The following is a 56,098-nucleotide window of genomic DNA, read 5'->3' as shown; positions in this document are numbered from 1 at the left end:
GCCGGCGTGCACTCCCCGGCGGCGTCGGCGAACACGACCCATGGCAAGCCGTCGTCCTGGATCACCGCCCGGAAAGTCAGCTCGGTCCGCCAGGACCCGGGGATGTCCGGAAGGTGACCGTCCGGACAGTCCTCCAGCCTGGGGGTGCCCCCAAGCCGTTCATGGAGCCCACCCGTCCACGGCCGTCCCGCAGGTACCTCAGCAGCTGCAGCCGCAGTCGCAGCCGTCGCAGCCGCAGTTGTCACAGCAGTTGCCGCAACAGTCGCAGCAGCTGCAGCAGTCCCCGCATCCGCTGCAGTCGCAGTTGCCGCACTGCCCTTCCTTGCGCTCGCCCGTCCACGGGTCCTGGTACGTGCCGCAGCACATCTGACACGTGCAGGCGAGTCCGAGCCACACCGCGCACCCGGTGAGCAGCCCGCGCCGGTTGCCGCGCGACGGCTCCGGCGGCGGGGCGCCGGGACCGCCCGGCGCTCCGGTACCGGGCGGCGCGTAGGGGCCGGCCGCCTCGGGAGCGGCGGTGTGAGCACAGGCGGCCGTGCCGAAGGCGCGGTCGACGGAGGTGCGCAGCTCGTGCACGAGGAGCCGGTGCACCAGCCGCCCGTCGGTGAACTCCGCCTCCCGCAGCGCCAGCCGGATGCCGTGCACCGCGTCGTCGGCGAGCCGCCGGGCCTCCAGGAGAGAGGTGCCGGTCGCGGTGATCGGGTTCCAGGCACCTGACGCGGCGTCAGTATGCCGGTCCTCCACGGCGTCCAGGAGGTGGGCGAGGCGCCCGAAGAGGCGTCCGGCCTCGGCGAGCGGCCCGGCGTTGCGCGGCCGGCCGGCGAGGACCGCGGTGTGCGCGAAGGCGGCGGCGGTCGCGGTCTCGGTCGGTTCGGTCACCGTGAGGATCGGCGTCCCGGGCCCGGCGAGCGCCTCGATACCGCCCTGCCGGTCCACGGCATCGACCAGGACGGCCGTGTCGAACCCGACGGCGGAACCGGTCCGCGCCCCGGCGCGGTCCCAGCCCTTCGCGACCCGGCGCGCGGCGCGCGCAACCGGCGCCCGGGCCAGCAGCCCGTCACCGTCGGCGACATGGTCGCGCACCTTGGCGGAGGCGAGCACCAGCGACACGGCCGCCGCGAGCCGCGCTCCCTCACCGTGCGCGACGGACGCGGTGCGCATCCCGCGCAGCGGACAGGGACCCGCCGTACGCCGTCCCACACCACTCGACGCGCTGTTCGCGAGACCCGTCTGAGCCTCCGTCAATACAGAGACGAGAAGCCCGTCATAGTTCGTCACGATGCGCGCGAGCTGCCCATGGTCCCCGCGCAACGCGAGACACAGCCCACACAAATGCGCCATCCACTGGGCGGTGAGACTCTCACCGAGCCGATGCCGACAGGGCCTGACCATTCCGAACACGACGTCCCCCGCGCTCCGTACGACGTTTGAGCGCCGCATAGTATCGGCCAACCCGTTCACCCGTACGCACGGTCCATCACCCAAACGCCGTGAAGAATCATATTTCACTCACAGTCAGCAGTCGTTTACGACAAGGCCCTTGGGAAACACGGACTCTCGACGGAATCGCTGTGCACCAGTACCGTCACAAACCCCCCGTGCGGCGTCTATCCACTTGGCGCGCCATCCGCATCATGGACGACCATAGGGATGCGGAAAGCAGAAAGACCGCTGTGAGAGGAGGCGTCCATGGGATCGGTACGCAAGGCAAGTGCCTGGCTTGGCCTCGTCGACGACAACGAAGACGAGCGTTACTACGACGACGACTACTCCGACGGGACCGAGTCCGGGGAGGCCTGGGTCACCGATCCGCGTGTCAAGGTGGCCTCGGACGTCGCCGAGGAGAGAGGCCGCCGCATCGGCACGGTGACCCCGGACAGCTTCCGGGACGCCCGCGCCATCGGCGAGCTGTTCCGCGAGGGCGTGCCGGTCATCATGAACCTCACGGCCATGGACGCCGCCGACGCCAAGCGCGTGGTCGACTTCGCGGCCGGGCTGATCTTCGGCCTGCGGGGTTCGATCGAGCGGGTGTCGACGCGCGTGTTCCTGCTGACCCCCGCCAACACGGAGATCGTCAACGGCGACCCGGCCGGGCACCGCACGGACGGCTTCTTCAACCAGAGCTGAGGCAGGGCCGCTCACCGGCCCTGCCCCCGCGCAGGGTTCACCGGACGGCGTCTAACGGAAGGCGTCGAGTCCGGTGAGCGCCTTGCCCAGCACGAGCTGGTGCATCTCGACGGTGCCCTCGTAGGTGAGCACCGATTCGAGGTTGGTCGCGTGCCGCATCACGGGGTATTCGAGCGAGATCCCGTTGGCGCCGAGAATGGTGCGGGCCGTGCGGCAGATCTCGATGGCTTCCCGTACGTTGTTGAGCTTGCCGAAGCTGACCTGCTCGGGACGCAGGCGGCCGGCGTCCATACGCCGCCCCAGATGATGGGCGAGCAGAATCCCCTTGTGCAGTTCGACCGCCATGTCGGCGAGTTTGGCCTGGGTGAGCTGGAAGCCGCCGATGGGCCGCCCGAACTGCTCCCGCGACTTCGCGTAGTCGACCGCGGCCTCGAACGAACTGCGGGCCGCGCCCATGGCGCCCCAGACGATTCCGTACCGGGCGTGGGACAGACAGCTGAGCGGTCCGCGCAGGCCGGTGACCTCAGGCAGTACGGCGTCGGCGGGCAGTCGTACGTCGTCGAGGACGAGTTCGCTGGTCACCGAGGCGCGCAGGGACCACTTGTGCTTGATCTCCGGCGCGGAGAACCCGCTGCTGCCGGCCGGCACGACGAACCCTCGGATCCCGTCCTCGGTCTGCGCCCACACGACGGCGACACCGGCGACCGAGCCGTTGGTGATCCACATCTTGCGCCCGTTGAGCACCCAGTCGGAGCCGTCGCGCTTGGCGTACGTCCGCATGCCGGCGGGGTCGGAGCCGTGATCGGGCTCGGTGAGCCCGAAGCACCCGATGACCTCGCCGGAGGCCATACGGGGCAGCCATTCCCGCTTCTGCGCCTCACTCCCGAACCGGTGGATCGCGTACATGGCGAGGGAGCCCTGCACGGAGACCAGGGAACGGATGCCGGAGTCGGCGGCCTCCAGCTCCAGACAGGCGAGCCCGTACTGCACTGCGGAGGCACCGGCGCACCCGTACCCGCTCAGCGACATCCCGAGCGCGCCGAGCCCCCCGAGTTCCCTTGCCAGCTCCCTGATCCCGGGCAGCTCCCCCTTCTCGTACCAGTCGGCCACATACGGCAGCACCCGGTCCGCGGCCCAGGCCCTGACGGTGTCCCTGATGCCGAGGTCCTCCGGATCCAGCAGGTCGTCTAGGCCGAGGGGATCGGCGGGGTCGAAGGGGGGCAGCTTGGACGACACGGACATGACGACACCCTCCGAGGCTTCTTTAACTAGCACCGCTAACCAAGACGCTACGACGCCTGCCCACCCCCGCACCACCCCCACGGGCGACCTCGGCCGTTCACTCGGACGGTCACGGGCAGTGCGTCGATGGGCGAACTACACGGAGACGCGTGACTCCGCGGCGTCCCTCTGTGCGGGTACCTCCACCGCACCCGCCTCCTCCTCGCACTGCATGGTCCGCGGCAACCGCAACGCCATCACCGCGCCGAGGAGCAGCAACCCCGCACTCACCAGCAGCGTCACATGCAGCCCGTGCACGAACGCGTCCCGGGCGGCATGCCGCAGCGCGGCCCCGGCCGACCCGCCCAGCTGCGCGGCAACCTCGTAGGCCTCCCCCAGCGAATGCCCCGCCGAGGAGGACGCCGACTCCGGCACCCCCGACACACCCGACAGTCCAGGCGCGTACGCCGCGTTCATCACGCTGCCGAGCAGCGCGATCCCGATCCCCGCCCCGAGCTGGTACGACGTCTCGCCGATCGCCGCCGCCCCACCCGCCTGCTCCTGCGGCGCCTCGCTCAGCATCGACTCGTACGCCCCGAACAGCGTCGTCTCCAGCCCGAAGCCCAGCAGCACGAACGCGGCCAGCATCAGCGGCCAGTCGTCCGTCCGGCCCAGCGCCGTCAGCAGCACCACCGCGAACGCGGTGAGGCAGAACCCGACGCTCACCATCCGCCGCGGCCCGAACCGCCGCAGCATCCGCGCACCGGCCAGCCCGGCCGCCATCGCGGCGAACGTCAGCGGCAGCAGCCGCAGCCCCGTCTCCAGGGGCGACAGCCCGAGCACCAGCTGGAGGTACTGCGCCGCGATCAGCTCGAGACCGACCAGGGCGAGCATCGCCAGCACGATGCAGCCGACGGACGTACTGAACGCCGGGCGCGCGAACATCTTCAGATCGACCAGCGGATACGCACGCCGCCGCTGCCGCCGCACGAACGCCACCAGCAGCCCCGCGCCCGCCACCAACGGCAGCACGGTGAGCAGGCTCTCCACCGGCTCCCCGCCGCCGAGTCTCTTGACGCCCAGCACCATGCCGAACAGCCCGGCCGCCGCCATCAGGGCGCCGACGACGTCCCAGGGACCCGTGCCGTCGCCCTTCGACTCGGGCAGCAGCAGCCGCCCCACCGGAAGACTGACCAGCATCAACGGAATGTTGACGAGAAAGACCGAACCCCACCAGAAGTGCTCCAGCAGGAAGCCGCCCAGCAGCGGCCCGACCGCCGCTCCCACCGCGGCCACGGCGCTCCAGATGCCGATCGCGAGCGCCCGCTCGCGCCTGTCCGGGAAGACCTGGCGCAGGATCGACAGGGTCGCGGGCATGATCATCGCGCCGCCCACACCGAGCAGCGCCCGCGCCACGATCAGTACCGGGGCGTTGTCCGCCAGGGCCGCCATCCCGGAGGCCACGCCGAACAGCGCGTACCCGAGGAGCAGGACCCTTCGGCGGCCGACGCGGTCGCCCAGCGTGCCGAACAGGATCAGCAGCGAGGCGCAGACCAGCGGGTAGATGTCGACGATCCAGAGCAGCTCGATGCCGCCGGGCCTCAGATCCTCGGTGACGGCGGGGACGGCCACGTGGAGCACGGTGGCGTCCACGGCGACCAGCAGCAGGCTGACGCAGAGGACGACGAGAACCACCCAGCGGTTGGCACCGGCCCCGGCCGCCCGACGGCGCAGCGCAGCGGCAGCCGTGGTCGTCCCGGACATGTACGTACCTCCCAGATGTTCCCTCGCGATCGGCGGGCTCACGGGGTGGGGGACGCCCCCGCGACTCGGCCGGAGAGGAGCGGTGGTCTCCGGCCCGCGCAAACGAAAAGCGAGTGACACGTCAGCGTACGCGAGTACCCGCCGGAGCCTAGTGGCGGACCTCTCACAGTTCCGGCGGAAAGATGTGGCGTACGCCACTCCCCCGCCGCTCCCCTCTGCCTCGACCACGCCCCGGCCGGCCGCCCGGTTCCGCCCCGGGTCGATAATCGGGCCCGTGACCGATCTCGAGACGCGCGTGACCCCGTCGTTCCGCGCCGGGGCGCTGCGCCGGGCGGCCCCGGCGCTGCTGGGGTACGCGGCCGTGCGCGCCCTGGGCCTCGTCGCCCTGGCCGGGTGGAGCGCGGCCCGGGACAAGAGCGCGTACACGCTGCTGACCGCTCGCTGGGACGCGCTCTGGTACACCAGGGTCGCCGAGCTCGGCTACGGCTACGAGGTGCGCCTGGCGAACGGGGACGTGCACTCCAATCTCGCGTTCTTCCCGCTGCTGCCGTGGCTGGAGCGGCTGGTGGCGGCGGTGTCCCCGCTGTCGTACGCGGACGGGGGTTTCCTGGTCAGTCTGCTCGCCTCGCTCGCCGCGGCCTGGGGGATCTTCGCGGTGGCCGATCACGTGTACGGCCGCCGGGCCGGGGTGTGCGCGGTGCTGCTGTGGGCGGTCCTCCCGGTCGGGATCGTGCAGTCGATGGCGTACAGCGAGTCCCTGTTCACAGCGCTCGCCGCGTGGGCGCTGTACGCGGTCCTGACCGGCCGCTGGCCGGTGGCGGGCACGCTGGCCCTGCTGGCCGGGCTGACCCGTCCGGTGGGGATGGCGGTGGTGGCGGCGGTGTGGGTGACGGCCCTGGCCTCTTTCGTGCGGGACCGACGCGCGAGCGAGCCGGACGGCGCACCGATCACGCCAAGCGCCCCCACTCCCGCCCTCGCTTCCGCCCCCACCCCCCTCTACGCCTCGTCCGACGCCTCTCGCGTCCTCGGCATGCTGCTGGCCCCCCTCGGCACCGCCGGCTACGTGCTGTGGGTCGGCCACCACACCGGCAAGGGGCCGCTCGGCTATCTCGACGTACAGGCCGGGTGGCGCAACGGCTTCGACGGCGGCTATGCCTTCGCCCGGTTCGTCGCCGAAAAGTTCGCGTCGTTCCCCTCGGCCCTGGCCGGCGTCGGGCTGATCGTCGGGGTCGCGTCAGTCATCTGGCTGTATGTGGTCGGGGTACGTCAGCGCCAGCCGCTGCCGCTGCTGGTCTACACCGGGGTCGTCACCGCGCTCGCGCTCTGCGCGTCGAGCTACTTCGGCTCGAAACCGCGCCTGCTGGTGCCCGCCTTCCCCCTGTTGCTGCCCCTCGCTCTGGCCCTGGCCCGACTGCGTACGCGCAGGTCAGCGCTGGTGCTCGGGTCCGTCGCCGTGGCCTCCGCGGTGTACGGGGCGTTCTGGCTGAACGGCTCCGGTCCGCCCTGACCCGCTGTGAGCGCCGGGGGAATTCCGCGCCATGCCCCGGTGAACGAATTCAAAAGCGCAATAAAACCCCCATCCGGAATGATCAAAGGAATTGAAGGCCGCAGCGGCCGCCGATTGCAGATTCGGTGGAAATAAACCTCCTCCTGAGAGGAATCCCACATCACATCGTCATCACAAAGCCGTTGATTCGCCCGGGATCAGAGCTCACTCGCTGTAACGTCGATTGGGTGCGTACCGAACCGAAGCTCACCCGTCTGGACCGGGTGTTCGCCCGGCTGGATCGTGAGCCGGAACGACCCGCCCACATCGATGTGCCGAAGATGAGCAGGCACCGCATCGTGCTCGTCGCCGCCACCGCGGCGTTCTACGGCGCGATCGTGTGGGCTGTGGTGATCACGTCCTGGCTGGTCCGGCTCGACTGGCAGGTCATGTTCTTCCGGCCGTACCAGCAGTGGTCGGAGATCCACTGGTTCGTCGACTACTACGTGGTGCTCGGCCAGCGCGGCCCGACCGCGGTGATGGTCTCGGCCTGGCTGGGCTGGCGCTCCTGGCGGCAGCACACCCTGCGTCCGCTGCTCGCCCTCGGGGTCTCCCTGCTGCTGCTGAACATCACGGTCGGCGCCGCCAAGTACGGCATGGGCCGCCTGGGGCCGCACTACGCGACCGTGATCGGCTCCAACGAGATGTGGCGCGGCGGCGATATATTTCCGAGCGGTCACACCGCCAACGCCGTGGTGACCTGGGGAATCCTGGCCTACCTGGCGTCCACCGCGAGAGCGCAGCGCTGGCTGTCCGCCCTGTCCGCCGTGACCTCGCTCGGCGTCGGACTGGCCACCGTCTACCTCGGGACGCACTGGCTGAGCGATGTCCTCCTCGGCTGGGTCGCGGGCCTGCTGATCATGCTCGCCCTGCCGTGGTTCGAGCCACTGATCGCCCGTGCCGAGGCCAGGATCTTCGAGCTGCGCGACCGCTGGCGGTCCCGCCGGAGCAGTACGGCTGCCGTACCGGCCAGCGCGCCGCCCGTGGCGGTCACGCCGCTGCCCGCCGACCGGGACGACGTCGCGGCCCGTTCGCCCCGGGCCCCGGCCTACCTGGCCCCGGGTCCGCACACGGCCCGCTCGGAGCGCACCCCGGTCAGCCCGGCCGGTAGCCGCCGCCCGCAGCACCCGGAGCGGCACCCGCGGGGCTCGGCCTCCTCGGCCCACCCCTGACACGACCCCTGGCACACGAGGGCCCCGGTTCCGGAGCGGAACCGGGGCCCTCGCCGTGTCTCAGCCCTTCCAGGCGCGCGCCACGCGGCCGCCCTTCACCTCGAAGTTCAGCCGTCCCACGCGGTACTCCATCGTGATGATCGCCCCCGGCGGCAACGAGCGCACCGTCGGCCAGCCGCGCTCACGCGCGAGGTGTTCGGCCCGGTCGGCCGGCAGGCCGACATAGGTGTCCGGGCTGTCGTCGGGTTCCGCGGAAGGTGTCGGAATCGGTGCCATGCCGCCACGCTACCTCCGGTGGCTGTCCGGCCCCGGTCACACTTCTGTCACAAGATCACGACAGTGGTTTCCGGCGATGTCCGTCACACGGACGAGCGGTTCCCTAGGCCTTCTGTATGCCTTCCGCGGGCATTCGATCGTAATTCCCGCGTGTCACACGAGCTCGTGGAAAAGCCCGGCGGAAAGTTCCGGGAGAAGTACCCCCGGAGCCCCATTCCATTCCGGCGCCGCCATCGGTCGGGCCGAGCCGGCGCCGCACGGGAAATGCGTGGATCGGGCACGGAGAGGCCGATACGCCCCTGTCGGAGCGCGCGATGACCCGAGCATCATGACGTGAGCTCGCGGGCAGTGCGGCGCGGGCTTCGGCGGGCCCGGTGCGCGATGAGCGAAGGGGCGAACGAGCGATGGGGACGCAGACCGTACAGGCGACGGCGCGGCCCGCGCCGAGGAAGCGGCACGGGCGGGTGGTGGTCGACTGGCTGACGACGACGGACCACAAGAAGATCGGCCATCTCTACCTGATCACGTCGTTCCTCTTCTTCCTGGTCGCCGGTGTGATGGCGCTGCTGATGCGCGCCGAACTGGCCCGCCCGGGACTCCAGATCATCGACAACACCCAGTTCAACCAGGCGTTCACGCTGCACGGCACGATCATGCTGCTGCTGTTCGCGACGCCCACCTTCGCGGGCTTCGCCAACGAGCTGATGCCGCTCCAGATCGGCGCGCCCGACGTCGCCTTCCCCCGGCTGAACATGCTCTCGTACTGGCTGTTCCTGTTCGGCGGGCTGATCGTGCTCGGCTCGCTGCTGGTGCCCTCGGGTCCGGCGGACTTCGGCTGGACCGCCTACGCCCCGCTCAACAGCCTGGAGCGCACTCCGGGCCTCGGAGCCGATCTGTGGATCATGGGGCTGGCGCTGTCCGGCTTCGGCACGATCCTCGGCGCGGTCAACTTCATCACCACCATCATCGGGATGCGCGCCCCCGGTATGACGATGTTCCGGATGCCGATCTTCGTCTGGAACACGCTGTTCACGTCGATCCTGATCCTGATGGCGTTCCCGGTGCTGGCGGCGGCGCTGCTGGTGCTGGAGGCCGACCGGCGGTTCGGCGCGCAGGTCTTCGACGCGGCCAACGGCGGGGCGATCCTGTGGCAGCACCTGTTCTGGTTCTTCGGGCATCCCGAGGTGTACATCATCGCGCTGCCGTTCTTCGGGATCATCACGGAGATCATCCCGGTCTTCAGCCGCAAGCCGATGTTCGGCTATCTGACGCTGGTCGGCGCGACGATGGCGATCACGGGCCTCTCGGTGGTGGTGTGGGCGCACCACATGTTCGTCACGGGCGCGGTGCTGCTGCCGTTCTTCTCCTTCATGAGCTTCCTGATCGCGGTGCCGACGGGCGTGAAGTTCTTCAACTGGACCGGCACGATGCTCAAGGGCTCACTGTCCTTCGAGACCCCGATGCTGTGGGCGACGGGGTTCCTGGTGACGTTCCTGTTCGGCGGGCTGACCGGGGTGATCCTGGCGTCGCCTCCGATGGACTTCCAGGTGACGGACTCGTACTTCGTGGTCGCGCACTTCCACTACGTCGTCTTCGGCACCGTCGTCTTCGCGATCTTCGGCGGGTTCTACTTCTGGTGGCCCAAGTTCACCGGGAAGATGCTCGACGAACGGCTCGGCAAGATCCAGTTCTGGGTGCTCTTCGTCGGCTTCCACACCACGTTCCTGGTGCAGCACTGGCTGGGCGCCGAGGGCATGCCCCGCCGGTACGCGGACTACCTCGCCGCGGACGGGTTCACCGCGCTCAACACCGTCTCGACGATCGGGGCGTTCCTGCTCGGCATGTCGACGCTGCCGTTCCTCTACAACGTGTGGAAGACCGCGAAGTACGGCGAGAAGGTCGAGGTCGACGACCCCTGGGGCTACGGCCGCTCCCTGGAGTGGGCCACCTCCTGCCCGCCGCCCCGGCACAACTTCACGGCGCTGCCCCGGATCCGGTCCGAGTCGCCGGCGTTCGACCTGCACCATCCGGAGTACGCGGCGGTGACTGCGCAGCCCGAGCCAAAGCGCCATCAAGCCGGTCGCGAGTCCTCCTGATCGCCTCGATCAGCTCCACCGGCTCCAGCACCTCGAACTCGAAGCCCAGCATCATCACGTGGATGACCATCACGTCGAGGCTGCCGGCGCCGCAGCGCAGCAGGCAGCTGTCGGGGCCCTCGGCCTCCAGTACCCCGGCGGACGGCGAGATGTGCTCGGCGGCCTCCTCCAGGGACACCAGGAGCCGCACCACGGCGTGGGTGGCGTACGCGCGCGTGGAGACGCCCTGGGAGACATAGGCGGCCAGGTCCTCGGCGGGCGGCTCGCGCGGTACGAAGCGGGGGCCGTGCGGCGGCTTGGGCGTGACGCGGTCCACGCGGAAGGTGCGCCAGTCCTCCCGCTCCAGGTCCCAGGCGACCAGGTACCAACGGCGCTCGGTGCACACCAGGCGGTGCGGTTCGACGCTGCGGCGGCTGGGGGTGCCGTCGTGGCCGCGGTACTCGAAGCGCAGCCGCTCGGCGTCCCGGCAGAGGTGGGCCAGTTCGGTGAGCACGGCGGGGTCGACCGAGGAGGGCAGCGTGCTGCGCAGCATCGGCACGGTGAACGCGTTGAGGGCGCCCACCCGGCGGCGCAGCCGGTTCGGCAGCACCTGTTCCAGCTTGGCGAGGGCCCGTACCGAGGTCTCGCCGATGCCCTCGATGCCCTGTCCGGCGGCCGTGCGCAGCCCGACCGCCACGGCCACGGCCTCGTCGTCGTCCAGCAGCAGCGGCGGCAGTTCGGCACCGGCGCCCAGCTGGTAACCGCCGCCCGTGCCGGGGCTGGCGTTGACCGGGTAGCCGAGCTCGCGCAGCCGGTCGACGTCGCGGCGCAGGGTGCGGGCGCTGACGCCGAGCCGCTCGGACAGGTCGGCGCCGGACCACTCGCGGTGGGCCTGGAGCAGGGACAGCAGACGCAGCAGGCGTGCCGAGGTCTCCAACATGGGGCGAGTCTGCCAGCCCTTGCGGACAGCCACTGTCCTCAAGGCCCTGCTGTTCTCCAAGCCCTGCTGTTCTCAAGGCTCATACGCCAGTTGCGGTACGTCGAAGCAGGTGCGGTTCATATCGCCCTGGCCGACCCAGCCCTCGCCGTCCTGCCAGCGGGCCACCGACAGGCAGGTCTCGCGGGTCTTCGGAGGCTCGGCGAGCCGCCGGAACTCGACGGGCAGGAGCAGTCCGCCCGCCGTGTAGCCCTGGCTTCGGTTCATGTAGCCGTCGACGCACGCGCGCGTGATGCCCGTCTTCGCGCAGGACGTCGCCGCGTCGGTGAACCAGCGTGCGGCGGCCCATCCCTCCAGCTGCCACTGGGAGTGCGTCTCCAGACCTTTCGTCGCCTCACGGAACTCCCGTACGGCCGGATGGCCGGTGTCGTCGAAGTCGCGGCTCGCGCCGGTCGCCCAGAGGGCGTTGCGGCAGCGCGGGGCGTCCTCGTAGTCGTCGGGGACGGTGGACGTCCAGTTCTGCACGTTGGTCACCTTGGCGGTGACGTCGGCACCGACCTGGTCCATGGCCTGGCAGAGCCGGGCGTTGCCGTGCGAGTCGATGGCGTCGAAGACCAGGTCGGCGCCCTGTTCCTTCAGATCGGCGGCGACGGCGCGGAAGTTGGGCAGGGCGAAGTCGACCTGCTCGGTGACGACCTCGTAGCCCTCGGCGCGCAGGCCCCGCTCGACGAGCCGGGCGTAGGCGGCGGACGCGGACTGGTTGTAGGAGACGACGGCGGCGGTACGGGCGCCGTGCTCCCGTTTGAAGTAGCGGTAGACCTCGGTGCCCCCGTACAGCTTGCCGTCCCAGCCGGTGGTGCCGTCGCGGGGCGCGAGGCTGCCGTAGATGCCGTAGAGGTGCGGGTACGTGTCGTAGGCGCCGCCGATGGGCTGGCCGCCGATGTCGGGCACGCGCGCGCGGGAGACGCGGGAGGCGCCCGCGTAGTCCAGGGCGGTGGTGGCGACCAGTGCCACGACGTCGTCCTCCTCGACGAGCTTGTGGACGCACTCGTTGTTGCCGACTCCGCTGCCGCCGTCGTCGCACAGGCGCACCTCGACGCGGCGGCCGTCGATGCCGCCGCGCGCGTTGAGCCGGTCGAACCAGGCCTTGGCGCCGTCGCGCGGGCCGGTGAAGGCGCTGCCGCCGACCGGGCTGGTGGCGCTGGTGATGATGCCGACCCGCAGGGGCGCGGAGTCCCGGGGCGCCGGGGAGCGGTCGTCACGCTCGAAGTCGCTCTCCGGGAGCCGGCTGCCGCAGGCCGCGCTCAGGGCGAGCAGCAGCACCGCGGCGAGGATCTCAGCAGCCCGGGACCGGCGACCCATTGCCGCTCATCTGCACCAGCGAGCACAGCGTCTTGACGGACACCTTCCAGGTGCCGTCCTGCTCGACGGCTGTCCCGGAGGCGTCCGGCAGGGCGGTGGCCCCCTTCAGAGTGAGCGTGTACGTCACGTCCGCCCCGGTCGCCGAGGTGAACTCGACCTTGGTGACCTGCGCCTCGACCTGGCCGCCGCGTTCGTCACCGCTGAAGGCCTGCAGCACCGGGCCCATCCGGTCGCCGTTCTCCAGGACGGCCTGCTTGTCCTCGGTCGAGGTCCCCGGGTCGAAGAACGTCTCCCAGTTCTGCTTGATCTCCTTCTCGGCCGCGGTCCGGTCCGCCGGCGCGCTCGCCGGGGCGCTCGTGGTCCGCTCCGCGGTCGGTGTGGGCGGTGTGCTCTCGCTGCCGCCGCCGCTGTCGTCACTGCACGCCGCGAGGGCCGGGGCGAGGGCCAGGACCAGGGCGGCCGCGATCGCCGTACCCCGTCCCGCGGCTCGCGGGCCCTCTGTCGCTCCACCCCGCTTGAGGACGCTGCCGAGAACCATCTGGCTCACCACCGGGTGTCGGTCCGGGCCATGTGCGCCCGGTGCTTTCAGGGTCAGCTTCCACAGGGCATAGTGCAAGCGATCGCCGGACTTGAACAGGCAGCCAGCACACAGCCGAACCGACGTGTGGGAGCCAGCGATGCGGACAAGCCGACTGCGGACCGTGTATCCCGTCCTGTGGGCCGGCTGGGCCGCCCTGGCCGCCGGCGCGGTGCTGTGCGTCGTCGGCTGGTACGGCGTCTCCGGCGAGCGCTTCGCGGAACGGCAGCTCCCCTACCTGGCCTCCTGCACGGTCCCCGGCGCGGCGCTGATCGTCTCCGGGGCGGTGCTGCTGGCCCACGGCCGGGGCTCGATCGCCGCCGCGCGCGTGGAGGAGCTGTACGGCCTGCTGGTGGCCGCCGGACCCGACGGCCCCGAGGGGCGCGCCGAGGACGGGCAGGCGTCCCTCGCGCCGCTCGCGGTCAGCGGCGAGCATCTGATGGTGCCGGGCGGCACGCTGTGGCACCGCGCGGACTGTCCGCTGGTCGCGGGCAGGGCGGAGGCGGTCCCGGTCGACTCCGCGCTGGTGGCGAGCGGTGAACTGGGCCCCTGCCCGATCTGCGAGCCCACCGGCGAAACCGACTGAGCCCGGCCGATGTCCTCGCTGACGTACGACCTCACCCTGGCCGGTCTCTCGGTCGGCAGCGCGGCGGCGCTGACCGGGATCGGCCTGATCGTGACGTACCGCGCGACCGGCGTGCTCAACTTCGCGCACGGCGCGATCGCGATGGTGTGCGCGTATGTGCTGCGGCAGTGCGTGGTCGAGTGGGGCTGGCCGCTGTGGCTCGGGGCCACGGTGACCCTGCTGGTGCTGGCCCCGGGGCTGGGGGTCGTACTGGAACGGTTCGTCTTCCGGCCGCTGGCCGTCCTCGGGGGCGACCCGGCGCAGACGCTGGTGGCGTCCATCGGGGTGTTCGTGCTGCTGGTGGGCGGGGCGGCGCTGCTGTGGGGGCAGGGGGCGCGGGAGGACGCGCCGGAGCTGGTGCCGGACGAGCCGTGGGGGCAGCTGGCGGTGGTGCTGGTGCTGGCCGCCGGGGTCGCGGTGGTGGTCCGCCGGACGCGGTTCGGGCGGGAGCTGCGGGCCGTGGTCGACGACCGGCAGCTCGCCGTGCTGGGCGGCATCGACGCGGACCGGGTCGCGGCGGCGGGCTGGGCGTTCGGCTCCTTCACTGCGGGCCTGACGGGCGTGCTGCTGGCGCCGTACGTGCGTCTCGACCCGTACGGGCTGCCGCTGCTCGTGATGGAGGTCGTGGCGGTCGCGGTGGCCGCGCGGATGCGGAGCCTGCCGGTCGCGGTGGTGGTGGCGCTGGCCATCGGGGTGGCGCAGAGCCAGCTGACGCGGCTGCATCCGTCGGGCTGGGGCGAGCCGCTGCTCCAGGCCGTCGGCACGAACCTGTTCGTCGTCGCGCTGCTGATCGCGGCCCTGGTGCTGCCGGGCGTGGGCACCCGGGACGCGCTGCCGCGCACCGCCACCGCCCGGGTCCCGACACCGCCCGGCGCGTGGATCGTGGCGGCCGTGCTGTTCCTGCTGCCGCTGGGCCTGGCCGGCCGGGACCTGCACACCTCGGTCCAGGTGCCGGCGCTGGCCGTGATCCTGCTGTCCCTGGTGGTGGTCACCGGCCGGGGCGGCCAGATCTCGCTGGGCCAGGCGGCGTACGCGGGTCTGGGCGCCCTGTTCACCGCGCTGCTGGCGGCCGGCCGCTTCCCGGGGCTGCCCCGGCTGCCGGAGCTGGCGGCCCTGGCGGTGGCGGTCGTCCTGGTGGCGCCGCTCGGGCTGCTCACCGGCTGGCCGGCGATCGGCCGCCGGGGCCTGGCGCTGGCGCTCGCGACCTTCGCGGTCGGTGTGGGGGTGAGCCGCTTCGTCTTCGCCCAGCCGTACGCCACGTCGGGCCTGTCGCTGGGCCGCCCGGCGGGCTTCGACGGGGACCGTGCCTACTACGTCCTGGAGCTGCTCCTGCTGGCGGTCGCGCTGCTGGCGACGCACGCCCTGCGCCGGGGGCGGACGGGCCGGGCCCTCGCGGCCATGCGGGACCACGAGCGGGGCGCGCAGGCGGCGGGCGTCCGGGTGCCGTCCCTCAAGCTGCTGGCCTTCGTGGCGGGCGCCGCGCTCGCCGCGCTGGGCGGCGGCATGCTCGGCATGGGCCTGCGCGCCTTCGACGCAGCCGCCTACGACCCGGTGCGCGGCCTGCTGTGGTTCGCGGCGGTCGTGGTGCTCGGCGCTGACAGCACCCTGGGCGCCCTCGCCGCCGCGGCCCTCCTGGTCGGCCTGGACGCGGGCACCCGGGGCGGGGTCGCCGCGGCGCTGATCGGCGTCCTGGCGATCCTCGTGGGCCGCTTCCCCGGCGGCCCCTACGAGGCCGTGCGCACGGCGGCGGAACGCCTGCGGTTGCGGCGCGCACCGGCTCTGACACCGGCGGGGGTGCGTGCCCGCGCGCTGCTGCGTCCGGCAGGACCGCGGGAGGCCCGGAGGACACCGGTGCCGGCGGGGGCGACGGGTGTGGCGCGAGGAGCCGGGCCGGAGGCGGCGGAGGGGGGACAGGGCGCCGGGGCCGGCGACGGCGGAAGGGCATCGCACGCCGCCGGCACGGACGCGGACAGCCGGCGCTCCGCTCTCGCACCCCCGGCCCGGCAGCCGCCCGGGACACCGGAGCGCCCGCCCCCGGGTACACCGGGCGCCTCCCGGACCGGGCCCGCCACGGCGGTGTCCACCGCCCCGGCCACCACCGTCTCCCCTCTCCTCACCGCCCGTCACCTCCAGGCCCGCTACGGCGGCTTCACCGCCCTCGACGGCGTCGATCTGGACCTCTCCCCCGGCCGGATCACCGCCGTCGTGGGCCCCAACGGGGCCGGGAAGAGCACCCTGTTCCACTGTCTGGCCGGGACGCTGCGCCCCGCGCGCGGGACCGTGCGGCTCGGCGGGCGGGACATCACCGCGCTGCCCGCTCATGCCCGGACCCGGCTCGGTGTCGCACGGACGTTCCAGCAACTGGCCGTCTTCCCGTCGCTGACCGTGGCCGAGAACGTCCGGGTGGGCGCCGAGCAGGGCCGGGTGACCGACCCGGGCGCGGTGGAGCGGACGCTCAGGCTGCTCGGGCTGGACGGGCCGGTGCGGGCCCTGCCCGCCGCCGGGCTGCCCACCGGGACACTGCGCCGCGTGGAGCTGGCCCGGGTCCTCGCGGGCGGCCCCCGCGTGCTGCTGCTCGACGAGCCCGCCGCCGGCCTGGACAGCGCCGAAGTGGCCGCCCTGGCCCGGGTCCTGAAGGCCCTGGCCGCCGACGGCACGGCCCTGCTCGTCGTCGAGCACGACCTGGACCTGGTCGCGGGCCTCGCCGATGTCGTGCACGTGATGACCGCGGGCCGGATCGTCGCCTCCGGTCCGCCCGGGCGCGTCCTGGACGCCCTGGCAACAGGGGCAGGCCGATGACGACGGTCTCCCTGCGCCACGCGCGCGTGCGCTACGGCCCCCTGGAGGCCCTGCACGGCGTCACCCTCGCGGCGCCCGGCCCCGGGCTCACCGTCCTGCTGGGCCGCAACGGCTCCGGCCGCACGACCGTCCTGCGTGCGCTGGCCGGCACCGTGCCCCTGTCGGGCGGGGCGGTGGTGTGGGACGGCGCCGACGTGACCCGCGTACCGGCGTACGAGCGGGCCCGGCGCGGGCTGTGCCTGGTGCCGGAGCGGCAGGCCGTGTTCGGCTCGCTGAGCGTGCGCGAGAACCTCGGGCTCGCCGCCCCGGACCACGCCCCGGCCCTCGACGCCTATCCGCAGCTGCGTCCACTCCTTGAGCGGCGCGCCGGCACCCTCTCCGGAGGGGAGCAGCGCATGCTCGCCCTGTCCCGGGCCTTGCTGGCACGCGCGCGCGTGGTGCTCGTCGACGAGCCCGCCCAGGGCATGTCGCCCGCGGTCGCGGCCCGGACGTACGAGCTGCTGAGCGCGCTCGACGCGTGCGTGGTGATGGCCGAGCAGCGGCTGCCGCCCGATCTGCGGGACCGGCCCGCCCTCGTCTACGAACTGCGCCGCGGGGCGGTCGTGTTCGCCGGGGAGGCGGGCGAGCTCGGGCGATGACCGAGGGCCGGCGCCCGGCACGGCAAGGTCCCGCCCGGTCGAGCGACCGGACGGGACCCCGTGTCCCGGCGAGGGGGAGCAGCGGCTCAGATGTCGAGACGCAGGCCGGGCACAATCATGTTCGGGTCACCGCCGATGGCTGACTTGTTGGCGGCGTAGAGGCGCTGCCAGGTGGTCCCGTGCCGGGCGGCGACGCCGCTCAGGGTGTCGCCCTCGCGGACGGTGTAGTCGCCGCGGGACGTGCTGCGGTTCGGGTGTGGTGCGGAACGCTCCGGCGCCTTCCACTGCTTCTGCGGAGCGGGCTTGGAGGTGACCGGGTCGGCGGCGGAAGCCGCGGGTGCGCTTCCGCTCGCCCCGGCGCGAGCCGAGCAGGTCGGCCAGGCGCCCCAGCCCTGGGCGCGCTGGACCTTGGTGGCGACGGCGATCTGCTGGGACTTGCTCGCCTGGTCGGCGGTGGCCGCGTAGGCCGTGCCGCCGTAGGCGCTCCAGGTCGAGGGGGCGAACTGGAGTCCGCCGTAGTAGCCGTTGCCGGTGTTGATGTGCCAGTTGCCGCCGCTCTCGCACTGGGCGATGCGGTCCCACACTCCGCTGTCAGCCGCCGCGGCGTTGCCGGTCGCCGCCAGCAGTCCGAGGGGGGCGAGCAACGCCGCCCCGGCGAGGACCGCCGTCGTACGAACCGGGTTCTTCCGAGCGGTTTCGCGGGTGATATCGGCACATTCGGACATGTAGTTCCCTCTCGAAACACCCGGGGTCCCCCAAGGCGGAACGCCACTCCCCGCGCCATGGGGCACGTGGGTCGCGCTCGCCCCGTCCGCCGGTGGTGGTGCTGCGCGGTTCCGGAGAACCGTGCGGCCGGCGGACGTACCCGAGCGGTGCTCGCTGCACACGGCGGAGGAATCTAAAGAGTTGACGGCCTGTCATCAACCGGCGGGCCGTCACTCCAGGCCAGTTCACCGATACTTCGGGTAACGGCAATTTCAGGACACCCACTTCATTCCTGGATTTCGTGATTTGTCGACCAACCACCTTGGTGACGTGTGACCCACCTCACCACTTCAACGCCCTTTACAAACACGGGACTTGACCGTGAGTGCGCGATTCCGTGCCGAACGTGACCCTGCGCGCCGGTTGGTTCGATTCCGTTCGCCCTGGGGCGTGACTCCCGCCACAGATCGCCCGTTGTCTTCTTCATGAGCCGGGGCCTACCCGGACCACGGGCCGGGAGCCACCCGGCTTTGCCACGCACCACCCCCGAGGGAGCCCCCCGTGCCGCGCATGCTCGACGTCAGCGACGAGGTACGCGCCGAGATCGGCGACGAAGAAGCAGACCGACTGCTCGCCGGAGAGACCGCCCCGGGCAGTTACGACTGCACGTCCTGCCGCACCCCGGGCGACTCCGAGCAGGAGCGCACCAGCACCGTCCTCTTCATCGGGGACGAGACCGCCGTCCTCGCCTTCGCCCACTCCGGCTGCCTGCCTTCGCAGGTCGTCCAGGTGACCGAGGAGCAGCTCCGGGGCGCCGTGAAGTCCATCGCCGGCGACACCGGCGGCATGGTGTCCGACCAGACGGCGCCCCAGCCGGCGGTGCTCGGCGTGACCAGCGGGCTCGTCCTGATCGCCGGAGAGCTGCACCCGGCCCTGGTGGTGGAGCCGACCGCGCCCGTCGCCCGGCCCGGCGCCACCGGCTCGGACGACGACTTCCTGCCGCTGCTCCTCGAGCAGGGCTTCATGCCGCTGACCGAGCTGTCCGCCGTACCGCCGGTGCTGCACGGCTGGTCGGTGCTGCTCGCCGTGGGCCAGCTGCACGCGGTGCTCCAGCCCGGCAGCAACGGCGGACAGCCGGTGGCCTGGTGGCAGGCGCACCAGCCGCTCCAGGTGACCGACCCCTGGCGCGCGGCCGCCAACAAGCACCAGCAGGTGCTGATGTTCGCCGCGCCCGTCGGCTCGATCGGCCATCAGCCGCGCGAGGACCTGATGCGGGACGCCCTGGACAAGGCGGCGGCGACCGGAAAGCTGGTCGGCGCGGCCCTGCCGTTGGCCGGCATCTGAGCCCGCGGGTCACCCGCTCGGCCCGCACACCCGCGAAAGCCGTACGCGGGCCGCATCCCTTGACCCGCGGGGTCGTTTGGACATACGTGCACGCATACGACGTTTCACGCCGCCAGTCCTACTCGTCGATCCCCTCCGCGCGGTCGGCCCAGGACTCCCAGGGCGGCCCATCGGCCACGCCGATCTACGACGCGCTCTACGCCGAGTACGTCAAGTCCTTCCGCGCACTGCCCGGCGACCGCAGCGGCGAGGAAAAGCTGGGGTTCACCGCCTTCGGGACCATTCCGCACAGTACGGGCTCGTACAGCCATTCGTACGGCAGCTCGTACAGTGCGTACAGCGCGGGGGCCCAGAGCGCCCGGCATGCCGCCGCACAGCAGCCGCACTGGCAGCGCGTCGGGACCGTCAGCGCACACGGCACGGCGATGCACTATGTGCCGGCGGCTCTGCCGCCGGTACCACGAAGCGGCGTCTGAGCGAGCACCGTTTCGCGCTACTTCTTCTTCGCGCCGCGCTTCTCGCGCACCCGCACCGAGATGTGGATCGGCGTGCCCTCGAAGCCGAACTCCTCGCGCAGCCGGCGCTCGATGAAGCGCCGGTAGCCCGCCTCGATGAAGCCGGAGGCGAACAGCACGAACCGCGGCGGCTTGGTGCCCGCCTGCGTGCCGAACAGGATGCGCGGCTGCTTGCCGCCCCGGACCGGGTGCGGGTGGGCGGCGACCAGCTCACCGAGGAAGGCGTTCAGCCGGCCCGTCGGGACCCGGGTCTCCCAGCCCGCCAGGGCCGTCTCGATCGCCGGGACCAGCTTCTCCATGTGCCGCCCGGTGCGCGCCGAGACGTTCACCCGCGGGGCCCACGCCACCTGGCCGAGCTCGGTCTCGATCTCCCGCTCCAGGTAGTAGCGGCGCTCCTCGTCGAGGGTGTCCCACTTGTTGAAGGCGACGACGATCGCGCGGCCCGCCTCCACGGCCATGGTGACGATCCGCTGGTCCTGCACCGAGATCGACTCGGCGGCGTCGATGAGGATGACGGCGACCTCCGCCTTCTCGACGGCGGCGGCCGTGCGCAGCGAGGCGTAGTAGTCGGCGCCCTGCTGGAGGTGGACGCGCTTGCGGATACCCGCCGTGTCGACGAACTTCCAGGTGACGCCGCCGAGTTCGATCAGCTCGTCGACCGGGTCACGGGTGGTGCCCGCCAGCTCGTTGACGACGACGCGCTCCTCGTTGGCCACCTTGTTGAGGAGCGAGGACTTGCCGACGTTGGGACGGCCGATGAGCGCGATCCGGCGGGGGCCGCCGACGGCCGTGCCGAAGCTCTGCTCGGGGGCCTCCGGCAGGGCCTCCAGGACGGCGTCCAGCATGTCGCCGGTGCCACGGCCGTGCAGCGAGGAGACCGGGTGCGGCTCGCCGATACCGAGGGACCACAGAGCGGTCGCGTCGGCCTCGCCGCTCGGGCCGTCGACCTTGTTGGCGCACAGCACCACGGGCTTGTTGGCCTTGCGGAGCAGCCGGACGACGGCCTCGTCGGTGTCGGTGACGCCGACCTTGGCGTCCACGACGAACACGACGGCGTCGGCGGCCTCGATGGCGTACTCGGCCTGGGCGGCCACGGAGGCGTCGATGCCGAGGACGTCCTGCTCCCAGCCGCCGGTGTCGACGACCTTGAAGCGGCGGCCCGCCCACTCGGCCTCGTACGTCACACGGTCGCGGGTGACGCCCGGCTTGTCCTCGACGACCGCCTCACGGCGTCCGATGATGCGGTTCACGAGAGTCGACTTGCCGACATTGGGCCGGCCGACCACGGCGAGCACCGGCAGCGGGCCGTGCCCGGCCTCCTCGATCGCGCCCTCGACGTCCTCGGGGTCGAAGCCCTCCACCGCGGCGAGCTCCATGAACTCCGCGTACTCGACGTCGCCGAGCGCCCCGTGGTCGTGCTCGTGCGGGGCCGAGCCGTCGGGCTGGATGTGGTCGTTCATGAAGTCCGTACCTCGTCGTTCATCTTGGTGGTCGGTGGAGTACCCGCTGTCTTCCGGGCTGATCCACTACTCAGTGTTGCCTAGCGCCTGGTGAGGCGCCTGGCGTTTTCCAGGTGGGCGGCGAGCTGCTTCTGGATGCGGCCGGTGGCCTCGTCCAGCGCCGTGCGCGTACGGCGCCCGCTGCCGTCGCCCGCGTCGAAGGGCTCGCCGAAGACGACGTCGACGCGCGAGCGCAGCGGAGGCAGCCCCTTTATCAACCGTCCGCGCCTGTCGGTGCTTCCCAGCACGGCGACCGGCACGATCGGCGCGCCGCCGCGCACCGCGAAGTACGCGAGCCCGGCGCGCAGCGAGGCGAAGTCGCCCTCGCCCCTGGTGCCCTCGGGGAAGATGCCGAGCACGCCGCCGTTCTCCAGCACGCCGAGCGCCCGGGTGATCGCCGTGCGGTCGGTGGTGTCGCGGTCCACCTTCAGCTGGCCGATGCCGGTCAGGAACGGGTCGAGCGGGCCGACGAACGCCTCCTTCTTGATCAGGAAGTGCGTCGGCCGGGGCGCCACGCCCATGACCATCGGGCCGTCGATGTTGTGGGAGTGGTTGACGGCGAGGATCACCGGGCCGGTCACCGGCACCCGCCAGGCGCCGAGCACGCGCGGCTTCCACAGCCCGTACATCAGGCCGACGCCGATGCGCCGCCCGACGTCGGCGCTCCGCGCGGAAGGCAGCTCGGTCACTTCCCTGCCCGCTTCTCCTCGACGAGGGTGACGACACACTCGATGACCTGGGCCAGTGTGAGCTCGGTGGTGTCCACCTCGACCGCGTCGCCGGCCTTGGCGAGCGGCGAGGTCTTGCGGCTGGAGTCGGCCGCGTCCCGCTTGATCAGGGCCTCGCGGGTGGAGTGGACGTCGGAGCCCTTCAGCTCGCCGCTGCGGCGGGCGGCACGCGCCTCCGGGGAGGCGGTGAGGAAGATCTTCAGGTCGGCGTCGGGCAGCACGGTCGTGCCGATGTCACGGCCCTCGACCACGATGCCGTCCTGCGCGGAGGCCGCGATCGTGCGCTGCAGATCGGTGATCCGGGCCCGCACCTCGGACACCGCGCTGACCGCGCTGACCTTGGAGGTGACCTCCTGGGTGCGGATCGGGCCGGCCACGTCGACGCCGTCGACGGTGATGGTCGGGCCCTGCGGGTCGGTGCCCGAGACGATCTCCGGCTTGCCGGCCGCGGCGGCGATGTCGGCGGGGTCGTCGATGTCGATGCCGTTGCTCACCATCCACCAGGTGATCGCCCGGTACTGGGCACCGGTGTCCAGGTAGCTCAGCCCGAGCTGCGCCGCCACGGCCTTCGAGGTGCTCGACTTGCCCGTGCCGGAGGGGCCGTCGATGGCGACAATCACGGACGTGGGGCTTTCCACAGTGGAGACCTTCCTGAACCGGGCTGGCGGGGGTGAGGGCGCGACTGCCCCGCACAAGGTTACTGGGTGCGGGTCACTCGTCCGGCCGCGCGTCGGCCAGCCACGTCCAGGATGCCCTACTGCCGGATCGCCCAGCCCCGCTCGCGCAGCGCGGCGCTCAGCACGGGTGCCGCCTTCGGTTCGACCATCAGCTGCACCAGACCGGCCTGCTGCCCGGTCGCGTGCTCGATCCGTACGTCCTCGATGTTGACGCCGGCCATGCCCGCGTCCGCGAAGATCCGGGCCAGCTGTCCCGGCTGGTCGTCGATGAGCACCGCCACGACCTCGTAGACCCGGGGGGCGGAGCCGTGCTTGCCGGGGACGCGGATCTGTCCCGCGTTGCCGCGCCGCAGGACGTCCTCGATGCCGGTACCGCCCTCGCGGCGCTTGTGGTCGTCGGTGGACTGCAGGGCGCGCAGGGCCCGCACGGTCTCCTCCAGGTCGCCGGCGACGTCCGTGAGCAGGTCGGCGACAGGCCCGGGGTTGGCGGAGAGGATGTCGATCCACATCCGGGGGTCGGAGGCGGCGATGCGTGTCACATCCCGGATGCCCTGCCCGCACAGCCGTACGGCCGCCTCCTCGGCGTTCTCCAGACGCGCGGCGACCAGGCTGGAGACCAGGTGGGGCATGTGGGAGACGAGCGCGACGGCACGGTCGTGGGCGTCGGCGTCCATCACCACCGGCACGGCACGGCAGTGCGAGACCAGTTCGAGGGCGAGGTTCAGCACCTCGGTGTCGGTGTCCCGGGTCGGGGTCAGCACCCAGGGCCGGCCCTCGAAGAGATCCCCGGTCGCGGCCAGCGGGCCGGACTTCTCCCGGCCCGACATGGGGTGCGTGCCGATGTAGGCGGACAGGTCGAGGCCGCGCGCCTCCAGCTCGCGGCGCGGCCCGCCCTTGACGCTGGCGACGTCCAGGTAGCCGCGCGCCGCACCGCGGATCATGGCGTCGGCGAGCACGTCCGCCACGTGGGCGGGCGGGGCGGCGACGATCGCGAGGTCGACGGGCCCGTCCGGCGCCTCGTCGGTGCCTGCGCCGAGCGCGGCCGCCGTGCGGGCCTGCTCCGGATTCGGGTCGGCGAGGTGCACGGTGACGCCCCGCTGGGACAGGGCCAGGCCGGCGGACGTACCGATGAGGCCGGTGCCGATGACGAGTGCGGTTCTCACTGGGCGATGTCCTTGCGCAGGGCGGCCGCGGCGCCGAGGTAGACGTGGGCGATACCGGCCCGGGGCCGGTCGGACTCGATGTGCGCGAGAACCCGGACGACCCGGGGCATGGCGCCCTCGATGTCGAGCTCCTGGGCGCAGATCAGCGGTACGTCGACGATGCCGAGCTTGCGGGCCGCGGCCGCCGGGAAATCGCTGTGCAGGTCGGGCGTGGCCGTGAACCAGATGCTGATCAGGTCGTCGGCCTCGAGTTCGTTGCGCTCCAGGATGGCCGCGAGCAGGGCTCCGACCTGCTCGTCCATGTGCCCGGCCTCGTCCCGCTCGAGTTGGACGGCCCCCCGGACCGCTCGTACCGCCACGGCGCTGCTCCTTGCTGACGTTCGTGTCGCTCTACGTCCGTCCAGCCTAGTCAGCCCGCGCGAACGGGATGCGCGGCGCCCGCCCGATGAGACACCGGAATTACTATTCCTTGGGTATTTTCAGTGCCAAGATTCAGAAAAGTCCATTTTCTTCCGTTTTGGCACTTTCGGAGTGACGACATGACGTACGACACCACGCGCCGGACGGTTCTCCTCGCGACGGGCGCGACAGGCGCGGTGGCGCTGGTCGCGGCCTGCGGCGGAGGTGGCGGCGACGACGGCTCCACGTCGACGGTCTCCCCCACCGGCAAGGAGACGACGGGCGCCCCCGCCGGTCAGGAGCTGGCCTCCACCGACGAGATCCCGGTCGGCGGCGGCAAGATCTTCAAGAACGAGGAGGTCGTGGTGACCCAGCCGGAGCAGGGCCGGTTCAAGGCGTTCTCGGCCATCTGCACCCACCAGCGCTGCCTGGTGACGACGGTCTCCGACGGCACGATCAACTGCCCCTGCCACGGCAGCAAGTTCCGCATCACCGACGGCGGGGTGGCCCACGGCCCGGCGACCCGCGCCCTGCCCGCCGAGCAGATCACGGTGGAGGGAAACTCGGTCCGCCTCACGTGAGAGTCCGCGTACTCTCCCGGGCATGCGGCCCGATCACCTGATACGCGACCACACCATCTACACCTGCGTGATGGGCTCCCGCGCCTTCGGTCTGGCGACGGACGGCAGCGACACCGACCGTCGTGGCGTGTTCCTGGCCCCCACGCCTCTGTTCTGGCGCCTCGACAAGCCCCCGACACACGTCGAGGGCCCTGCCGAGGAGCAGTTCAGCTGGGAGCTGGAGCGCTTCTGCGAGCTGGCCCTGCGCGCCAATCCGAACATCCTGGAGTGCCTGCACTCCCCGCTCGTGGAGTACGCCGACGACACCGGCCGCGAGCTTCTGGCCCTGCGGGAGGCGTTCCTCTCCCGACGGGTCCACGAGACGTTCACGCGGTACGCGTACGGCCAGCGCCGCAAGCTGGAGGCCGATGTCCGCACCCACGGCGCCCCGCGCTGGAAGCACGCGATGCATATGCTGCGCCTGCTCACCAGCGCCCGCGACATGCTGCGCACCGGCACGCTCACGGTCGATGTCGGCGACCGGCGTGAGCCGCTGCTCGCGGTGAAGCGCGGCGAGGTGCCCTGGTCCGACGTCGAGTCCAGGATGACCCGCCTGGCGGCGGAGGCCGCCGAGGCCGCCACACGCAGCCCGCTCCCGGCCGAACCGGACCGGGAGCGCGTGCAGGACTTCCTCGTCCGCGCCCGCAGCACCTCGGCCCTGCGGGCGGACCCGGGCCGCTAGGACTCACGCGTCCCAGAGCGCCCCGAGCGTCAGCAGGTCGCTGCGGTACTCGATACGGTCGGCCCACTCGGCCGGCCAGACCTCGGCCCCCAGGTACGCGCCGGCGAAGGCGCCCGCCAGGCAGGCGATCGAGTCCGAGTCCCCGGCGGTGCAGGCGGCGCGGCGCAGTGCCGTCACCGGCTCGTCGGGGAAGAGCAGGAAGCACAGCAGCCCGGTCGCCAGGGCCTCCTCGGCGATCCAGCCCTCGCCGGTGGCCAGGCACGGGTCGTCCTCGGGCGAGACGGTGCGCACGGCGTGCCGGAGGCGGTCGAGGACGGCCAGACACTCGTCCCAGCCGAGCGCGATGAACCGTTCGGGCGTCGGAGCCTTGGCCCGGCTCCACAGGTCGCCGAGCCAGCGCTCGTGGTAGTGGCTGCGGTTCTCCAGCGCGTACGTGTGCAGCAGCGCGACCAGGTCGGCGGGCTCGGCGCCCTGCGCGAGCAGTCGTACGGCGTGCGCGGTGAGGTCGGACGCGGCGAGCGCGGTGGGGTGCCCGTGGGTGAGGGCGGACTGCAACTGGGCGGCGCCCGCGCGCTGTTCGTCGCTCAGTCCCTGGATCACGCCCAGGGGCGCGACGCGCATGTTGGCGCCGCAGCCCTTGGACTGGATCTGGCTGGCCTCCTGCCAGGGGCGGGCCTCGTCCTTCAGCAGCGAGCAGGCCTTCAGGCAGGTGCGCCCCGGAGCCCGGTTGTTCTGCGGCGACTGATACCAGTCCACGAACTCCTCGCGCAGGGGGCGGGCCAGTCGCGTCGGCGTGAGCAGCCCCCGGTCCATCGCCGTGCGCACCGCCCGGCCCAGCGCCAGCGTCATCTGCGTGTCGTCGGAGACACGGGCGCGCTTGGGCAGCGGAAGCTCCCGCCACGACCCGTGCTTGGCGATGATCGTCGGCACGTCGTCGAACTCGGTCGGGTACCCCAACGCGTCCCCGAGCGCGAGGCCGATCAGCGCCCCCGTGGCGGCTTGCTTGTGGACCAGCGTGGCCATGCCGGAAGTCCTTCCGTTCCCCGCTCCCTGAGGAGCGGGGAGCTCACAGCATGCGGAGTGTCACCGCAAGCCTAGAGATCGACTTCCTGCATCAGCATGCCGACCTCCGTGTTGGACAACCGCCGCAGCCAGCCCGACTTCTGGTCGCCCAGGGTGATCGGCCCGAAGGCGACCCGCACCAGCTTGTCGACCGGGAAACCGGCCTCCGCGAGCATCCGGCGCACGATGTGCTTGCGGCCCTCGTGGAGGGTGACCTCGACGAGGTAGTTCTTGCCGGTCTGCTGGACGACCCGGAAGTGGTCCGCGCGCGCGTAGCCGTCCTCCAGCTGGATGCCGTCCTTGAGCTGCTTGCCCAGGTCGCGCGGGATCGGGCCCACGATGTGCGCGAGATAGACCTTCTTCACGCCGTACTTGGGGTGGGTCAGCCGGTGCGCCAGCTCGCCGTGGTTGGTGAGCAGGATGACGCCCTCGGTCTCGGTGTCGAGCCGCCCGACATGGAACAGCCGCGTCTCGCGGTTGGTCACGTAGTCGCCGAGGCACTGCCGGCCCTCGTTGTCCTCCATCGTGGAGACGACGCCGGCGGGCTTGTTCAGCGAGAAGAACTGGTACGACTGCGTCGCGACCGTCAGCCCGTCGACCTTGACCTCGTCCTTCTCCGGGTCGACGCGCATGCCCTGCTCCAGGACGATCTCGCCGTTGACCTCGACCCGCGCCTGCTCGATGAGCTCCTCGCAGGCCCGCCGGGAGCCGTAGCCCGCGCGCGCGAGGATCTTCTGCAGCCGCTCGCCCTCCTGCTCGGCGCCGGGGAAGGTCTTGGGCAGCTTGACGTCCTTCTTGCCCGCGTACCGCTCCCGGTTGCGCTCCTCGGCCCGCGCGTCGTACTCGCGGGAGGTCGCCGGGGCCCCCCGGCCTCGCCCGGTGCTGCCCTGGCCCTGCTTGGGCCCGCCCTTGGCGCCACCGCGCGCGGACGCGCCGCGCCCCGACTTCGGCCCCTCCGGGGAGGCGCCGGGGCCCACGTCGTAGCGCCGCTCCTCCGGGCGCGGCTTCTTCGGCCGGCCGCCCTGCTTGTCGTCGCGGTCGTTGCCGGCACCGCGGTAGTTGCCGCGGCCTCCGCCGCCGCTCCCGCCTCGGCCACCGCCACTACCGCCGCGGCCGCCGCTGTTGCCACCACGGCTCCCGCCGTTGTTTCCGCTGCTGTTCCTGCCGCTGCTGCTTCGCATCAAAGTTCCGTCTTGTCGTCTGCGTCCTCGGAATCCGGGGCGTCCGGATCGAACGACGGTACCCCTTCCATCGTCTCGGCCTCGATCGCCTCCGCCTCCGGGAGGAAGGGCGCGAGCTCCGGGAGCTCGTCCAGACCGCGCAGGCCCATCCGCTCCAGGAAGTAGTTCGTCGTCGTGTACAGGATCGCACCTGTTTCGGGTTCCGTGCCCGCCTCCTCGACCAGACCCCGTTGCAGGAGGGTCCGCATGACGCCGTCGCAGTTGACTCCACGCACGGCCGAGACCCGGCTGCGGCTGACCGGCTGCCGGTACGCGACGACGGCCAGGGTCTCCAGGGCGGCCTGGGTGAGGCGGGCCTGCTGGCCGTCCAGCACGAAGCGCTCGACGGCGGGCGCGTACTCGGCGCGGGTGTAGAAACGCCAGCCGTTCGCGACGAACCGCAGTTCGAAGCCGCGCCCCTGCGTGGTGTACTCGTCGGCCAGCGCGCGCAGCGCGTCCGTGATCTGGCGGCGCGGCCGGTCGAGGATCTTCGCGAGGTACTCCTCGGTCGCCGGCTCGTCCACGACCATCAGGACGGCCTCCAGAGCGGGCTTGAGGTCGAGGTCGGCGACGGTACGCGGCCCGGCCGGGATCTCGCTGGTTTCTTCGCTCACGCCGGTTTCTCCTCCTTCGGCGGCTCGGGCGGCCGGTCGAACTCGTCGGTGACGGTCGGTGTCTCGTCCCCGTCCCCGCCGGTCCACCGCACGAGCAGCTCGCCCAGCGCGGCCTCCTGCTCCAGTTCCACGGCCTTCTCGCGGTACAGCTCCAGCAGTGCGAGGAAGCGGGCCACGACGGTGAGGGTGTCGTCGGTGTCCTCGATGAGCGCCCGGAAGCTGACCTCGCCCAGCTCCCTGAGCCGGGCCACGACGATCTCGGCCTGCTCCTGCACGCTGACCAGCGGGGCGTGGATGTGGTCGACGTACACCTGCGGCCTGGGCCTGGGTTGCATCGCCTTCACGGCGAGCTTGGCGAACCCTTCCGCCCCGATGCTGATGACGACCTCGGGCAGCAGCTCGGCGTGCTGCGGTTCGAGCCCGACGGTACGCGGATAGCGCCGGGCCTCGTCGTCGAGCCGCTCGCTGAAGATGTCCGCGATCCGCTTGTACGCGCGGTACTGGAGCAGCCGGGCGAACAGCAGGTCCCGGGCTTCGAGCAGGGCCAGATCGCCCTCGTCCTCCACTTCGGCGGCGGGCAGCAGTCGTGCCGCCTTGAGATCGAGCAAGGTGGCCGCGACGACGAGGAACTCGGTCGTCTCGTCCAGATCCCAGTCCGGCCCCAGCGCCCGGATGTACGCCATGAACTCGTCGGTCACCTTCGACAGCGCGACCTCGGTGACGTCCAGCTTGTGCCGGGAGATCAACTGCAGCAGCAGATCGAAGGGGCCCTCGAAGTTGGCGAGCCGGACCTTGAAGACCCCGTCAGCGACATCGCCCGGGCTCTCGTCCCTTGCATCCGGCTCTACGGACGCCACCGGCTCAACCTCAACGGGCGCCGCCGGCTCTACAGCCTCCACCGGCCCGACGGGCTCCACCCGCTCGGCCACCGGCGCCAAGACCTCCACGGCTGTCGGCTCAGCCGGTGCCGCGGGCTCGGGCGGCGCGGCCCCGGGCCGAGCCATCTCCGGAAGCGACTCCGCCTCGACCGGCTCAGCTCCCGGCAGGGTCCCGGCGCCCGGCCCCCGCCCCAACGCGCGCCGACGGCCGTTCGGGCCGTCGGCGGGTGGAGGGGAAGCGTTCGAGGTCATAGCCCCCGCAGGCTACCGTTACCGCCCGCGCAGGCGTCGTACGAGGATGCTGGCGTCTCCGCGGGCCTCCAGGTCGGCGAGGACCACGGCGACCGCCTCGCGGACGATGCGGCCGCGGTCCACCGCGAGGCCGTGCTCGCCGCGGAGCACGAGACGGGCGTGCTCCAGATCCATGAGTTCCTCGGCGGACACGTACACGGTGATCTTCTCGTCGTGCCGCTCACGGCCGCTGGGGCGGCGCGCGGCCGCCCGTCCGCGCTTGCGTGGCGCCGCGTCCGTGGCAGCGGCGGCAGAACCTTCCTGCGCCGCCTGGCGCCGCCCGGAGCCGGAGCGCTCCGCGGCCGCGGAGCGGCTGCGGGACTCCCCGGCATCGGCCGACTCCGCGTCCGCCGCCACATGCTCGGCGCCCTCGCCGTCGCCGCCCTGTGCGGGCACCGACTGCGGCGCGTCCTCCGCGCCCGCCGCCGCGTCGCCCTCACCCGCCGGAGCGGGCACCCGGGCGTCGCCGTTGACCTGGCGCCTGGGCGAGGACGACTGCAGCCCCATCCCCCCTGTCGTACGGAAGAGTTCGTCGGCCCCCGGCAGACTCACTCGGCGTGACACCGGGCGAGCACCTCCCTGGCGAGCTGGCGATAGGCGGCGGCACCGACGGAGTTGGAGGCGTACGTGGTGATCGGCTCACCGGCGACCGTGGTCTCCGGGAAGCGGACCGTGCGCCCGATGACCGTGTGGTAGACGTGGTCGTCGAACGCCTCGACGACACGCGCGAGCACCTCACGGCTGTGCACGGTGCGCGAGTCGTACATCGTGGCGAGGATTCCGTCGAGCTCCAGCTCCGGGTTGAGCCGTTCCTGGACCTTCTCGATGGTCTCCGTCAGCAACGCCACACCGCGCAGCGCGAAGAACTCGCACTCCAGCGGCACTATCACCTTGTGCGCGGCCGTCAGGGCGTTGACCGTGAGCAGGCCGAGCGAGGGCTGGCAGTCGATGACGATGAAGTCGTAGTCGGGCAGCAGCGGCTTCAGGGCGCGCTGCAGTGTCGACTCGCGGGCGACCTCGGAGACGAGCTGGACCTCGGCCGCCGACAGGTCGATGTTGCTGGGCAGCAGGTCCATGTTGGGGACCGCCGTCTTCAGCAGCACCTCGTCGGCCGCCATGCCCCGCTCCATGAGCAGGTTGTAGACGGTGAGGTCGAGTTCCATCGGGTTGACGCCGAGACCGACCGACAGCGCGCCCTGCGGGTCGAAGTCCACGAGCAGGACCCGGCGTCCGTACTCCGCGAGCGCGGCACCCAGGTTGATGGTCGACGTCGTCTTGCCGACGCCGCCCTTCTGGTTGCACATCGCGATGATCTTCGCGGGTCCGTGGTCGCCCAGCGGGCCCGGGATCGGGAAGTACGGCAGCGGACGCCCGGTCGGACCGATGCGCTCCCGGCGCTGTCTGGCCGCGTCGGGAGCGAGAGTGGCCGCGTACTCGGGGTCGGGCTCGTACTCCGCGTCGGGGTCGTAGAAGTGCCCCTCGGGCAGGTCGTCGTAGTCGGCGAGTTGGTTGTGGGGCGCGCCACTTCCGCCGCCGGCCATGGCGTTCACGTGATGGCCATCCATCTTCTGGTGTGCTGTGTGAGTCGCCTGCTGACTCTGGTGGGCTGCGAAGGTGCGCACAGCGACGGAGCCGACAGCCGCGAATCCCGCGGGCTCCTGGTCCCGTGCAGGCATTCCTGGTTGGCCACCCCCGGGAGTAAATGTCGACTCATTCACAAGTCGTCTTACCTCCTTGGTGACCAGGAAACTTCTAGACAGGTCAGCGTGGCACCATGCCGACAGCTGGCGACTCTATGGCGTGTCGGGCGTCCGCAGCAACACAATCCGCCGGACCCGGCCCGATGTGTCGGCAATGAAACATCCCGCTGTCAAGGGCGTACGGCCGTCGCACGGCAGGTTTCACCGGTGTGCGAATCGGTTGAAGGGTTACGTTCGAGGCGAGTTGCTCGAGAAGCGCGAAGTGACCATACACACATCCGGCCGGACCTTGTCGGGCAAGGTCCGGCCGGGTGCGCGGCGTTGACGGCCTGTGTTGACGTATCGCCTTTACGGGTTGATGACTTAGCCGACTTACCGGCCGCCGTGGCCGTCGGACTCAGACGAGCAGCGAGGCCAGCTCCACGTGCTCGACACCGTGGGCCTCGGCGACCTCGCGGTAAACGACCTTGCCGTCATGCGTGTTGAGGCCCCGGGCCAGCGCCGGGTCGCGGCGCAGCGCCTGCGCCCAGCCGTGGTTCGCGAGCTCCACGATGTACGGCAGCGTGGCGTTGGTCAGCGCGTAGGTGGAGGTGTTGGGCACCGCGCCGGGCATGTTGGCGACGCAGTAGAAGACCGACTCGTGGACCGGGAAGGTCGGCTCGGCGTGGGTGGTCGGGCGGGAGTCCTCGAAGCAGCCGCCCTGGTCGATCGCGATGTCGACAAGGACACTTCCAGGCTTCATCCGCGACACGAGCTCGTTGGTGACCAGCTTCGGGGCCTTGGCGCCGGGGATCAGCACCGCGCCGATGACGAGGTCGGCCTCCAGGCAGGCCTTCTCCAGCTCGAAGGTGTTGGAGACGACGGTCTGGATCTTCGTGCCGAAGACCTTGTCCGCCTCGCGGAGCTTGTTGACGTCCTTGTCGAGCAGGGTCACGTGGAAGCCCATGCCGATGGCGATCTGGGCGGCCTGCCAGCCCGAGACACCGCCGCCGATGACGACGGCACGGCCGGCCAGGACGCCGGGGACACCGCCGGGCAGCACGCCGCGGCCGCCGTTGGCGCGCATCAGGTGGTAGGCGCCGACCTGCGGGGCCAGCCGGCCCGCGACCTCGGACATCGGGGCGAGCAGCGGGAGCGCGCGGCTGGGCAGCTCGACCGTCTCGTAGGCGATCGCCGTGGTGCCGGACTGCAGGAGGGCGTCCGTGCACTCCTTGGAGGCGGCGAGGTGCAGGTAGGTGAAGAGCGTCTGGTCCTTGCGGAGGCGGTGGTACTCCTCGGCGATGGGCTCCTTGACCTTCAGCAGCAGGTCCGCGGTGGCCCACACCTCGTCGGCGGTGTCCAGGATCCGGGCACCGGCGGTGACGTACTCGGCGTCCAGGATCGAGGAGCCGGCGCCGGCGCCGCGCTCGATGACGACCTGGTGGCCGTGGCGCACCAGCTCGTGCACGCCTGCGGGGGTGATGGCCACCCGGAACTCGTTGTTCTTGACCTCGCGGGGGATGCCGACCTTCACGTCGATCACGGTCCTTGGCTCAGAGGGTATGGGGGCATTACTAGGCATACCCGGCCGCGCTCGGGCACACCGGGAGAGACCGCAGGAGAACGTGCGGCAGAGCCAGTCTAATGAAGGTGTTCCCGCTGTCTAGCCTTTCATTGCATCAATCTTCAGCGGATGCGGTACGGATTTCGCAGGCGTCAGCGTCATCTGCCTGGTTTACCTCTCCGAGAAGCCGCTCGGCGGCGCCCCGGTGCAGCCCGGCCGACGCGGGGTCGCCCAGGTGTTCGAGGGTGTCGGCGACCCGCAGGTGCAGCGCGGCCTGCAACCGCGTGTCCTCGGCCCGCCGCGCCCATTCCACGGCCTCCCGGCAGGTGCGCAGCGACTCGTCGGGGCGGCCCGCGTACTCCTGGACCCGCGCCAGTTCGCTCAGGGCCCGGGCCTGGGCGGCCACGTCGCCGAGCTTGCGGTGCCCGGCGATCGCCGCGCGCCAGTTCCGCAGGGCCTCGCCGTAGCGGCCCGCGAAGGTGTGGGCGGCGGCGATCCGCCCGTACAGCCGGGCGGCGTCGGCCCGCTCGTCCCGGGCGAGCCGCTCGACCAGGGCCCGGCCGAACCAGTCGGCGGCCCGGTCGTAGTCACCGAGCTCCAGGTGCGCGCCGCCTACGGATTCCATCGCGCGTCCGGCCGTGTACGGGTCGTCGATCTCGCGTCCGGCGTCCAGCGCGGCCCGGTAGCGCACCAGCGCGTCGGCCGTACGGCCGGTCCGGGCGTCGAGATCTCCGAGGTTGAGCAGGGCGGCGGCCCGCTCGCGGGGCAGGTCGCGGCGCTCGGCCACGTCGAGGACCAGGCTGTGGAGCTCGTAGAGGTCGGGCGCGGCCGCCTGGGTCCCGACGTGCGCCACCATCGCCCGCACCAGCTGGGACATCAGCCGCCGGGCCAGGGTGTCCAGCTCCCCGTCGCCGACCGCGAGCCGGGCCGAGGCCAGCAGGGCGGGCCGGGTCAGGCGCAGCCAGTCGGCGGCCGCCCTGGGAGTGGGAAAGCGCAGGGCGCGCGGCATGTCGAGGAGCTTCTGGCGTGCCTGGGGGCTGTCGGTCTCGGTGATGGCACGGCAGACCTGCAGCAGCCGCACGGTCCGCTCCAGCATCCGGGCACGGGCCACCTGGAGGTCGGCCGGACGCTCGTGGTGCCGGGCGAGGACGCGGAGCAGCGGGTGGAGGCAGCCGGGGACCTCGTACTGCGGCAGCGGCGAGTCCACCGCGTGCAGGAAGCCGAGGGCGACGAAGTCGTCCAGCGTGGTGTGGGCGCTGTCCACCGAGCAGCCGACGAGCGCGGAGGCGGTCTGCGGGTCGACCAGTCCGGCCGGGGCGAGGGCGAGCAGGCGCAGCATCCTCGCGGCGGAGGCGGGCAGGGCGTCGTAGGCGAGGCGGAAGACCCGGCTCAGGGCGGTCCCCTCGGCGGGGTCGGTCCGCAGTTGCTTGGCGAGGTCCAGGACGGCCGCCTTGGGGCGGGCCGCGAGCCAGCCGCCCGCCAGCATCAGCGCGGCGGGCTGCCCCTGGCACTCCTCGGCGAGTCCCTCGGCGGCCCGGGGGTCGACGGTGATGCGGACCGAGCCGGTGTGCCGGGACAGCAGCTCCACCCCGGACTTGGCGTCCAGGCCGCCCAGCGTGCAGGGGCGGACGTCCGGGATGCCGGTCAGCGGGCCCTCGGAGACCGCGACGACCAGGCAGTCCGGGGTGTCGGGCAGCAGCGCGTCGACCTGCTCGGCGTCGGCCGCGTCGTCCAGCAGGAGCAGGGCGCGGCGGTCGGCCAGGGCGCCGCGCAGCGAGTCGGTGAGGTCGTCGCCACAGGCCCCGGCCGGGGCCTCCCGGTCCAGGGCGGCGAGCAGGTCGCGGGCCGCGCGCTCGACGGGTACGGGGGTGCCGTCGGGGTCGGTCAGACGGGCGCGCAGCACCCCGTCCGGGTAACGGTCCGCGACCTGCTGTGCGAGTTCCTCGGCGAGTGCGGTGCGTCCCGAGCCGGGCCGGCCTGCGATGAGCAGCACACGCGCGCGTGGGGGTTTGCGGCCCGCGAGGGTGTCCAGGCCGGCGCGCTCGATGTCGGCGCGCAGTTCCTTCAACTCCCGTGTGCGGCCCAGGAACTGACTCTCGCCGGCAGCGTGTCCGGTCAGCCGCACGTCGCCTGTCTCCACGACCTGATCCGTCACGGGCCACACTCCCGTCCCACGCATGCAAGCCCGCCGGGAATCCGGTTCGGGCGTGCCTCAGAGCCTAGTTCACGCTCTGCAACGTCCCGGGTGGAGCACGGCGAGCGGGACGACCACTTCCCCCGATCGGATCAGCAGATCTTAGGACCGACAGCAGGAGGTCGCGCCCGACAGGGGCGCGGGGAACTGCGCGACCAGCCACGGCTGGGCCGCACCCTGCCGACGGCCTTCGCGGCACCCCCGGCGGAGCGCCTACGCCTCGAACGGCCGCGCCGGCCACGGTGCCTGGGCCGGGCGCAGTGCGTCCAGGCCGCTGCCCGCGCGGGCGGCGACCAGGGACAGGACGCCCACCACGAGGCAGTTGTTGTGGAGTTCGCCGGCGAGTACGCCCCTCACGAGGTCCTCGACCGGGATCCGGTCGAGTTCCATGTCGGCCTCTTCCTCCTCGACCGCGAAACGCTCGCCCTCGGCCTCGGACAGATCGCGGGCCAGGAAGATCCGTACGGCCTCGTCGCAGCCGCCGGGGGTGGTGTAGACGTCGGTCAGCACCCGCCAGTCCTCGGCCTTGACGTGCGCCTCCTCGTACAGCTCGCGCTGCGCGGCGTGCAGCGGGTTCTCGCCGGGGACGTCGAGCAGACCGGCCGGGATCTCCCACAGCTTGTGGCGCACGGGGTGGCGGTACTGGCGCAGGACCAGGACGCGGTCGGCCTCGTCGAGGGCGAGGACGGCCACGGAGCCGGGGTGGACCTGGTAGTCACGGCCGACCACGGTGCCGTCGGGCATGACCACGTCGTCGGTGCGGACGGAGGTCTTGTTGCCGACGAAGGGGGTGTCCGTCGCCCGGACCTCCCACTCCTCCGGGGTGTCCTTGATCGTCATGCCTGTCCTTCCACGTACCCGACCCGACCTGCTGAAAAGAAACCGGGGTGCACACCCTTTGAAGGGATGCACCCCGGCCACCGTACAACTGGTGTGTTACTTCGAAGTCTTCCGCTCGACCGAGGCCTTGACGAGCCCGGCGAACAGCGGATGCGGACGCGTCGGGCGCGAGCGCAGCTCCGGGTGTGCCTGGGTGGCGACCAGGTACGGATGGACGTCGCGCGGGTACTCGACGTATTCGACGAGCTTGCCGTCCGGGGAGGTGCCGGAGAACTGGATACCCGCCTTCTTCTCCAGCTCGGCCCGGTAGGAGTTGTTCACCTCGTACCGGTGCCGGTGCCGCTCCTCGACGTACTCCTTGCCGTCGTACACCTCGCGCACGATCGAGCCCTCGGCCAGCTTGGCCGGGTACATGCCCAGCCGCATGGTGCCGCCCATGTCACCGTCACCGGCGACGATGTCGAGCTGCTCGGCCATGGTGGAGATGACGGGGTGGCCGGTGGCCGGGTCGAACTCGGTGGAGTTGGCGTCCTGGATGTCGACCAGGTTGCGCGCGGCCTCGATCACGATGCACTGCAGGCCGAGACAGAGACCGAGCAGCGGGATCTTGTTCTCGCGGGCGTACTTGATCGCGCCGACCTTGCCGAGCACACCGCGGTCGCCGAAGCCGCCGGGGATGCAGACGCCGTCGACGTCGCCGAGCTGCTGGGCCGCGCCCGCCGGGGTCTTGCAGTCGTCGGAGGTGACCCACTTGATCTTCACGCGGGCCCGGTTGGCGAAGCCGCCGGCCCGCAGCGCCTCGGTGACCGACAGATAGGCGTCGGGCAGGTCGATGTACTTGCCGACCAGCGCGAGGGTGATCTCGTGGTCCGGCTTGTGGACGCGGTCGAGCAGGTCGTCCCAGGTGGTCCAGTCCACGTCCCGGAACGGCAGGTCCAGCTTGCGGACGACGTAGGCGTCCAGACCCTCGCCGTGCACGGTCTTCGGGATGTCGTAGATCGAGCGGGCGTCGGGGCAGGCGACGACGGCGGCCTCGTCGACGTCGCACATCAGCGAGATCTTCCGCTTGATCGCGGTGGGCACCTCGCGGTCGCAGCGCAGCACGATCGCGTCCGGCTGGATACCGATGTTGCGCAGAGCCGCAACCGAGTGCTGGGTGGGCTTCGTCTTCAACTCACCCGAGGGGCCGATGTAGGGCAGGAGCGAGATATGGACGACGAAGACGTTGTCACGGCCGACCTCGTGCCGGACCTGGCGGACGGTCTCCAGGAACGGCAGCGACTCGATGTCGCCGACCGTGCCGCCGACCTCGGTGATCACGACATCGACCTCGTCCGTCGCCATGCGGCGGATGCGGTGCTTGATCTCGTTGGTGATGTGCGGGATGACCTGCACGGTGTCACCCAGGTACTCGCCGCGCCGCTCCTTGGCGATCACGGTGTTGTACACCTGACCCGTGGTGACGTTGGCGGAACCGTCCAGGTCGCGGTCGAGGAAGCGCTCGTAGTGGCCGATGTCCAGGTCGGTCTCGGCGCCGTCGTTCGTGACGAACACCTCACCGTGCTGGAAGGGGTTCATCGTGCCCGGGTCCACGTTCAGGTACGGGTCGAGCTTCTGCATCACGACGCGCAGACCGCGGGCCTTGAGCAGCATGCCGAGGCTGGAGGCCGTCAGGCCCTTGCCGAGCGAGGAGGCGACACCCCCGGTGACGAAGATGTGCTTGGTCGTCGAATTACGAAAAGCAGCGGGCGGCATGGCCAAGAGGGGGCTCCCGTGGTCGCGATCTGGGGTTGCGGTGCGGCTGCCTGCCGGAGTGTTCTCCGGGGGTTGCCGTCGCTGCGGTTCGGGGGTTTGCTGTCCCTCCGGTCCACGGGCTACCAGCGTATCAGCGCCTCGGGGCGATGGCTTCCGGCCACGCTCCGCGCACACGCCGACACGGAGGCGATCGCCGTTACCGGTCTCTCACCCGCTGCTCACTCGTTCGGCGTACCTGGCTTGCCCGGAGCGGCACACAGATCATCTGCGTGCGTCGTATCCTGCTCGGACACTCGCTGCCGAGCCCGACCGGCCCAACGGCACCACCCCTCGCCCGTGAGCGCCGGAACAACGTGAGTTCGTCAGTTCGTTGAGCAACAATGGACGCTTTGCGTCACGGCTGAGTGACCTGTTTTGCTTCATCGCTCAACGACGCATTGCAAGACTTGCTGAAACCCCCCTTGACCGCACTAGCGACAGCCCCCTCGTGGGGTGACGTGGCCGTTCGACTGGAGTTGCACGTGGCCGGGCGCATCGAAGACTACGCACTCATCGGAGACATGCAGACCGCTGCCCTGGTCTGCCGGGACGGGACGGTCGACTGGCTGTGCCTGCCCCGCTTCGACTCGCACGCCATCTTCGCCGGCCTGCTGGGCACCGAGGAGCACGGCTTCTGGCGGCTCGGCCCCGCGCACGCCTCCGACCAGCAGCCACCCACCGCCGCCCGGCGCAGCTACCGCGGTGACTCGCTGGTGCTGGAGTCCGAGTGGGACACCCAGCGGGGCACGGTCCGGGTGACCGACTTCATGCCGCCGCGTGACGGCGCCCCGCAGCTGATCCGGATCGTGGAGGGCGTCTCGGGCCGGGTACCGATGCGCTCGGCGCTCCGGATGCGGTTCTCCTACGGCCGGGTGGTGCCGTGGGTGCACAAGCACGACGGGCGCACGGTGGCCGTGGCGGGCCCCGACTCCGTGTGGTTCGACACATCCGCCGAGACCTACGGCAAGTCTCTGACGACGTACGCGGACTTCACGGTCGCCCCCGGTGACCGGATCGCGTTCACGATCTCCTGGCAGCCCTCGCACAAGGAGCCGCCGCCGCTGCCCGAGCCCGAGCAGTCGCTGGAGGCGACGGAGGACTTCTGGCGCGAGTGGGTCGACCACTGTACGTACCACGGTCCCTACCGCGAGGCCGTGATCCGCTCGCTGATCACGCTGAAGGCCCTGACGTACGCCCCGACCGGCGGCATCGTCGCCGCGCCCACCACCTCCCTGCCGGAGGACATCGGCGGCGTCCGCAACTGGGACTACCGCTACACCTGGCTGCGTGACGCGGCGATCACCCTGTCCTCGCTGCTGCGCACCGGCTACCGCGAGGAGGCCCGCGCCTGGCGCGAGTGGCTGCTGCGGGCCGTGGCGGGCGACCCGGAGAACCTGCAGATCATGTACGGCATCGCGGGCGAGCGCGAGCTGGGCGAGGCGGAGCTGGACTGGCTGCCGGGCTACGAGAACTCCGCCCCGGTCCGGGTCGGCAACGGCGCCGCCCACCAGCTCCAGCTGGACGTGTACGGCGAGGTCACCGAGGCCCTGCACCTGGCCCATATGACGGGTCTCGCGCGCAACGACTACGCCTCGCTGCTCCAGCTGAAGCTGATCCGCTACCTGGAGGGCCACTGGCAGGAGCCGGACGAGGGCATCTGGGAGGTGCGCGGCCCGCGCCGCCACTTCGTGCACTCCAAGGTGATGGCCTGGGTCGCGGTCGACCGCACGATCAAGCTGATCGAGTCCGGTGACGCCGACGGCCCGCTGGAGCGGTGGAAGGAACTGCGCGACGACATCCACCGGGACGTGTGCGAGAAGGGGTACGACAAGGAGCGCAACACCTTCACGCAGTCGTACGGCTCGAAGGAGCTGGACGCCTCGCTGCTGCTGATCCCGCAGATGGGCTTCCTGCCGCCGGACGACAAGCGGGTCATCGGCACGATCGAGGCGATCCAGCGTGAGCTGTCCACGTCGGACGGCTTCATCCTGCGCTACCCGACCACCAGCGGCGACGAGAACGTCGACGGTCTGCCCGGCGACGAGGGCGCGTTCCTGGCCTGCTCGTTCTGGATGGCCGACGACCTGGCGATGATCGGCCGCGTGGACGAGGCCCGCAAGCTGTTCGAGAAGCTGCTGTCCCTGCGCAACGACCTCGGTCTGCTGGCCGAGGAGTGGGACCCGCGCCTGCAGCGTCAGGTGGGCAACTTCCCGCAGGCGTTCAGCCACGTGCCGCTGATCGACACGGCGCTGCGCCTGACGGCCTCGGGCGCGTACGGCGGCTGACCGGACCGGACAGCGGATGGGCGCGCCGCCCCGTGTGACGGGCGGCGCGCCGCGTCATACCGGCCTGAGGGCCGTGAGCGTGCGCTCCCCCGCCGGGTCGCCCGCTGTGGCCGGGACCAGGGCTATCTCGTCCAGGCCGGCCTCTGCGTAGGCGTCGATACGGGCGCGGACGGTGCCGGCGTCGCCGACGAGGGCGACCGTGCCCGCGGCCGCCGGCGGCAGGGCCCGCAGCAGGGTGTCCCGGTCGGCGCCCTTGGCGGCCAGTTCGACGACCTCGGCGAGTCCCGCCTCGACGAACATGTCGCTGTAGCCCGGCACGGCGAGATAGCCGACGACGCTGCGCAGGACCTGCGTGAGCGACTCCGGCTCCGGGTCCACGGCGGCGGGCAGCCAGGCGGCCAGCCGGGGCGGTGTACGGCCCGCGCGCTCGGCGGCGGCGAGCATGCGGGCCCGCAGGATGCGGACCTGTTCCGGCGAGACGATGTCGAGCAGCATCCGGTCGGCGTGCGCGACGGCGGTGCCGATCGCGCGCTCGCCGAACGCGGCGACGGTGACCTCGCCCCCGGGCGGCGGCAGCTGGCGCGGGAAGCCGCTGCCGGGCACGATCGGCTCGCCCGGCAGGCTGTCCCACAGCCCGCGCACGGCCGCGGCCGACTCCTCGAGGGCCGCCGCCGGCCGGGTCCGCGGCCGGCCGTGGACGCCCTCGACGACCCGCTTGCTGGACGTGCCGAGGGCCACACCGACGGGCCGGCCGGTGACGGCCGCGGCGGACGCGGCGCCCCGGACGATGGTGAGCGGGTCGCGCACCGACACCGGCACGGGCCCGGCCGTCAGCACGGCCCGCTCGGTGGCCGCGCCGATCGCCGTCGCCAGGACGAACGAGTCCCACGTCGGTCCCTCGCCCGCCCACACCTCCCGGTATCCGAGCCGGTCGGCGAGCATCGCGACCCGCAACGGCTCCTCGACCGGACTGTCGTCCTCCCGCCCTACCGCCACCACGCTGAATTCCATGACCGCGCACGTACCCGGTCGATCACGCCGTAATCCGGAGCGTGATCGGCCCCGTGCCCCGCCGGAGATGTCCGGGAGGCACCCGCGCGGGTAGCGTCCGGCACATGGACAGCGGGACGGACAGCGGTCACGACACGCAGGGCGCCGGGATCACCGTGCAGCGGGCGCTGGAGCTGCCGGGGCTGCGCAGCGGGCTGCCCGAGGTGCTGGCGGGCGCCGACCGGCTCGGACGGTCCGTGCGCTGGGTGCACGCCGGTGAGGTGCCGCACATCGCCTCGCTGCTCAAGGGCGGCGAACTGCTGCTGACCACGGGCTACGGCCTCGGCACCCGCCCGGCCGAACAGCGGGCGTTCGTGCGCACGCTGGCCGAGCGCGGTATCGCGGCCCTGGTGGTGGAGCTCGGTCCGCGCTTCTCACGACTGCCCGCCGCCCTCGTCGACACGGCCCGCTCGGCCGGGCTGCCGCTGGTCCAGCTGCACCGCGAGGTGCCGTTCGTCACGGTCACGGAAGAGGTCCACACCGAGATCGTCAACGGCCACTACGCGCTGCTCCAGCGGGCCGAGGAGGTGCACCGGCGGTGTACCGAGGCCCTGCTGGGCGGTGGCGGGGTGCCCCAAGTGCTGGGCATCCTGGCGGACTTCGGCGGCAATCCCGTCTTCCTGGAGACGGCGGACGGGCAGTTGCTGTACGCCGCCGGGGCCGGTCCCGAGGGCGCGGACCCGCTCCAGGTGTGGGAGGGGCTGCGCGGCCAGCACAAGGACGAGCCGCCGCTGCCGGGCTCGGTCCTGGTGGACGTACCGGGCGGCGGGCCCGGCAGCGGCGGCGTCCGCGGGCGTCTCGTCCTGCTGCCCGTGCGGGCCCCTCTGGCGCCCGTGCACCGGATGGCGGCCGACCGGGCCGCGGGCATCCTGGCCGTGGTGCTGATGCAGGCACGGCAGGAGGAGGAGCTGGCGGCGCGCGGGCGCGGCGATTTCCTCACGGACCTCGCCGAGGGCCGGGTCACGGCGGAGGACGCCCCGGCGCAGGCGCGCGTACTGGGCTTCAGACCCGGCGAGGGCCCGCTGCTGCCGGTGGTGATGCGGCTCCTCGGGGACGCCCTGTCCCCCGGGGGAGGCTGGGCTGTGCTGGCCCGGGCGGTCGCCGAGGAGCTGGCGTCGGTGGGCGTGCCGGTGCTGCTCGGGGTGCGGCCGGTGGAGGGCCGGGTGCCGGTGCTGCTCGGGCTGCGCGCGGAGTCGGAACGGGCGACGGTCGCGGACCGGGTCGCGGCGGCGCTGCGGGCCGGTGTGGAGCGGGCCGGGATGCTGCGGCCGGGCGGGCAGCCGCCGGTGGTGGTCGTGGGGATGGCCGGCGGCTGGACGGCGGCGGCGTCGGGGCTGCGACACGCGGCGGAGACGGCGACCGCGGCCCAGGGCCTGCCGGACCGGCCCTGGTACGACGCCCGCCGGCTGGACATCGACCTGCTGCTGTGGCGGCTGCGCGACCATCCCGACCTGGCCGCCTTCGTCGACCGGGCCCTCGGCCCGCTTCTGGAGCACGACCGGCGCTCCCGGCCGCCGCTGCTGCCCACCCTGGCGACCTACCTCGCCCACGCGGGACGCAAGGCGGAGACCGCCCGGGAGCTCCACCTCAACCGGCAGACCCTGTACAACCGCCTGGCACGCATCGGGGAGTTGCTGGGCACGGACCTCGACGACCCGCAGACGGTACTGGCACTGAGCCTGGCGCTGCGGGCCCGCAGGCACGTCTCCCAGAACGTCAGGTGAGGGGCCGGGGCTGGGTCAACTCGTCGTAGACGCTGAGCACTTGGGCGACGGTCTCGTCCTCGCTCGGCCAGGTGGCGGCCTGCCGGGCGCCCTTCTCCCGCAGCGACTCCCGGCGCTCCGGGTCGCCGAGCAGGCGTACGACGGAGCCGGCGAGCGCCTCCGCGTTGCCGTGCGGGACGACTTCGGCCGCGTCGCCGACGAGTTCGGGAATGCCGCCGACGTCGGTCGCGACGAGCGGCACGCGCGCGTGGAGGGCCTCCTGGGCGAGGACGGAGCGCGCCTCCTCCCACCGGCTCGGGAGCAGCGCGAGGTCGGCGGCGGCGAGCAGGTCGGTGATGTCGTCGCGCCGCCCGATGAGCCGGACGGGCAGCCCCTCGCCCTCGATCCGCTCCTGGAGCTCGCCGCGCAGCGGCCCTTCCCCGGCGATCACGACCAGGGGGACGGGGTCGAGCCGGCGCCACGCGCGCGCGGCGTCCAGCAGCACGTCGTACCCGCGATGCCGCTCCAGGGAGCCGACGGCCATCAGCAACGGCCGCCCGATGGCGCCGAGTTCGGCGCGGACCTTGGGGCGCAGCCCGTCGGGGTCGTCGGGCTCCACGGGCCTGCGGGGGCCGGGCAGCGCGACGGCCGCGAGCCGCGCGTCCCGGGCGCCCGTCCACCGCGCCCGGTCCACGAGCGACGACGTCGTCCCCAGCACGACGCTGGCCGCCTTCACGACCCGCCGCTCCAGCACCCGCAGCAGATGGGCACGCGCCCCGTCGGCGTGCGCCCGGTCGTGCCACGTCACGACCAGCGGAGTACCCACGCGCCGCCCGCTGAGCGCGAGGACCGCGCGGAACGAGGCGTGCAGCCCGTGCGCGTGCACCAGATCGGCGTTGGCGCAGGCCGCCCGCAGGGCCGCCACCGACACCGGGTCGCTGCTGCGCGGCACATGCACGTGATCGGCCCCGACACCGCTGAAGTCATAGGCGCGATCCGCCTCATAGGGGGCGCACACCGTGACCCTCACGCCCCTCGCGACGAGCCCCGCGGCCAGTGAACGCACATGCGCGCTGCTGGCGGCGTTGCCTCCGCCCAGCACCTGCACGGTGCGCAGCGGCGACTGGCCAGGCGGTGAGTGGCTGCTCACGGGGGTCACGTGGGGCCGGGCTCCTGGTTCGGGTCGGGCGGTCACGACGAACGTACAGAACGAACGAGCGCGGGGAACGCACCGCGCGGTTTCCTACGCGTACTCCGCCAAGGATGCCAGCACATATGGGGGTTCCGGGAACGCCGGAACCCCGGCGGCGCGACAGTGGGGCGCGGCATCGGGAGGAATGCGCCGGGCCGGGTCACCCACACGAGTGAAGATGGGGCACGCCTGCCCGACCCTGCGACCGAACGCCAGTGCGCCCTCCCGCTACCTGTCCGCCCGGGCCGTCGCCAGCAGCTCCTCCGCATGTGCCCGGGCCGTCTCGGAGTCCTCCTGGCCGGCGAGCATGCGGGACAGTTCCCGGACCCGGTCCTCCCCCTCCAGCACCTTCACGCCGGAACGGGTGACCGACCCGTCGTTGGTCTTCTCGACCAGCAACTGCCGGTCGGCGAAGGCCGCCACCTGCGGGAGGTGGGTCACGACCACGACCTGCGCGGTCTTCGCCAGACGTGCGAGCCGCCGGCCGATCTCGACCGCCGCCTTGCCGCCGACACCGGCGTCGACCTCGTCGAAGAGATACGTCGGCACGGGATCCGTCCCCGCGAACACGACCTCCACGGCCAGCATCACACGCGACAGCTCACCACCGGACGCCCCCTTGGCGATCGGCCGCGGCGGCGCGCCCGGGTGCGGGGCCAGCAGCAGCTCGACCTCGTCGGCACCCGCGGGCCCGTAAGCGACCGCACGGCCGCCGACCTCGACGCCCTCCGGGTCCTCGGTCTGCCGGATGTCGAACGACACCCGCGCGTGCGGCATGGCGAGCGAGGCCAGCTCGGCGGTCACGGCGGCGGCGAACCGCTCGGCGGCCTCCGCCCGCGCGTCCGTCAAAGCCTGAGCGAGCCCGCCCAGCTCGGACCGCAGCGCGTCCCGCTCGGCGGTCAGCTCCCCGATCCGCTCGTCGTCGCCGTCGAGTTCGGTCAGCCGGGCGGCACTCGTCTCGGCCCAGGCCAGCACGGTGGCGATGTCCTCGCCGTACTTCCGGGTCAGCCCGGTGAGCGCGGCCCGCCGCTCCTCGACGGCCGACAGCCGCAGCGGATCGGCGTCCAGGTCGTCGGCGTACCCGGCCAGGTCCCCCGCCGCGTCACGCAGCAGGATCCCGATCTCCCCGATGCGGTCGGCGAGCGCGGCCAGCGCCGGGTCGTACGACCGTACGGCGTCCAGGGCCCGCTGGCCGCCCGCGACGAGCGTGCCGGCGTCGACGCCCTCGGGGTCCTCCGGATTGCCCGCGAGCGCCGCGTGTGCGGCCGCCGCGGCGGCCGCCAGCGCCTCGGCGTGCCCCAGCCGCTCAGCCTCCTCGGCCAGTTCCACGTCCTCACCGGCCCGGGGCTCGACGGCGGCGACCTCGTCGAGCCCGTAGCGCAGCATGTCGGCCTCCTGGGCCCGTTCCCGCGCACGCGTGGTGATCTCGTCGAGCTCGACGGAGGCGGCCCGCAGCCGCTTGTACGCCTCGCCGTACTTGGCCAGCGGCGCGGCGACGGCGTCGCCCGCGTACCGGTCGAGCGCCTGCCGCTGCCGGGACAGCTTGAGCAGCCCCTGCTGGTCGGTCTGCCCGTGCACGGCCACCAGCTCGTCGGCGAGCTCGGCGAGCACCCCCACGGGCACGCTACGCCCGCCCAGGTGCGCCCGCGAGCGCCCCTCGGCGGAGACGGTACGGCTGATCAGCAGGGCACCGTCGTCGAGCTCGGCCCCGGCCTCCTCGGCGCGTACCGCGGCCGTGGCGTCGTCCGGGACGGTGATCCGACCCTCCACGACCGCCTTCCCGGCCCCGATCCGCACGAGCGCCGGGTCCGCGCGCCCGCCCAGCAGCAACCCCAGGCTGGTGACCACCATGGTCTTGCCCGCACCCGTCTCACCGGTGACAGCGGTGAACCCGGGCGACAGCTCGACCACGGCATCGTCGATCACACCCAGCGACCGTATCCGCATCTCCTCCAACACGGACACGACCTTACGAGGTCCGAGCCAAGGATTGCGACTGGCCCACTCTTGTCACCCACGCGAGTGGAACGTCTAGTGCGGTGCCCCACGCCACCCGGAAACCGGCAGCGCGAACTTCGCCACCAACCGGTCCGTGAAGGACGCGTGATGCAGCCGGGCCAGCCGAACCGGCACAGCGCCCCGCCGGACCTCCACCCTGGCCCCCGCGGGCAACTCCACGGTCCGCCGCCCGTCACACCACAGCACACCCGGCGGAATGTGTGGCAGAACCTCCACAGCCAACACAGAATCCGGCGATGTCACCAGCGGCTTCGCGAACAACGCGTGCGCGCTGATCGGCACCATCAGCAGCGCCTCGACCTCCGGCCACACCACCGGCCCACCGGCCGAGAAGGCGTACGCGGTCGACCCGGTCGGCGTCGCGCACACGATCCCGTCGCAGCCGAACCCCGTGACGGGCCGCCCGTCGATCTCGAGGACGATCTCCAGCATCCGCTCCGCGGACACCTTCTGCACGGCCGCCTCGTTGAGCGCCCAGTCCGTGTGCACGATGTCGCCGTTGCGGTGCACCACGACGTCGACGGTCATCCGCTCCTCGACCTCGTACGCCTTGGTCACCACCCGGTCGACGACCTTGTCGAGGTCGTCCCGCTCGGCCTCCGCGAGGAACCCGACCCGTCCGAGGTTGACGCCGAGCATCGGCACGCCCGACGCCCGCGCGAACTCGGCACCGCGCAGCAACGTGCCGTCGCCGCCCAGCACTATGAGCAGCTCGCACCCGTCGAGGCACTGCGGAGTGGCTTCCTTGACCAGCTCCACCTCGTCCGGCAGCGGCAGGTCACGCGCCTCGGCCGCCAGGACGCGCACGCCGAGGCCTGAGCGCAGCAGCCCCTTCACCACGAGTTCGGCGCTGCGCACGGCGGCGGGCCGCCCCGTGTGGGCGAGCAGGAAAACAGTACGAGCTCGGTTCTCGGTCAACGCGGCCCCTCCGCCACTGCACGGTCGACATCGGCCGGGTCCAGTTCCGGTGCCCCGGCCCGAAGCCACAGAAAGTATTCGACATTCCCCGACGGCCCGGGCAGCGGACTGGCCGTCACGCCCTTCACCCCGAGCCCCAGTCCCCAGGCCTTCTCGGCCACCCCCCGTACCGCTTCGGCCCGCAGCTGGACGCTGCGTACGACTCCCCCGCTGCCGAGGCGCTCCTTGCCCACCTCGAACTGCGGCTTGACCATCATCACCAGATCGGCGTCCGGTTTCACGCACCGCACCAGGGCGGGCAGGACCAGCCCGAGCGGGATGAAGGACAGATCCCCCACGACAAGATCCACAGGCTCCCCATCGATCACTTCAAGCGTCAACTCGCGTACGTTCGTACGGTCCTTGACGGTGACGCGTTCATCGTTTCGGAGGGCCCATGCGAGTTGTCCGTATCCGACGTCCACGGCGACGACGTGGGAGGCGCCCGACCTCAGCAGAACGTCGGTGAATCCGCCGGTGGACGCGCCCGCGTCGAGCGCCCTGCGGCCCTCGACGGCCAGCCCCCGCGGCACGAACGCCGCCAGCGCGCCGGCGAGCTTGTGGCCGCCCCGGGACACGTAGTCGGGATCGCCGTCGTCCTGGGTCACCACGATCGCGGCCGCCGTCTCCACCTGCGTGGCGGACTTGGTCGCGACGGTCTTGCCGACGGAGACGCGCCCAGCGGCGATCAGCTGGCCGGCGTGCTCACGCGAGCGCGCGAGCTTCCGGCGGACCAGCTCCGCGTCGAGACGGCGGCGTGCGACTCCTGCCACGGTGTGTTCAGCTCCTGTGTTCGTACGGCGATCGAGCGGGGTGACCCGAAGGGTCTCGTTGAGGGGTGGTGGTCGGGTGACGGGCGGGAGCCGGAGGTCCCGGGCGGGCGTCGAGCGCGGTGAGCGCGTCGCGCAGCCCTCGGTGTACATCCTCGTACACCTCGATGTGTCCGTCCGTGGCGAGGTGGTCCGCGTCGCCCAGCCGGTCCAGGGACGCGTCCACGTCGGCCACGCCCGTGGGGGTGCGGGGCACCTTCAGGGGCGCGGGGGCGGCGGGGTCGTACTCGGGCTCGGTTTCTTCCCGCACCGGCGTCGCTTCGGGAACTGCGTCGTGCATGCCCCGACGCTACCGCGAACCGCTGCGGTACCGTCGTCGGCGATGGCCACGATCGAGGAGTGCCGCAGCGCACTCGACAAGCTCTCGGACAACATGCAGCGCGCCGAAGGGGACGTCCGCGACGCCGCGTCCCTGGACCGTTCGGTGAGCTGCCACATCACGGACCTGGACGTCACCTTCGTCGGCCGCATGCGCGGCGGGCGGATCCAGGTGCACGAGACCGTGCAGGGACCGCCGCCCGCCAAGGCCGAGATCAGACTCGCCATGGCCGGCGACGACCTGGTGGCCCTGGTCGACGGCGAGCTGAGCTTCGCCAAGGCCTGGGGTTCGGGCCGGGTGAAGCTGCACGCGGGCGTGCGGGATCTGCTCCAGCTCAGGAAGCTTCTGTAGCCACCTTCTCGGCCGCTGCCCCGGCCCGTGCCCGCCGCGCCGCCGGCACCACCAGCGGCGTCCCCGTCTCCGGGTCGTCGATGACCTGGCAGCGCAGCCCGAAGACCTCCTCGACCAGCTCGGCCGTGACGATGTCCCTCGGCGCGCCCTCGGCGATGACGCTCCCCTCCCGCAGGGCGATGAGGTGCGTGGCGTAGCGGGCGGCGTGGTTCAGGTCGTGCAGCACGGCGACGAGCGTGCGCCCCTGCTCCTCGTGCAGCTCCGCGCACAGGTCCAGTACGTCGATCTGGTGCTGGATGTCCAGGTACGTGGTCGGCTCGTCGAGCAGCAGCAGCGGGGTCTGCTGGGCGAGCGCCATGGCGATCCACACCCGCTGGCGCTGACCGCCCGAGAGTTCGTCGACGTAGCGCTCGGCGAGTTCGGCGACGCCCGTCTGCCGCATGGACTCCTGGACGACGCGCTCGTCGTCGGCCGACCACTGGCGCAGGATTCCCTGGTGCGGGTAGCGGCCGCGGCCCACCAAGTCGCCGACGGTGATGCCGTCGGGCGCGATGGACGACTGGGGCAGCAGACCGAGGGTCCGGGCGACCTTCTTCGCGGGCATCGACTGGATGACCTGGCCGTCGAGCAGCACCCGGCCCTCGCTGGGCTTGAGCATCCGCGACAGTGCCCGCAGGAGCGTCGACTTGCCGCACGCGTTGGGGCCGACGATCACGGTGAAGGAGTTGTCGGGTATCTCCACCGACAGCTGCTCGGCGATCACCCGCTGGTCGTAGGCGAGGGTGACGTTCTCGGCGGACAGACGGTTCACAGTGCTCCTTTGGTTCTTGCTCATATCCGGCCCGCCCTGCGCTCGGTGACCAGCAGCCACAGCAGATAGACACCGCCGAGCACGCCGGTGACCACGCCCACGGGCAGCTGCTCGGCGCCGAACGCCCGCTGCGAGAGCCAGTCGGCGGTGACCAGCAGGGCCGCGCCCATGCACAGGGAGGGCAGCAGGTTCGGGCCGGGCGAACGGGTCAGGCGCCGGGCCAGCTGCGGCGCGGTGAGCGCGACGAAGCTGACGGGACCGGCGGCGGCGGTCGCGGACGCGGTGAGCAGCACGGCCGCCACCATCAGCAGCAGACGCACCCGCTCCACCCGGACCCCGAGGGCGTACGACACGTCGTCGCCCATCTCCATCATCCGCAGCCCGCGCGCGTTGCAGAGGGCGAGCGGCACGAGCACGGCGCACAGCCCGAGCAGCGGCCACACCTGGTCCCAGTCACGGCCGTCGAGCGAACCGGTCATCCACACGACCGCGCGGGCCGCGTCCACGATGTCGGACTTGGTGAGCAGATAGCCGTTGACCGCGGTGACGATCGCGGAGACGCCGATGCCGACCAGCACCAGCCGGTAGCCGTGCACACCCCGCTTCCAGGCGAGCACGTAGATCGCGAGCCCGGTCACCAGGCCGCCCACGAGCGCGCCCAGGGCTATCTGGCTCGCGTCCCCGGAGAACAGCACGATCATCGTGAGCGCGCCGGCCGTCGCTCCCTGCCCGAGGCCGAGTACGTCCGGACTGCCCAGCGGATTGCGGGAGATGGACTGGAACAGCGCGCCGCCCAGTCCGAGCGAGGCGCCGACCAGCAGTCCGACCAGGACCCGCGGCAGCCGCAGCTCGTTGACGATGAACTCCTGGCCTTCGTTGCCCTGGCCGAACAGCGTCCGCAGCACATCGGCGGCCGGGATCGGGAAGTCTCCGGTGCCGATGAGCACGACACTCGCCGTGAGCGCCGCGGCCAGCAGGAGGAGCACGACGACGAAGGCCCGCACGTCCAGGCGTATCGAGAGCCCGCCGGGGGACCTCACAGCACGGTTGGTGGTCTTCACAGCTGCGCCGTCCTCCGCCGTCGTACGAGATAGATGAACACCGGTCCGCCGAGGATCGCGGTCACGATGCCCACCTGGAGTTCCGCCGGCCGGGCCACGATCCGGCCGACGACATCGGCGCCGAGCAGCAGCACGGGCGACAGGATCGCCGCGTACGGCAGGATCCAGCGCAGGTCGGGCCCGGTGAAGGAGCGCACCACGTGCGGCACCATCAGCCCGACGAACACGATCGGCCCGCAGGCGGCGGTCGCGGCCCCGCACAGCACGGTCGCGGCCAGCATGGACAGTGCCCGGGTCCGGTTCAGGTTGGCGCCGAGCGCCTTGGCGGTGTCGTCGCCCATGGCCATGGCGTTGAGCGGCCGGGCCAGGGCCAGCGCCAGGACCGTCCCGGCCAGCAGGAACGGCAGGACCTGACTGATGGTCGAGTCGGTCGCCGAGGACAGCGAACCGACCGTCCAGAACCGCATCTTGCCGAGCGCCGCGTCGTCCATGATCATCACGGCCTGGAGGTAGCCGTAGAGCGCGGCGCTGATCGCCGTACCGGCGAGCGCGAGCCGCACCGGCGTCGCGCCCCGGCTGCCGCCGAGGAACCAGACCAGCGCCCCGACCGCGGCCGCGCCGAAGAACGCGAACCAGACGTACCCATTGAGCGAGGTGACCCCGAGAAACGTGATCGCCGTGACGACCGCGGCGGATGCTCCGGCGTTGATGCCGAGCAGTCCGGGATCGGCGAGCGGGTTGCGCGTGAGCGCCTGCAGGACCGCGCCGGCCAGACCGAGGGCGGCCCCGGCGAGCAGCCCCAGCACGGTCCGGGACATCCGCTCGGCGACGACGACATCGCCGTACGTCCCCGAGTCCTCGAACAGACCGTGCCAGACCTGCCCGAGGGACAGCTCTTTCGCTCCGATCGCGATACTCGCCAGCGCGACGAGCACCAGGATCGCGACGGCCAGGACCAGCCCAAAGGCTCGTACCACCCGTCGAGTCGGGGGCGCGGGGGCGGTCTCCGCGCGCTGTTCCGGGGGACTCTCGACCAACACGCAGGTTAGGTTAGCCTACCCTGCTATTCGATCACGATTTCGGATCCAGACCGCGGCCCCTCGGACCCACGCACGGCCGTAGCGTGCCCGCGCAGGGCGGTTCCCAACCGGTGCTCAGAGGCCCAGCTTTGCCAGCGCCTTCCCTCCGTCCAGCTCGCACACACCCTCACCGGCAGCCGTCCACGCCGCCGCACACAGCGCGCGCAGCCCGTCCAGCGCCCCGCCGTCCCCCTCGAGCTCCAGCACCTCCGCGCCGGCCGTCGCCGTCCAGCCTCCGCACCGGAAGCCGCCGTCCAGCGCCTCGATGTCCGGCTGACCGCTGAGCATCCCCCGCAGATCGGCGTCCACAAACGTCGGCCGGTGCTGCGGCGGCGCGGCCAGCAGCTGCGCACCGTCGGTGACCCCGGTCAGGACGAGCAGCGAGTCGACGTCCCCGTTGAACGCGCCCTCGATGTCGGTGTCCAGCCGGTCCCCCACCACGAGCGGCCGCTTCGCCCCGGTCCGCAGGATGGTCTCCCGGTGCATCGGGGGCAGCGGCTTCCCCGCGACCTGCGGCTCGGCGCCCGTGGCGATCCGGACGACCTCCACCGCCGCGCCGTTGCCCGGCGCGATCCCGCGCCCGCTCGGAATCGTCAGGTCGGTGTTGGAGGCGAACCACGGCACACCGCGCGCGACCGCGTAACTGGCCTCCGCGAACCGGCCCCACGGCAGGTCGGGCCCGCCGAACCCCTGCACCACCGCCGCCGGATCGTCGTCCGCCGACTCGACGGGCACGAGCCCGCGCTCGCGCAGCGCCACCCGCAGCCCCTCCCCGCCGATCACCAGCACCCGGGCGCCCCGCGGCACCTGCTCACTGATCAGCCGCGCGACCGCCTGCGCCGAGGTGATGACGTCGTCCGCGCCCGTCGGTATCCCCAGCTCGGTCAGATGCGCGGCCACGGTGTCCGGAGTCCGCAGCGCGTTGTTCGTGACGTACGCGAGCCGCATCCCCCCTGCCCGCGCCTCGGCCAGCGACTCGACGGCGTACGCGATCGCGCTCCCGCCCGCGTACACGACCCCGTCCAGATCGAGCAGCGCCGTGTCGTACGCCTCGCCCAGGGCCTGCCCACTGCCCTCGGGCCTCGTCCTGACGCTCCGGCTCATCCCGCATCGCTCCTCGTTCGACGGCTTTCCCCCGATCATCCCCCATGCCACCGACACCCGTACGATGCCGGGATGAACACAGCAGGTCACTCGGAGGCAACGGAGCACCGAGGCCTGGAACTCACCCCGTTCCGAGGCCTTCGTTACGACCCCGACCGGGTCGGCAGCCTTGCCGCCGTGACATCTCCGCCGTACGACGTCGTGGTGCGCCCCGACGGTCTGCACCACCTCGAGTCCTCCGACCCGCACAACATCGTGCGCCTGATCCTGCCGCAGGCCGCCACGCCCAGCGCCCGCAACGAACAGGCCGCCGAGACCCTGCACCGCTGGCTCTCCGAGGGCGTCCTGGCCACCGACCCGGAACCCGGCCTCTACGTCTACGAGCAGCGGGACGGCGACGGCATGCTGCAACGCGGCATCATCGGCGCCCTGCGCGTGTCGGACCCCGCCGAGCAGGTGGTGCTGCCGCACGAGGACGTCATGCCGCACATCATCGCCGACCGCGCGGCCCTGATGCGGGCCACCTCCGCGAACCTCGAGCCCCTCCTGCTGACCTACCGCGGCGACGGCCCGACAACGGCCACGGCGGACCTGATCGAGCGCACCGCCGACCGGCCGCCCCTGCTCTCCACCACCACGGAGGACGGTTTCAGCCACCGCCTGTGGTCCGTGACCGCGCCCGCCGACCTGGCCGCGATCCAGACCGACCTGGCCCGTCACCAGGCCCTCATCGCCGACGGCCACCACCGCTGGGCGACCTACCGCCGGCTCCGCACGGAACACCCCTCCCCCAGCCCGTGGGACCACGGCCTGGTCCTCCTGGTCGACACGGCCCGCTACCCCCTCCGGGTCCGCGCCATCCACCGTCTCCTCCACGACCTGCCGGTCGACCGGGCCGTGGCGGCCCTGCACGGCCTGTTCCGGGTACGCCGCCTGGTGGCCCCCCTGCCCGAGGCCCTCGAGGTTCTGGCGGACGCGGCCTGCGAGGGCAACGCGTTCCTGCTGGCCGGCGACGGTTCCTTCCATCTCGTCGACCACCCGGACCCGGATCTCCTGGCCCGTACGATCCCCGCCGACCGCCCCGAGGCCTGGCGCACCCTCGACGCGACGGTCCTGCACGCCACGCTCCTCGAACACGTCTGGCACATCCCCGAGGACTCCCCCGCCCACATCGCCTACATCCACGACACGGCCGCCACGGTCGCCAAGGCGGAACGCGACGGCGGTACGGCCGTCCTGATGCACCCGGTCCGCGAGGAGGTCGTCCGCGACCTGGCCCGCCAGGGCGTGACGATGCCGCGCAAGTCGACGTCGTTCGGCCCGAAGCCGGCATCGGGCCTGGTACTGCGCACGCTGGACCTCTGAAACAAAAAGAAGGGGGCGGATCCCCACCGGGATCCGCCCCCTTCCACCGGACGTCAGTCCTTCTCCTCCTCCTCGGAGGAGTCCCCGCCGTCGCTCACGTCGTCGGTGTCGCTCTCGTCATCGGTGACGACGTCGACGAACTCCACACCGTCCAGCTCGGCGAGCCGGTCCGACGCGTCCGTGCTGCCGTCCCGGTCGGCCTCCACGGCCTTCGCGAACCACTCCCGCGCCTCGCTCTCCCGCCCGGCGGCGAGCAGCGCGTCGGCGTACGCGTACCGCAGCCGCGCGGTCCACGGCTGCACGGAGTTGGCGGCCAGCTCGGGGCTCTGCAGCGTCACGATGGCCGCGTCCAGCTGCTCCATGTCACGCCGCGCACCGGCGGCGACGAGCCGCATCTCGACCTGTCCGGCCTTGTCGAGCTTGTGCACCTCGGGGGCGCCGGCCATGTCCAGCGCCTTCTCCGGCCGCCCGAGCCCACGCTCGCAGTCGGCCATGACGGGCCACAGATCGATGTTCCCGGTCATCCGCTTGGCGGCCCGGAACTCGGCCAGCGCCTCGCCGTACTTCTGGTTGGCGTACGCGGCGAACCCGGCGGCCTCACGCACGGCGGCGACACGCGACGCCAGCCGCAGCGCGACTCGCGAGTAGCCGTAGGCGCCCTCGGGGTCCTCGTCGAGGAGCCGAGCGACCATCATCAGGTTCCTGGCGACGTCGTCCGCGAGCGTCTTCGGCAGGCTCTGCAGTTCCTGCCGTACGTCCTTGTCGATCTCTTCGCCGGTGACGTCCTCGGGGATCGGCAGCCGCTTGATCGGCTCCCTGTCCCGCTCCCGCTCCTCACGGAACCGGCCGGCGCCACGCCGGTCGTCGCGCCGGTCGTCGCGCCCACGGAAACCACCACGGTCACGGTCACCGCCCTCGCGCCGGAAACCGCGATCGCGATCGTCCCGCCGCGGCCCACGACCGCCACGGTCGTCGCGCCCGGCACGGTCGTCGCGCCCACGGAAGCCGCCACGCTCGCTGCGATCACCACGGTCGCCGCGGTGGTCGTCGCGCCGGAAATCGCTCCGCTCGCCGCGCGGAGCGTCGTCGCGACGGAAGCCACCACGCCCGCCTCGACCGGCGTCGTCCCGACGGAAACCGCCACGCTCCCCGCGGTCGTCCCCACGGCGCTCGTCACGACGGTCGTCGCGCCTGTCATCACGCCTGTCATCGCGGCGGAAACCACCGCGGTCGTCACGCCGGAACCCGCCGCGGTCACGATCGTCACCACGGGAGCCACGGTCCCGGTCGTCACCACGGAAGTTGCGGTCCCGGTCGTCGCGACGCTCTCCGCGGTCGTCGCGCCGCGGGAACCCAGCACGGTCGCCATCACGACGGTCGTCACGCCTGTCGTCACGTCGGAAACCACCGCGCGGACCACGGTCGTCTCCACGACGGACATCGCCCCGGCGGTCGTCGCGCCGGCCGTAGCCACCGCCACGGTTGTCGTCGCGACCACGGCTGTCGTCGCGCCTGTCGTCCCGACGGTCATCGCGCCTGTCGTCACGCCGGAAGCCACCACGGTCCCGATCGTCGCGGCGCTCTCCACGGTCGTCGCGCCGGAAGGCGGGACGGTCACCGCGGTCGTCGCGCCGGAAGCCACCACGGTCGCGGTCGTCCCTGCGCGGTCCCCGGTCACGGTCGTCGCGCCGGCCGAACCCACCGCCACGGTTGTCGTCACGACCACGGCTGTCGTCGCGACGATCGTCACGCCGGAAGCCACCGCGCTCACCGCGGTCGGCACGATCGCCTCGGTCACCTTCACGACGGCCGAAGCCACCACGGTCGTTGTCACGACGGTTGTTGTCGCGACGGAAGCCCCCACGGTCTCCACGGTCCCCGCGCTGACCGCCGCGGTCGCTCCGGTCCCCCTCCCGTCGCCGCTGGTCGCGCTCCGGTCGGTCGTCGGGAGAGTTGGTGGACATGGTGACTCCTGTCTTCGGTACCGCAAGTCATTCTCGCGCAGCCGGCCACCCGGTGCGCACCGCAAAATAAAAAAGGACCCTTGGCCCCAGCTGAACGCTGGGACCAAGGGTCCTTTCCAAAGATTGTTCGGCGGCGTCCTACTCTCCCACAGGGTCCCCCCTGCAGTACCATCGGCGCTGTAAGGCTTAGCTTCCGGGTTCGAAATGTAACCGGGCGTTTCCCCTACGCTATAACCACCGAAACCCTAATGGTTTCGAGCGAACAAGCACACTCTTTAATTGTTTGTTCTGCTCGAAAGCCGACAACTGTTCGTTGTCTCAGAACTAACACAGTGGACGCGAGCAACTGAGGACAAGCCCTCGGCCTATTAGTACCGGTCAACTCCACACGTTACCGTGCTTCCATATCCGGCCTATCAAC

At 72.0% G+C, this 56,098-nt stretch carries 49 protein-coding genes, 1 rRNA gene and 1 pseudogene; 15 read left to right on the top strand and 36 right to left on the bottom strand.

The window, feature by feature from the left end; translation table 11 throughout:
- Nucleotides 1–198: 198 nt before the first annotated feature.
- The gene (locus tag ACZ6I3_RS33490) at nt 199–1,401 is read right to left on the bottom strand and encodes a DUF5685 family protein (protein ID WP_469419798.1); all 1,203 of its coding nucleotides are present in this window, start codon (nt 1,399–1,401) and stop codon (nt 199–201) included.
- A gap of 288 nt (nt 1,402–1,689) precedes the next feature.
- Between ACZ6I3_RS33490 and ACZ6I3_RS33485 the strand changes: the two genes are divergently transcribed.
- Nucleotides 1,690–2,127, top strand: a complete 438-nt coding sequence (locus ACZ6I3_RS33485; protein ID WP_184597617.1) for a cell division protein SepF — start codon at nt 1,690–1,692, stop codon at nt 2,125–2,127.
- 51 nt (nt 2,128–2,178) lie between these two features.
- On the opposite strand, the gene ACZ6I3_RS33480 is transcribed toward ACZ6I3_RS33485, so the two are convergent.
- Entirely contained in the window at nt 2,179–3,369 is a 1,191-nt protein-coding gene (locus ACZ6I3_RS33480; protein ID WP_469419796.1) for an acyl-CoA dehydrogenase family protein, read from the bottom strand.
- 135 nt (nt 3,370–3,504) lie between these two features.
- The gene (locus ACZ6I3_RS33475; RefSeq protein ID WP_469419794.1) at nt 3,505–5,112 is read right to left on the bottom strand and encodes an MFS transporter; all 1,608 of its coding nucleotides are present in this window, start codon (nt 5,110–5,112) and stop codon (nt 3,505–3,507) included.
- A 274-nt stretch (nt 5,113–5,386) separates the two neighbouring features.
- Between ACZ6I3_RS33475 and ACZ6I3_RS33470 the strand changes: the two genes are divergently transcribed.
- The gene (locus ACZ6I3_RS33470; protein WP_469419792.1) at nt 5,387–6,619 is read left to right on the top strand and encodes a glycosyltransferase family 39 protein; all 1,233 of its coding nucleotides are present in this window, start codon (nt 5,387–5,389) and stop codon (nt 6,617–6,619) included.
- Nucleotides 6,620–6,846: 227 nt separating this feature from the next.
- Nucleotides 6,847–7,830: a phosphatase PAP2 family protein gene (locus ACZ6I3_RS33465; protein ID WP_469419790.1), complete on the top strand. Its 984-nt coding sequence runs from the start codon at nt 6,847–6,849 to the stop codon at nt 7,828–7,830.
- Between the two features lie 60 nt (nt 7,831–7,890).
- Here the strand turns inward: ACZ6I3_RS33465 and ACZ6I3_RS33460 are convergent, their stop codons facing one another.
- Nucleotides 7,891–8,106, bottom strand: a complete 216-nt coding sequence (locus ACZ6I3_RS33460) for an I78 family peptidase inhibitor (protein ID WP_382498034.1) — start codon at nt 8,104–8,106, stop codon at nt 7,891–7,893.
- Nucleotides 8,107–8,510: 404 nt separating this feature from the next.
- On the opposite strand from ACZ6I3_RS33460, the pseudogene ctaD reads away from it, so the two are divergent.
- Nucleotides 8,511–10,082, top strand: a pseudogene (gene ctaD / locus ACZ6I3_RS33455) (aa3-type cytochrome oxidase subunit I); the annotation flags it as partial.
- Here ctaD and ACZ6I3_RS33450 read toward each other — a convergent pair.
- The 3 genes from ACZ6I3_RS33450 to ACZ6I3_RS33440 form a co-directional block, all read right to left on the bottom strand.
- Nucleotides 10,081–11,121 (bottom strand): helix-turn-helix transcriptional regulator, encoded by a 1,041-nt coding sequence (locus ACZ6I3_RS33450; RefSeq protein WP_469419788.1) that lies wholly within the window; start codon nt 11,119–11,121, stop codon nt 10,081–10,083. The pseudogene ctaD and the gene ACZ6I3_RS33450 sit on opposite strands and share 2 nt — an antisense overlap.
- A 72-nt stretch (nt 11,122–11,193) precedes the next feature.
- Nucleotides 11,194–12,480 (bottom strand): ABC transporter substrate-binding protein, encoded by a 1,287-nt coding sequence (locus tag ACZ6I3_RS33445; protein WP_469419786.1) that lies wholly within the window; start codon nt 12,478–12,480, stop codon nt 11,194–11,196.
- The gene (locus tag ACZ6I3_RS33440; RefSeq protein ID WP_469419785.1) at nt 12,455–13,018 is read right to left on the bottom strand and encodes an MTB12 C-terminal domain-containing protein; all 564 of its coding nucleotides are present in this window, start codon (nt 13,016–13,018) and stop codon (nt 12,455–12,457) included. Before ACZ6I3_RS33440 ends, ACZ6I3_RS33445 begins: the two co-directional genes overlap by 26 nt.
- A 139-nt stretch (nt 13,019–13,157) precedes the next feature.
- On the opposite strand from ACZ6I3_RS33440, the gene ACZ6I3_RS33435 reads away from it, so the two are divergent.
- The 3 genes from ACZ6I3_RS33435 to ACZ6I3_RS33425 are packed head-to-tail and all read left to right on the top strand — an operon-like array spanning nt 13,158 to nt 17,119.
- Complete coding sequence (locus ACZ6I3_RS33435) at nt 13,158–13,643, top strand: hypothetical protein (RefSeq protein WP_469419783.1); 486 nt, start codon at nt 13,158–13,160, stop codon at nt 13,641–13,643.
- A 9-nt stretch (nt 13,644–13,652) separates the two neighbouring features.
- Entirely contained in the window at nt 13,653–16,481 is a 2,829-nt protein-coding gene (locus ACZ6I3_RS33430) for an ABC transporter permease subunit (protein WP_469419781.1), read from the top strand.
- A complete protein-coding gene (locus ACZ6I3_RS33425) occupies nt 16,478–17,119 on the top strand; it encodes an ATP-binding cassette domain-containing protein (protein ID WP_469419779.1) in 642 nt (213 codons plus the stop codon). Before ACZ6I3_RS33430 ends, ACZ6I3_RS33425 begins: the two co-directional genes overlap by 4 nt.
- 86 nt (nt 17,120–17,205) lie before the next feature.
- Here ACZ6I3_RS33425 and ACZ6I3_RS33420 read toward each other — a convergent pair whose 3' ends face one another.
- Nucleotides 17,206–17,844: a LysM peptidoglycan-binding domain-containing protein gene (locus ACZ6I3_RS33420; RefSeq protein ID WP_469419777.1), complete on the bottom strand. Its 639-nt coding sequence runs from the start codon at nt 17,842–17,844 to the stop codon at nt 17,206–17,208.
- Between the two features lie 541 nt (nt 17,845–18,385).
- Between ACZ6I3_RS33420 and ACZ6I3_RS33415 the strand changes: the two genes are divergently transcribed.
- Both ACZ6I3_RS33415 and ACZ6I3_RS33410 read left to right on the top strand, forming a co-directional pair.
- On the top strand, nt 18,386–19,168 hold the full coding sequence (locus tag ACZ6I3_RS33415; protein WP_469419775.1) for a hypothetical protein: 783 nt from the start codon (nt 18,386–18,388) through the stop codon (nt 19,166–19,168).
- A gap of 86 nt (nt 19,169–19,254) precedes the next feature.
- Nucleotides 19,255–19,644 carry a hypothetical protein gene (locus ACZ6I3_RS33410; protein ID WP_469419773.1) on the top strand — a complete coding sequence of 130 codons (390 nt, stop codon included), beginning with the start codon at nt 19,255–19,257 and terminating at the stop codon, nt 19,642–19,644.
- A gap of 17 nt (nt 19,645–19,661) precedes the next feature.
- Here the strand turns inward: ACZ6I3_RS33410 and der are convergent, their stop codons facing one another.
- The 5 genes from der to aroH all read right to left on the bottom strand — a co-directional run bounded on the left by der (nt 19,662) and on the right by aroH (nt 24,109).
- A complete protein-coding gene (der, locus tag ACZ6I3_RS33405; RefSeq protein ID WP_469419772.1) occupies nt 19,662–21,143 on the bottom strand; it encodes a ribosome biogenesis GTPase Der in 1,482 nt (493 codons plus the stop codon).
- Nucleotides 21,144–21,223: 80 nt separating this feature from the next.
- A complete protein-coding gene (locus ACZ6I3_RS33400) occupies nt 21,224–21,871 on the bottom strand; it encodes a lysophospholipid acyltransferase family protein (RefSeq protein WP_469419770.1) in 648 nt (215 codons plus the stop codon).
- Nucleotides 21,868–22,548, bottom strand: a complete 681-nt coding sequence (gene cmk / locus ACZ6I3_RS33395) for a (d)CMP kinase (RefSeq protein WP_469419768.1) — start codon at nt 22,546–22,548, stop codon at nt 21,868–21,870. Before cmk ends, ACZ6I3_RS33400 begins: the two co-directional genes overlap by 4 nt.
- A 116-nt stretch (nt 22,549–22,664) precedes the next feature.
- Nucleotides 22,665–23,750, bottom strand: coding sequence for a prephenate dehydrogenase (locus ACZ6I3_RS33390; protein WP_469419766.1), 1,086 nt, complete (start codon nt 23,748–23,750; stop codon nt 22,665–22,667).
- Nucleotides 23,747–24,109, bottom strand: coding sequence for a chorismate mutase (gene aroH, locus ACZ6I3_RS33385; RefSeq protein WP_469419764.1), 363 nt, complete (start codon nt 24,107–24,109; stop codon nt 23,747–23,749). Before aroH ends, ACZ6I3_RS33390 begins: the two co-directional genes overlap by 4 nt.
- A 180-nt stretch (nt 24,110–24,289) precedes the next feature.
- Here aroH and ACZ6I3_RS33380 point away from each other — a divergent pair, with 180 nt between their 5' ends.
- Both ACZ6I3_RS33380 and ACZ6I3_RS33375 read left to right on the top strand, forming a co-directional pair.
- Nucleotides 24,290–24,730 carry a Rieske (2Fe-2S) protein gene (locus ACZ6I3_RS33380; RefSeq protein WP_469419762.1) on the top strand — a complete coding sequence of 147 codons (441 nt, stop codon included), beginning with the start codon at nt 24,290–24,292 and terminating at the stop codon, nt 24,728–24,730.
- Nucleotides 24,731–24,752: 22 nt separating this feature from the next.
- On the top strand, nt 24,753–25,451 hold the full coding sequence (locus ACZ6I3_RS33375; RefSeq protein WP_469419760.1) for a nucleotidyltransferase domain-containing protein: 699 nt from the start codon (nt 24,753–24,755) through the stop codon (nt 25,449–25,451).
- Nucleotides 25,452–25,454: 3 nt separating this feature from the next.
- On the opposite strand, the gene ACZ6I3_RS33370 is transcribed toward ACZ6I3_RS33375, so the two are convergent.
- The 10 genes from ACZ6I3_RS33370 to ACZ6I3_RS33325 all read right to left on the bottom strand — a co-directional run bounded on the left by ACZ6I3_RS33370 (nt 25,455) and on the right by ACZ6I3_RS33325 (nt 37,548).
- Entirely contained in the window at nt 25,455–26,474 is a 1,020-nt protein-coding gene (locus ACZ6I3_RS33370) for an ADP-ribosylglycohydrolase family protein (protein WP_469419759.1), read from the bottom strand.
- Between the two features lie 71 nt (nt 26,475–26,545).
- Nucleotides 26,546–27,694 (bottom strand): pseudouridine synthase, encoded by a 1,149-nt coding sequence (locus tag ACZ6I3_RS33365; RefSeq protein WP_469419757.1) that lies wholly within the window; start codon nt 27,692–27,694, stop codon nt 26,546–26,548.
- Nucleotides 27,694–28,347, bottom strand: coding sequence for an SMC-Scp complex subunit ScpB (scpB, locus tag ACZ6I3_RS33360; RefSeq protein WP_469419755.1), 654 nt, complete (start codon nt 28,345–28,347; stop codon nt 27,694–27,696). The genes ACZ6I3_RS33365 and scpB overlap by 1 nt, the downstream gene beginning before the upstream one ends.
- Nucleotides 28,344–29,477, bottom strand: a complete 1,134-nt coding sequence (locus tag ACZ6I3_RS33355) for a segregation and condensation protein A (protein WP_469419754.1) — start codon at nt 29,475–29,477, stop codon at nt 28,344–28,346. Before ACZ6I3_RS33355 ends, scpB begins: the two co-directional genes overlap by 4 nt.
- A gap of 18 nt (nt 29,478–29,495) precedes the next feature.
- Entirely contained in the window at nt 29,496–30,080 is a 585-nt protein-coding gene (locus ACZ6I3_RS33350) for a hypothetical protein (protein WP_469419752.1), read from the bottom strand.
- Nucleotides 30,065–31,192: a ParA family protein gene (locus ACZ6I3_RS33345; RefSeq protein WP_399021256.1), complete on the bottom strand. Its 1,128-nt coding sequence runs from the start codon at nt 31,190–31,192 to the stop codon at nt 30,065–30,067. The genes ACZ6I3_RS33350 and ACZ6I3_RS33345 overlap by 16 nt, the downstream gene beginning before the upstream one ends.
- A 421-nt stretch (nt 31,193–31,613) precedes the next feature.
- Nucleotides 31,614–32,738, bottom strand: a complete 1,125-nt coding sequence (gene ald, locus ACZ6I3_RS33340; RefSeq protein ID WP_469419750.1) for an alanine dehydrogenase — start codon at nt 32,736–32,738, stop codon at nt 31,614–31,616.
- A 136-nt stretch (nt 32,739–32,874) separates the two neighbouring features.
- Nucleotides 32,875–34,938, bottom strand: a complete 2,064-nt coding sequence (locus tag ACZ6I3_RS33335; protein ID WP_469419749.1) for a tetratricopeptide repeat protein — start codon at nt 34,936–34,938, stop codon at nt 32,875–32,877.
- 228 nt (nt 34,939–35,166) lie between these two features.
- Entirely contained in the window at nt 35,167–35,793 is a 627-nt protein-coding gene (locus ACZ6I3_RS33330) for an NUDIX domain-containing protein (RefSeq protein ID WP_469419747.1), read from the bottom strand.
- A 96-nt stretch (nt 35,794–35,889) separates the two neighbouring features.
- Nucleotides 35,890–37,548 (bottom strand): CTP synthase, encoded by a 1,659-nt coding sequence (locus ACZ6I3_RS33325; RefSeq protein ID WP_469419914.1) that lies wholly within the window; start codon nt 37,546–37,548, stop codon nt 35,890–35,892.
- Nucleotides 37,549–38,069: 521 nt separating this feature from the next.
- Here ACZ6I3_RS33325 and ACZ6I3_RS33320 point away from each other — a divergent pair.
- Complete coding sequence (locus ACZ6I3_RS33320; protein WP_469419912.1) at nt 38,070–39,872, top strand: glycoside hydrolase family 15 protein; 1,803 nt, start codon at nt 38,070–38,072, stop codon at nt 39,870–39,872.
- Between the two features lie 54 nt (nt 39,873–39,926).
- Here the strand turns inward: ACZ6I3_RS33320 and ACZ6I3_RS33315 are convergent, their stop codons facing one another.
- Nucleotides 39,927–40,883, bottom strand: a complete 957-nt coding sequence (locus ACZ6I3_RS33315; RefSeq protein ID WP_469419746.1) for an LLM class F420-dependent oxidoreductase — start codon at nt 40,881–40,883, stop codon at nt 39,927–39,929.
- 104 nt (nt 40,884–40,987) lie between these two features.
- Between ACZ6I3_RS33315 and ACZ6I3_RS33310 the strand changes: the two genes are divergently transcribed.
- Complete coding sequence (locus ACZ6I3_RS33310) at nt 40,988–42,646, top strand: PucR family transcriptional regulator (protein WP_469419744.1); 1,659 nt, start codon at nt 40,988–40,990, stop codon at nt 42,644–42,646.
- Here ACZ6I3_RS33310 and ACZ6I3_RS33305 read toward each other — a convergent pair.
- From ACZ6I3_RS33305 to ACZ6I3_RS33285, 5 genes are all read right to left on the bottom strand, one after another.
- Nucleotides 42,639–43,784 carry a glycosyltransferase family 4 protein gene (locus tag ACZ6I3_RS33305; RefSeq protein ID WP_469419743.1) on the bottom strand — a complete coding sequence of 382 codons (1,146 nt, stop codon included), beginning with the start codon at nt 43,782–43,784 and terminating at the stop codon, nt 42,639–42,641. The two genes, ACZ6I3_RS33310 and ACZ6I3_RS33305, sit on opposite strands and share 8 nt — an antisense overlap.
- A 261-nt stretch (nt 43,785–44,045) precedes the next feature.
- Complete coding sequence (gene recN, locus ACZ6I3_RS33300; RefSeq protein WP_469419910.1) at nt 44,046–45,764, bottom strand: DNA repair protein RecN; 1,719 nt, start codon at nt 45,762–45,764, stop codon at nt 44,046–44,048.
- Nucleotides 45,765–45,848: 84 nt separating this feature from the next.
- Nucleotides 45,849–46,754, bottom strand: coding sequence for an NAD kinase (locus tag ACZ6I3_RS33295; protein WP_189731107.1), 906 nt, complete (start codon nt 46,752–46,754; stop codon nt 45,849–45,851).
- On the bottom strand, nt 46,751–47,566 hold the full coding sequence (locus ACZ6I3_RS33290) for a TlyA family RNA methyltransferase (RefSeq protein WP_469419740.1): 816 nt from the start codon (nt 47,564–47,566) through the stop codon (nt 46,751–46,753). Before ACZ6I3_RS33290 ends, ACZ6I3_RS33295 begins: the two co-directional genes overlap by 4 nt.
- Before the next feature lie 7 nt (nt 47,567–47,573).
- Nucleotides 47,574–47,903, bottom strand: coding sequence for a hypothetical protein (locus ACZ6I3_RS33285; protein ID WP_469419739.1), 330 nt, complete (start codon nt 47,901–47,903; stop codon nt 47,574–47,576).
- A 42-nt stretch (nt 47,904–47,945) separates the two neighbouring features.
- On the opposite strand from ACZ6I3_RS33285, the gene ACZ6I3_RS33280 reads away from it, so the two are divergent.
- Nucleotides 47,946–48,293, top strand: coding sequence for a sterol-binding protein (locus tag ACZ6I3_RS33280; RefSeq protein WP_382832547.1), 348 nt, complete (start codon nt 47,946–47,948; stop codon nt 48,291–48,293).
- Here ACZ6I3_RS33280 and ACZ6I3_RS33275 read toward each other — a convergent pair.
- The 4 genes from ACZ6I3_RS33275 to ACZ6I3_RS33260 form a co-directional block, all read right to left on the bottom strand.
- A complete protein-coding gene (locus tag ACZ6I3_RS33275; protein ID WP_469419738.1) occupies nt 48,277–49,128 on the bottom strand; it encodes an ABC transporter ATP-binding protein in 852 nt (283 codons plus the stop codon). The two genes, ACZ6I3_RS33280 and ACZ6I3_RS33275, sit on opposite strands and share 17 nt — an antisense overlap.
- Nucleotides 49,125–50,165: a FecCD family ABC transporter permease gene (locus ACZ6I3_RS33270; RefSeq protein WP_469419737.1), complete on the bottom strand. Its 1,041-nt coding sequence runs from the start codon at nt 50,163–50,165 to the stop codon at nt 49,125–49,127. Before ACZ6I3_RS33270 ends, ACZ6I3_RS33275 begins: the two co-directional genes overlap by 4 nt.
- Nucleotides 50,162–51,205, bottom strand: a complete 1,044-nt coding sequence (locus ACZ6I3_RS33265) for a FecCD family ABC transporter permease (RefSeq protein ID WP_469419735.1) — start codon at nt 51,203–51,205, stop codon at nt 50,162–50,164. Before ACZ6I3_RS33265 ends, ACZ6I3_RS33270 begins: the two co-directional genes overlap by 4 nt.
- 114 nt (nt 51,206–51,319) lie before the next feature.
- Nucleotides 51,320–52,348 carry an HAD hydrolase-like protein gene (locus ACZ6I3_RS33260; protein WP_469419733.1) on the bottom strand — a complete coding sequence of 343 codons (1,029 nt, stop codon included), beginning with the start codon at nt 52,346–52,348 and terminating at the stop codon, nt 51,320–51,322.
- Nucleotides 52,349–52,420: 72 nt separating this feature from the next.
- Here ACZ6I3_RS33260 and ACZ6I3_RS33255 point away from each other — a divergent pair, with 72 nt between their 5' ends.
- Nucleotides 52,421–53,713, top strand: a complete 1,293-nt coding sequence (locus ACZ6I3_RS33255; RefSeq protein WP_469419732.1) for a DUF1015 family protein — start codon at nt 52,421–52,423, stop codon at nt 53,711–53,713.
- A 53-nt stretch (nt 53,714–53,766) separates the two neighbouring features.
- On the opposite strand, the gene ACZ6I3_RS33250 is transcribed toward ACZ6I3_RS33255, so the two are convergent.
- From ACZ6I3_RS33250 to rrf, 3 genes are all read right to left on the bottom strand, one after another.
- On the bottom strand, nt 53,767–54,513 hold the full coding sequence (locus ACZ6I3_RS33250) for a tetratricopeptide repeat protein (protein ID WP_469419909.1): 747 nt from the start codon (nt 54,511–54,513) through the stop codon (nt 53,767–53,769).
- Nucleotides 54,408–55,547 carry a hypothetical protein gene (locus tag ACZ6I3_RS33245; RefSeq protein WP_469419921.1) on the bottom strand — a complete coding sequence of 380 codons (1,140 nt, stop codon included), beginning with the start codon at nt 55,545–55,547 and terminating at the stop codon, nt 54,408–54,410. The genes ACZ6I3_RS33250 and ACZ6I3_RS33245 overlap by 106 nt, the downstream gene beginning before the upstream one ends.
- Nucleotides 55,548–55,802: 255 nt before the next feature.
- Nucleotides 55,803–55,919, bottom strand: a 5S ribosomal RNA gene (rrf, locus tag ACZ6I3_RS33240).
- Between the last annotated feature and the right edge of the window lie 179 nt (nt 55,920–56,098).

It is taken from the genome of Streptomyces sp. NPDC041940, assembly GCF_055589465.1.
This window is presented reverse-complemented; position numbering and strand designations above follow the sequence as displayed.

What these genes read in the sequence shown, in the direction of transcription:
- ACZ6I3_RS33485 (WP_184597617.1), top strand. Translation starts at nt 1,690, where the DNA reads ATGGGATCGGTACGCAAGGCAAGTGCCTGGCTTGGCCTCGTCGACGAC.
- ACZ6I3_RS33480 (WP_469419796.1), bottom strand. Translation starts at nt 3,369, where the DNA reads ATGTCCGTGTCGTCCAAGCTGCCCCCCTTCGACCCCGCCGATCCCCTC.
- ACZ6I3_RS33475 (WP_469419794.1), bottom strand. Translation starts at nt 5,112, where the DNA reads ATGTCCGGGACGACCACGGCTGCCGCTGCGCTGCGCCGTCGGGCGGCC.
- ACZ6I3_RS33460 (WP_382498034.1), bottom strand. Translation starts at nt 8,106, where the DNA reads ATGGCACCGATTCCGACACCTTCCGCGGAACCCGACGACAGCCCGGAC.
- ACZ6I3_RS33450 (WP_469419788.1), bottom strand. Translation starts at nt 11,121, where the DNA reads ATGTTGGAGACCTCGGCACGCCTGCTGCGTCTGCTGTCCCTGCTCCAG.
- ACZ6I3_RS33445 (WP_469419786.1), bottom strand. Translation starts at nt 12,480, where the DNA reads ATGGGTCGCCGGTCCCGGGCTGCTGAGATCCTCGCCGCGGTGCTGCTG.
- ACZ6I3_RS33440 (WP_469419785.1), bottom strand. Translation starts at nt 13,018, where the DNA reads ATGGTTCTCGGCAGCGTCCTCAAGCGGGGTGGAGCGACAGAGGGCCCG.
- ACZ6I3_RS33435 (WP_469419783.1), top strand. Translation starts at nt 13,158, where the DNA reads ATGCGGACAAGCCGACTGCGGACCGTGTATCCCGTCCTGTGGGCCGGC.
- ACZ6I3_RS33430 (WP_469419781.1), top strand. Translation starts at nt 13,653, where the DNA reads ATGTCCTCGCTGACGTACGACCTCACCCTGGCCGGTCTCTCGGTCGGC.
- ACZ6I3_RS33425 (WP_469419779.1), top strand. Translation starts at nt 16,478, where the DNA reads ATGACGACGGTCTCCCTGCGCCACGCGCGCGTGCGCTACGGCCCCCTG.
- ACZ6I3_RS33420 (WP_469419777.1), bottom strand. Translation starts at nt 17,844, where the DNA reads ATGTCCGAATGTGCCGATATCACCCGCGAAACCGCTCGGAAGAACCCG.
- der (WP_469419772.1), bottom strand. Translation starts at nt 21,143, where the DNA reads ATGAACGACCACATCCAGCCCGACGGCTCGGCCCCGCACGAGCACGAC.
- ACZ6I3_RS33380 (WP_469419762.1), top strand. Translation starts at nt 24,290, where the DNA reads ATGACGTACGACACCACGCGCCGGACGGTTCTCCTCGCGACGGGCGCG.
- ACZ6I3_RS33375 (WP_469419760.1), top strand. Translation starts at nt 24,753, where the DNA reads ATGCGGCCCGATCACCTGATACGCGACCACACCATCTACACCTGCGTG.
- ACZ6I3_RS33370 (WP_469419759.1), bottom strand. Translation starts at nt 26,474, where the DNA reads ATGGCCACGCTGGTCCACAAGCAAGCCGCCACGGGGGCGCTGATCGGC.
- ACZ6I3_RS33365 (WP_469419757.1), bottom strand. Translation starts at nt 27,694, where the DNA reads ATGCGAAGCAGCAGCGGCAGGAACAGCAGCGGAAACAACGGCGGGAGC.
- ACZ6I3_RS33355 (WP_469419754.1), bottom strand. Translation starts at nt 29,477, where the DNA reads ATGACCTCGAACGCTTCCCCTCCACCCGCCGACGGCCCGAACGGCCGT.
- ACZ6I3_RS33345 (WP_399021256.1), bottom strand. Translation starts at nt 31,192, where the DNA reads ATGCCTGCACGGGACCAGGAGCCCGCGGGATTCGCGGCTGTCGGCTCC.
- ACZ6I3_RS33335 (WP_469419749.1), bottom strand. Translation starts at nt 34,938, where the DNA reads ATGCGTGGGACGGGAGTGTGGCCCGTGACGGATCAGGTCGTGGAGACA.
- ACZ6I3_RS33330 (WP_469419747.1), bottom strand. Translation starts at nt 35,793, where the DNA reads ATGACGATCAAGGACACCCCGGAGGAGTGGGAGGTCCGGGCGACGGAC.
- ACZ6I3_RS33325 (WP_469419914.1), bottom strand. Translation starts at nt 37,548, where the DNA reads ATGCCGCCCGCTGCTTTTCGTAATTCGACGACCAAGCACATCTTCGTC.
- ACZ6I3_RS33315 (WP_469419746.1), bottom strand. Translation starts at nt 40,883, where the DNA reads ATGGAATTCAGCGTGGTGGCGGTAGGGCGGGAGGACGACAGTCCGGTC.
- ACZ6I3_RS33310 (WP_469419744.1), top strand. Translation starts at nt 40,988, where the DNA reads ATGGACAGCGGGACGGACAGCGGTCACGACACGCAGGGCGCCGGGATC.
- recN (WP_469419910.1), bottom strand. Translation starts at nt 45,764, where the DNA reads ATGCGGATACGGTCGCTGGGTGTGATCGACGATGCCGTGGTCGAGCTG.
- ACZ6I3_RS33285 (WP_469419739.1), bottom strand. Translation starts at nt 47,903, where the DNA reads ATGCACGACGCAGTTCCCGAAGCGACGCCGGTGCGGGAAGAAACCGAG.
- ACZ6I3_RS33280 (WP_382832547.1), top strand. Translation starts at nt 47,946, where the DNA reads ATGGCCACGATCGAGGAGTGCCGCAGCGCACTCGACAAGCTCTCGGAC.
- ACZ6I3_RS33275 (WP_469419738.1), bottom strand. Translation starts at nt 49,128, where the DNA reads ATGAGCAAGAACCAAAGGAGCACTGTGAACCGTCTGTCCGCCGAGAAC.
- ACZ6I3_RS33260 (WP_469419733.1), bottom strand. Translation starts at nt 52,348, where the DNA reads ATGAGCCGGAGCGTCAGGACGAGGCCCGAGGGCAGTGGGCAGGCCCTG.
- ACZ6I3_RS33255 (WP_469419732.1), top strand. Translation starts at nt 52,421, where the DNA reads ATGAACACAGCAGGTCACTCGGAGGCAACGGAGCACCGAGGCCTGGAA.